The sequence below is a fragment of the Nocardioides sp. YJ-D4 genome (assembly GCF_054031495.1).
In genome coordinates this window covers 5086586-5142799 of the sequence record NZ_CM132932.1, presented here as the reverse complement: position 1 = coordinate 5142799, position 56214 = coordinate 5086586, and the positions used below count along the sequence as shown (strand labels likewise).

The window sequence follows — 56214 nt, the reverse complement described above, 5'->3', positions numbered from 1 at the left end:
CCGTACGCCCGAGGGTGAGCTGCCGCTGCGGGCGGCCTCCCGGGAGGCCGTCCGCAGTCAGGAATGAGCCGTGAGCCAGTCGGTCACGTCAGCGGTGATCGCATCGCGGTTGGTCTCGTTGAAGATCTCGTGGCGTGCCCCGGGGTAGAGCGTCACCGTCACATCCTTCAATCCGGCCTCGCGATAACGCTCCCCCAGCAGCTCGACCAGGGCGCCACCTCCGGCAAGCGGGTCGGCGTCGCCGGAGACGACGAGAATCGGTAGATCGGAGCGGATCCCACCGATGACTGCCGGGTCGGCCAGACGCTCGGCGCCGGCGAACAGCTGAGGCACGGCGGTGTCGGGCAGATCGAACCCGGACAGCGGGTCTGCGACGTACGCATCGACCTCGGCCTCATCGCGCGAGAGCCACTCGTACCCGGTCCGATGCTCGAACCCGGCGTTGAACGCCTCCAGCCCGACCGGACCCTCGGCGCTCGAGAGCGCAGCAGCGAGTACGTCGAGGGCGGTCGAGCCTGACAGCACCACACCGTCGTACAGGTCGGACCGGTCCAAGATCACCGTCTGCGCCGCAAAGGACCCCATCGAGTGCGCAACCAGGAACACCGGGCTCCCGGAGAACTCAGCGCGCAGCGAGGCACCCATGGCCGCGACGTCGGACACCAGCGCCTCGAAGTCGAAGTGACCGAGCTGGTCGGCCGACGCGACAGACCCGCCGTGACCGCGGTGGTCGACCGCCCGTACGACGTACCCAGCCCCGACGAGAGCCCGAGCGAGCCGGTCGTAACGCTGCCCATGCTCGGCGATGCCGTGGGCGATCTGGACAACGCCCCGCGGCGCGGACAGCTCCTCCCCCCATGTCCGGATCGCGAGCGCGGTGCCGTCGGTCGGCGAGACGAACGTGGCGGTGGTGGGCATGGGGCCTCCTGGTGACGGGATGCCTATGCTGCCATTCCTAGGTCCGGCTCATACGCGATCAGCGCGAACCCCTCAGGAATGGACCGGGCCTGTTCAACGGGCGCGAGTCGACGTCGCATCGAGCCCACGGACCGCCCGCCTGCTCCCTCATCGCACTCTCACCCGGCTCGAGGTCGAGGACAGTCACGAGCGTCTGATCCGTGTCCACAAGATCGGTGAGGTGTCCCACCCGGTTGTTGTCGATGGTGGCCTTCGACGCCCCGATCAGCTGCCACAAACCGTCGTCGGCATCGCGCGAGATGAAGAGGGCGGGCTCCTCGCCCGACAGGACCGGTGCCGTCGTGAGGATCTTCGTTCGACGCAGCGAGTGACGCAGCCACACCGCGCGACTGTCGAGCTCCATCACGGCATCAACCACCGCCCAGATGAACGCTATGTCCTGGTGTGCATGGGCCGCCGCAGCGGTCAGATGCGGCCCTCCCTGGGGCACGTCCTCGAACGGCTCCTCGATCAGCGCATACCCGATGCGACCGTCACGCTCGACAACAGCCGCATGAAACGTGCCGCCGCCCTCGTCTCCGGCCCCAACACCGATCGAGATCCGCCCCTCATCCGCTTCCGACGTCCACCCGAAGGCGTACGAAGCCAGCTCACCGCGCGAGCCGATGAACTCCCCGAACATCCGGCGGTCGGTGCCGTGCTCGGTCTCCCGCTCGACGAACCGGCCCTCTTCTACCTTCACGCCGCAAGCGTAGTGATAGCAGGCTCGCCCGATGGGCAATCGCCCCGTGGTCCGTCGACCTGATCCAGCATGGACCCCACGGACTTCAGTGCTGGTCGTCAACGATCGCCACCGCTCGCGTCCAACCGGCGGAGGCAGCCTCAATCTTCACGGGGAAACAGCTGACCTGGAACCCGGTCGAGGGGATGGACTCGAGGTTGTGGAGCTTCTCCAAGTGGCAGTAGCCGATGTCCCGCCCGACCCGGTGACCCTCCCAAATGATCGCCGGGTCGTGGGAGTGCGCGAACCGCGCCGCGGTGTGCGCAAACGGTGCGTCCCAGCTCCAGGCATCGGTCCCTGTGAGGCGGACCCCGCGCTCGAGGAGGTAGAGCGTCGCCTCGCGGCCCATGCCGCACCCCGAGGACACATAGTCCTCTTCGCCGTACCGCGACCCGGCGGAGGTGTTTACCACGACGATATCCAGGGGCGCGAGCTCATGACGGATGCGCTTGAGCTCAGCCTCGACGTCGGCTGCCGTGACGACGTACCCGTCCGGGAAGTGCCGGAAGTCGAGCTTGACGCCGGGCTGCAGGCACCAGTCCAGCGGGACCTGGTCAATCGTTATCGCCTTCTCGCCGCCATTCATCACCGCGGAGTAGTGGTAGGGCGCGTCGAGGTGGGTGCCGTTGTGCGTGGTCGCGCGGACCCACTCGAAGGACCACCCCTCCCCGTCCGGCAGGTCGTCCACGGTGGCTCCGGGGAACATGCCGAGCAGCATGGGCGCCGTGTCGGCGTGGTCGTGGTACTCGATGTCGGGCCCCAGACCCGGGGGATCCGAGGCGATTCCCGCCTGTAGGGGCACAGAGATATCGATGAATCGGCGCATCTTCTTCCTTCCTGCGAAGATCGCGTGGGCGCGGTCTCGGCAAGTGATCGTCATGAGTAGAGGGGCGGCCGGGGCTCAGCAGCCAGAGGACAGGGGCAGGACGTCGACCCCAGCGCATACGGTCTGCCGCGTCTCGCCGAGTCCTTCACCGGTGAGCGTGACGACGTCACCAGGCTTCAGCCACCGACCGAAGTCCGCCATGTCAGTGGTGTCGACATGCTCGAGGAGGCAGCCACCCGGGACCGTGCCGGACCCGATGACGTCACCGGGGTGGAGATCGACGCCGCGGGAGATGAAGGCAATCAGCTCGCCCAGGCTCCAGTCCGTCCGGTCCAGGTTCCCGCGCGTGAGCTCCGCGCCGTTCACTGTCGCGGACAGCTCGAGGGACAGCCTCCCGTCACGACGGTAGGGTTCGAGCTCGTCGACCGTCACCAGCGCGGGACCGAGCGTGATCGCGCTGTCCTTGCTCTTGCCCATGCCGATCCCGAGCGCCAGATCGCGGACCTGGTGATCGCGGGCAGTCCAGTCGTTGAAGAGCGTGAAGCCGACGATGTGCGACTCGGCATCCTGGGGGTCGAGGTCGCGGCCACCGCGTCCGAGAACCATCCCGACCTCCAGCTCGAGATCGAACATCCGGCTGCCCGGCGCCACGGGGACATCGTCGTACGGCCCGACAACCGCTCCAGCGTTGGAGAAGTAGAACGCCGGGACTTGCGACCACACGGGGTCGAGTTCCTCGCTGCGTCCAAGTGCTCGATAGCAGCCGCGCAGGTGGTCGAGGAAGCACAGGCCGTCCCGGATGGATGGGGGCCGCGGAAGAGGTGGCAGCAGCCGCACCTCGGCGACTGCTCTTACCTCCTCCGGCCTGCGTCGGGCCTCCTGGCCCGCCTCGCCGAGCGTGCCGGCATCGTCGTCGAGGAGCGACAGGAGCGTCACTCCGGCGGCTAGACCAAAGACCTTGTCGCCCTCGAGGACGCCAGTCCGAGGTCCCGCGCCCGCGTCGTAGGTCACCCACCTCATGCCGTTACCTGGGCGTTCTCAACGGCCTTGCGGGCCTCGGCGTAGAACGCCTGGGTGATGGGGTCGATCGCCGCCCAGGCACCTGGAGGCGTACCGGGCAGGTCGCGCTCCGACTTCCGGAGTCGGCCAAGGATCCGGTCTGCGGTGGCGTCGACCTCGGCGGTGAGACGGCGTAGGTCGACGCCGGTCAGTTCGCCGTCGCGCTTGACCACCTTCCCGTCGACCAGGACGGTGCGGACGTCCGCGGCGGAGGTCTGAAAGAGAAGTGTGGCGTACGGGTCCACGACCGGGTGCTGTTCTACGGCCGAGCCGCCGACGAGCAGTACGTCGGCGCGCTTGCCGGGGGTCAGTGACCCGACGCGGTCACCCATGCCCATCGCCTCGGCGGCGTTGAACGTGCTCCAGGTGAGCGCCTCACGGGCCGTGGTGCCGACCTTCTCGGGCATCTGGTCCGCCAAGTTGAACGGGTCCGCCGCGTCGGCGCGGGCGACGGAGAGCCCAAATCGCAGTTCGTGCCACAGGTCGCCACTGTTGAGCGACACGACGTCCGCGGAGAGGGTCGGCTTGACTCCGTGCTGGGCACAGCGCTGGAACACGGGGCGGCCGAACCCCATGTTCATCTCGGTCTGGACGGAGATCGACACCTTGCCGCCGCTGCGGGCGATGGCCTCCCACTCCTGGTCGCCGAACGAGCAGCAGTGCACGTGCACCATGTCCGGACCCAGAAGCCCGAGCGCATCCATCTCCACGACTCCGTTGGCCAAGGGGCTGCCGAAGACGCATCCGGCATGGTTGACCAGCAGCGCCTCACGCTCCCGGGCGGCGGTCAGCTCGGCCACCGTATGAGCCCAGGGCAGCCCGAACACCTCCGAGAGGGAGACGCCGAGGGTGATGAGGCCGTCTGAGGCGAAGTAGGTGTCGGCGACGCGGTGGAAGTCGGCGATCCGGGCGTCATGATCGCCGAACCTGCTGGCCTCGGGCGAACTCTCGAAGAAGCCGTAGCAGAACGCGGCGCGGTTACGGGCGTCGAGATGGCCCTGCACCGCGGCATCGGCGTGATCGGGGGTGTTGTTGCAGTGCGAGAAGTCCAGAAGGGTCGTCACTCCCGCGTTCAGCGCGTCGAGTGCGCCGTACTTGTTGCCCAGGTGTACGTCGTCGGGAGTGAACTCCGGTGACACGCCGAGCCGGATCCCGAAGTAGTAGTCGGCCAGCGTCCAATTGGCACAGATCCCGCGCACCAGGGACTGCCAGGTGTGGCGGTGCGTATCGATCAGTCCCGGCATCACGATGTGCCCGGTCGCGTCGATGATCTCGGCGTCCTCCACGGGTAGCGAAGGGGCGACCGCCACGATGGCGCCGTCCTCGATCAGAACATCTCCCGAAAGCAAGTCCCCGATGGTGGGATCCATGGACACGGTGTGGCCGTTGCGGATCAGGATGCGATGTGTAGTCACTGTGACCTCCGACACGTAAGGTGGTTTCCGAGAATCATGCGGAGATCTGGCCGCTCCGGCATGTGCCGAATCGGTTGTGCCAGGCGCTGGCGCACGGCACAGCGGTCCGGTATCAAGGAAGTGCCAAACACCCCGTTCGAGTGGACCGTCATGGACATTCAGTCGCTGCGATACGCACTCACGCTTGCCGAGGAGCTCAACTTCGGCAGGGCCGCCAGCGTGCACTACATCGCCGCCCAGCCGTTCGGTCGCCGGATCCAGCGGCTCGAGCGGGAGCTCGGCACCCGTCTCTTCGACCGTTCGAGCCACCACGTAGCTCTCACACCGGCGGGCGAGAGATTCCTGCCCCGGGCACAGCGCGTGATCGCGGACATCGAGGCGCTGATGCGGCTGGCCGAGACCGACGGGCCGGGCCGATTCCTGCGCGTCGGGGTCCTCGGCTTCGGGCTTGCCGACCGATGGCCCACAATCCGCGATCTCCTCGCTCGCCAGCAGCAGGATCTGGCGCTGTCCTACGTCGAGCTCAACTGGGAGAACCAGTACGACGCAGTGCGCACCGGCGAGGTCGACGTCGCTGTCGTCCACGACGTGGGCGGTGCCGACGACCTCCTCGTCGAGCGCGTCATGGACACCCAGCGCTACGCCGTCGTCCCTGCCGAGTCCGACCTGGCGGATGCCCCCTCCCTGACGGTGGCCGAGATCGGCGACGAGCCATGGGTCGTCCCGGCAGGGCAACCCGGCTTGGCCATGTGGATCGGCGAGGACGTCGAGACAGGCGTCGAGGTCCGCTCCCCCGCCGCGACGCCGGCCGCCGTCGTAACCACCGGTTTCGTGGGCATGCACGGCGAGCCGGCCGTCCGCTATCTGCCCCACCCGGGCGTCCGATACGTACCCCTTCAGGGCTCGCCTGCCGTCGTCGCGCTCGCCACCCGTGCCCACGACCAACGCGATGCTGTGGTGACATTCCGGAGTGCCGTCGAAGCGGCCACCGCTTTGGACGGTCTGCGCCCTACCGCCGTCGGCGACCGAACATAGCGTCGCCGCCGTCGAGGGCTTCTCGGCGATCCGTGGACCCGGTCTTCGACGCCTCGAGTCTCAGTGCGCGTACTTGTCGACTCGGCTGACGAGCATCTCGGAAGTCTTCATGGCCAGTTCGGTGCGGTCTCTGTCGACACCGCACAGGCGCAGGCCTGGAGATCGCCGACCCGACCGAGGTTCCCAGTACGAACGGTGGGCCGAAGCATCCACAGCATTCGCACTCACCGGCCATGCAGCCGCGCGTCGCTGCCAAGAAATCGCGCAAGCGATTCTCCAGCCCCACAGCACGCGCACCTGACCGTCGACACCGGATCCGGTCCCCAACACAGGGGACATGCAGCACCAATCTGACACAAGGTAAACCTGCCGCCGATGTGCTGTGCGCGTGACTTTCTTGGAGGAACCTGCGCCTAGCGCCGGGCAGGAGAGGCTGTACGCCGAGGATCTCGCCGACGACGGATACGTCTGGGACCTCACGCGGGCGTGGGCACATCAGCCGGAACTGAAGGAACAGCTCGTGAGACTGTTCGACGCCACGGCGGATGCGGCCGGGCTGACACCGCGCGACAAAGCCGTGATCGTCATCGCGCAAGCACGGGTGGTCGGTGACTCCTACTGCGCCGTCGCCTGGGGCAAACGCCTGACCGATTGGGACGACCCGCAGACCGCAATCGCCGCCCTCACCGCCGACGACGATCCGTTCAGCGAACGCGAACGGGCCCTGGCCGCTTGGGCCCGCACGGTCGCCCGCTCACCCGGGAGCAGCACGCCGCAAGATGTGCAACGGCTGCGCGACGCCGGGTTCAAGGAGCCGCAGATCGCGGCCCTCACGGTGTACGCCGGGCTCCGCACAGCCTTCTCCAGCATCAACAGCGCTCTCGGTGCTCGCCCAGACATCACCCTCGCTCAGGCTCTGGATCCGGCCGTCCGCTCAGCCATTACGTGGGGTCGCGCCGCCGAGTGACAGGGATGGCAACGGCTCCCTTATCGCCCAGAACGACTCACTCACTCAGGCCGCACCGACCACGTTCACTGGAACAACTACCTACCGGATCTCGGCTTTTCCAGCGAACAGCGATGGGCATGCGTCAAAATAGCGTAGGCAGACCTTGTCAAACCTCCCACCAGGAACGATCGTGGACACACTTCGCCTAAGTAGCGCCGAACTAAAAGAGCTCTATAGCGACGAACCTTGGCGCAAGAACTTCTTCGAGGTTCATCATCTGGTCCAGTTCCTGACCCAGTGCATTTTGAAGGAAAACTACAAGATTCCTGACGAGACCGTCAGCCTCATTCCGTTAACTAACTTTGGCACCGACGTCCTCAACAAGCTTGTGCGGAAGCATGATGTTAACGCGAAGGTCGCTCGAATGCTCTGCCTTCTGAACTTCGCATACCGCGAGCCTATCGTCGACTTTTCGAAGATCGAGACTGAAAAGGTGCGGAAGTTCATAGATCAACAAATCCGCGACGGCGAAATCTTGTTTCCATTTATCCTGGGACGAGATTTGTACGACCGCGCCAGCACGTTGTTCGAAGACCCCCGGCCTTCGCTTCCCCACAACGAAACAATCGAACTACTCGATGGATTGCCGGTCGGAGTATTTCAATCTGGACCCTTTATAAGCGGACCATTCGGTCTCATACGCGCTTCTGAGCAGCGCTGGTTTGCGCCGATACGTACCGTTCCAATGCATCACTGCGCCGAACTAACTTGCAGGCTAATTCATTACACTAGACTATCTAGTGACAGCACAGCGGAAGTCAACGACAAGGCACCTATAATGCGAAAGGTGCTTAACTCATACGGTGACGACGAGTGCGAATGGGCGGAGTTTGTCGAGGAGATTGGCGGCCTTGAGGGACTTGACTTCGACGACGAAACTAGCGAACCGCTTATCCTAGCATTGGCTGACCTCTTCGGCGACGATGAACTGCGTGTGCTTCTCGCAGACCTGCTCGACAATACCGAAGGAAGTCTTCGCAAGAAGATTGAACCACTCGGTCTTGTTGGCGCATCCGGCGATATCGTTGAAGCCCTTCAGCGCAGTCAACTCCTACAATTGCTGCTTCTTGCTAACAATAGTGAACTCGCCACTAGGGTCGACCACCTGGTCCGGGCGGCCGATCAATCAGAAGAAACGCACGAGCCCAGCATCCACATCGGCCCCGGAGAGATTCGACGCCTGATGACCAACGGAAGGACAAGCTTCGGAGTCTTCGAACTTTACCCCGAAGTCTCAAACCTCGGCATCAGGTTCAAGTCTGACTCCTTCAGCCTGGGGCCGATGCGGTTGAAGCGCCTCATCGAATCGCTCTACGACTTAGAGAAGGCTGACGAGATCGCCGAGCTCAAGTGGCAACTCAGATCAACCGAGGGAGAAGACCCGAACGAACGACTCGAGGAATTCGTGCGCTCGGCCAGTCCGCAAGAAGTAGTCGAGCAACTCCTGTTGTCGCGACGGGTGAACCAGACCATCGCCGCGGAGCGGCTCGGAGTAACCTATGAATCGTGCTCTGGCGATGAGAATTTTGTCGATTCCGTCCTCTGGAAACTTGGATTCTATCCCTCTCGATCATTCGATTTGACGAGTGATTTCTGGAATCATCACGGCCGCTTCAAGCGCTTCATCGATACCGCCGGCGTGGGCACTCGGGTCGATTTGGTCGACTTGCGGTCGCGAGCAATCAATTGCTTCGTGGCATTAGAAGGTGTTCTCGACTACGCTCTCTCCTTTAGTACCTGGGCGCTTACCACTGACCACCTGGGATCCCCGCGACCTTTTGTCTACGCAGACTGGGTGGAACGCCCCAAAGCATTCGATTTCCTGAACTCCTTCGGTGCAGATCAGCGAGATCGGCTTGAAGGCGGAGTGTTGTTGGGAGAAAAGAACACGCTCGGTTCGCTGATTCCAGGATTTGGAACACTACGATCGGCGCTGATCGAGGCGCAAGACAACCCATCAGCGTATGAGCGTGAAGATCGCGACTACCCGAGATACTCGAAGCACACGACTCTAAAGTCTTTTCCTTTCAATCATCGTTATCCATTCTTGGATCTGTTGCCTCGCTCGCAAACTAGGATTCTGGAGTCTCTCGAGTACGTGCGGACAACTCTCGAGTCAGGCCAGACGGCTTTCGTTCGAAACGAGTTTGGACACTATCGACCAAGCTCTCCCGATCTCGATCGAGTGGAGGCAGCAATCGTGGCGATGGAAAGATCGATTCGGCGCCTCGAAGGCGACGGATTGGCGCCGCTGCCCTTCAAGTCGGTAGCCGACAGCGGGGACGATTGGGGTAGGCGGGTGTTCACTCTTCGAAACTCAAAAGGACGTGAGGTCTCGTTCGCGACGCCAAGCGCGTACGACTGGTCCCAGATGCCGAGCCTTCGGGGCGAGCAATTCGTAGTTCCGTCCGCCGTGTTTGCACAACCGAACGAGATGCTCCGATTCCGCGCCGTTTACAACACCCAATACGCCGACTATTGGCAAGGGTATCCGACGAGGCGTCGGCGTCGGTCGACAGTGAGCGGACCCGCGTCCGAGTCGCACAGCGATACCTAGGTCATACCGCCGCGAAAACTCAGCGCCCAGACAAGTCGGGGACTTATCCTATGTCGAGCCCTTAAGGGAGCATTCATGCAGCACATCAACTTTCCACCACCGGCTGACGAGCAGGCTTTCGAGCGACTCGTGGCAGAACTCGCGGCACCGGTCCTCAATGCCCGCGGCGCCGAGTTGAACGGCCGCAGAGGTCAGGCACAGCAGGGAGTCGACGTCAATATCGAACTCCACACCGACGAACTCGTAGGCATCCAGTGCAAGTTGACGACCAAGGCGCTAACCCTGGCCGTCGTCAAGGCCGAGGTCGCGCAGGCGAGGAACTACCAGCCCGCTCTTGATCGGTTCATCGTCGCCACGACTAGCAGGAGCGACGCGCGACTTCAGGAGGCGGCGCGGAAACTCCCGAAGGAAAAGTTCAGCGTCTCGATCTGGAGCTGGGACCAGATCAACGACTGGCTCAACCGCTTCGCGGCCGCAGGCATCTCCTACGTGCAGCATGTCTTGCTCGGCGCGCGTCCCGCTGCGGAGCGCGCGCATGCTGAGGCACTTCGCATCGCGCTTGATCGACCGGCGTTTCTTCGGGCGGCCCTCGCGGAGCACAACTTCGATCATCAGATCGAGGCGATCCAAGACACTTCGAAGTTCCTCCGGACCGGCTATCTCTACACACGGGATCGCCAGTTCGTCACCGGCGTCCTGCCGCTTCGGAGCTACAGCGAGGAGTACGTCAAGTTGGCTGACCCCGTGAAGACAGCTATCGACAATCTGGACAGCCACCTCCGGAAGTCGATACGGGAACTGCGCGACTACAACCACTCGAAACACGCTGAGTCGGCGGCAATCTTGGATGTCAAGAGGATCAAAGTGCTGACGGTCGCCAACAAGGTCTTCGCAGCACAAGGTGTGGATCCAATACCCATCACTCGATGAGGTTGCCGCTCACCCACGGTGCTTCTGCAAAGGACCTTACTTAACCTACGAGCCGCAGCGTCCTGGAGAGTTCGGTCCTTCAGTATTGGCCCGAGGCCCGAACTCGAAGCCGTCTCGGCGGACTCAACACCGCTACACACCCGGAGCCAGGGCTCTTCGTTCATTGGATGCTGAACATGATCGCACCTACGTCATACCGCCGCGTATGACCAGCCGCGGCGGCGAAGCCCCTGGACGCTCGCGCCACGTGCAGGCTGGGTGAGCGATCGGGGTCAATGCCCATCGTTCCCGTTCAAGCCGTCAGCCCAAATCGGCAGCGGGCTTGCCTGCGGCTGCCGGGTGGCGCCCCGAGTGCTGTGTGGAAAGATCCCGGTCCATGATTCGTGCGGTGGTGTTCGATGTCGGCGAGTGCCTGGTGAACGAGACTCGGGAGTACGGCACGTGGGCGGACTGGCTGGGGGTGCCGCGGCACACGTTCTCCGCCGTCTTCGGGGCAGTCATCGCGCGCGGGCTGGACTATCGCGAGACGTTCCAGGTGTTCCGGCCGGGGTTCGATCTGACCGAGGAGCGGCGGAAGCGGGATGAGGCTGGGCAGCCGGAGGTGTTCGGGGAGGATGACATCTATCCCGACGTACGGCCTGCCTTGAAGGAGCTCAGGGCTGCCGGGTTGTGGTTGGGGCTTGCCGGCAACCAGACCGTCAACGCTGGTCGGATTCTGCGGGAGCTGGACTTTCCCGTGGACATGGTCGCGACCTCTGATGATTGGGGTGCTAGCAAGCCGGATCTGGCGTTCTTCGAGCACGTCATCGAGGCCGTTCCCCACTCCGCAGAGGAGATCCTCTACGTCGGCGACCGGCTCGACAACGACATCCGACCTGCTTACGAGTCGGGGATGGCGACCGCGCTGATACGTAGAGGTCCGTGGGGCGTGATCCAGGAGCACGACCCGGAGGCCGACGAGATCGCGACGATCCGGATCTCTTCGCTCAACGAGCTGCCAGGGCGGATCGCGGCTCTCAACAAGGCTCAGTGACGTAGGGCGCTCAACGTGTTGTGCCAGCCGTAGAGGCGGTCGTCGAGGCGGCGTACGCAGTCGAGGTCGGCGTGGGCGTCGAGGGCCTTGCGTACGGTCATGATCCGTTCCATGCCGGTGGCGTACCAGTTGACCGCGAGGCTGTCGAGGGCTTGCTCGGCGTAGCTGCATGCCGCCTCCGGGTCGCCGGCGGCCGCCTCGACAGCAGCGAGGTCGCCGAGGATGACCGGGGACTGTTTCTCGTCGCCGGTGGTGGCTGACTCCAGGGCCCATTGCAGGGTCGCGCGGGCCTGAACGAGGCGGCCGGCCTTGAGTTCGATGTTGCCCTTGAACGCGGCCAGCCGCATCGGCGAGAACCAGGTGAACCAGTCGGGTGGCTGGTGCTCGTTGGGTTCGGCCATCACGTCTTCGGCGTGGTGGATCAGCTTCAGGGCCTTGTCGTAACTGCCGGCTATGGTGGCGCATTCGGCTTCAACCGCGTCAAGCCACGCGAGATGCTCGACGGAGGCTGGAGCGCGGCGGGCATAGACCCGTGCTGCGCGGATCCGGTCCGCGGTGAGGTCGGTGTCCTTGACCCAGCCTGGGATGAACGCGGTGTGTGCCAGGATGGCTGAGCCGAGCAGCGAGTCGTCGGCGACTGCCGCCATCTGGAGCGCATTGATGTAGGTGGCATCCGCATCCGCCGGCCGCTGGAGGGAGAAGAACTCGATCCGCCCAGCGAGCAACAGTGACTCCGCCAGTGACATAGCAAGCCGTTCGCGGGCCGTCCCGGTGGCCTCCTCCAGCAGGCCGGCGACCATGTGGTTGTGTTCGACCAGCACAGCCAACAGGTGCCCGGGCGCGACGGTGGGGTACATGCGACGGTATGCAGCCATGATGGCCGCGACGTCCGCAGCAATGGTCAGGGGCTGAGCGCCCGACACCGGGGTGGTTGGCCGTGAGGACCGACGGGCCGACTCCCGCTTTCGCGGCTGCTCGGGCGTAGAAGGCGCTGTCGGCAGTGTGTCCCAAGGAGCGGTGAATCCCAGCTGCTCGATCGGGAGGTTCAGGACGTGGGTGAGCAGGCGCTGATAGTCCGAGCGCGGCCACGGCGGCGTAGCCGACTCCCATCGACGTACCTGCCTGACGCTGATCTCCACGTGGCCCAGCCCCAACTGCGGTGCAGCGCGCGTCAACGCGTCAGCCAGAGCTTGTTGAGAGCCGAACCCTGCATGCTGCCGGGCGGCCTTCAGCAGGACGTTCCCAATCCCGTCGCTCATTACCTTCCTCCGATATCGCCTTGGCCCCGCCTCATCAACCGTATCGCGGAGCGCTGAATGACCGCTAAAAGTCCTCTTTAAGGCCTCATGCACTCGACTCGCTTCGAGGATGCTGAGGGCATCCGGGCGGCCGGATGGACCTCGACGCCGCTGTCCGCCCGGATTCCAGCCACATGGGGAAGCGACAGAGAGACTCGGATGTCATCGCTCAGCAAGGTTCGACCAGGCAGACCACGACTTAATCCGGACAACGGCGTAGGCACACCACGCGAACAGGTCCTGGAGGCCGCCGCACGCTTGTTCACCAGTAAGGGGTTCGCCGCGACCTCGACCCGGGAGATCGCCGAAGCAGTCGGGATCCGACAGGCATCGCTCTACTACCATTTCGCAGGCAAGGACGAGATCCTCGCAGCGCTGCTCTCCATGACAGTGAGGCCGACCCAGATGATGGTCGAGGAGATCGTCGGCCTGGTCCCTCCGGAGCGCGTCGAAACCGCACTGTTCCTACTTGCCCTGGTCGACATCGACACGCTCGCACGGGTGCCGCACAACATCGGGGTTCTCTATCAACTGCCCGACGTCGTGTCCGCCACCAACCTCGACTACGCGAGCTTCCGAGAGGCCCACGGCGAACTCACCGAGGCGTACGCCGATCTCGGGTCCCGCCTTGCCGCCCGTCACGGGGTGACCGCTCCTCCCCCGGCACTTGGCTCGATGCTGATCCAACAGGTCGAAGGCGTCATCACGCTGCGCGCCGACGGTCACGTGGTCGACGGCACCTACGCGATGGCGATCGCGGCCGGCTGTCTTCGCCTGTGCGGCTGCGCCCAGACCGAGGTGGAGGGTGCGACTGACCGCGCGTCTGCTCTCCAAGAGCAAACCTCGTTGCTCGCACGAGATGGGTAGACGCCGCCCACCTGCGCATCGGGCAGGCGATGCTAGGACCCGACGTTCGCCGAGTCACTTGGTGTGCACCACACGAACCTTCGAGAATGGGCCTGATGACAGCAGCGCCGACAAGCAGCGACGAGCTCGATGTTGTGCACCGCGCTGCATCACAACTGGGGTTGGACCCAGCTGACGCTCGCCTGCTGCGGAACGGCACCAACGCCGTCTACCTGCTCTCGAAGGCGGGGGTCGTGGCCCGTGTCGGCCGACCAGGAACCGTACGAGAGGCCGAGCGGCAGGTGAAGGTCGCCGCCTGGATGTCCGCCCATGGAATCGAGGTGAACCTTCCGATCCCCGGATTGGACTTGGCCGTCGTCGACGCTCGCCCGGTGACCTGGTGGGCACCAATCCCGGCGCATCGCCACGCCACGCCTGCCGAGCTGGGGGCCGTGCTTCGCGGACTCCACGAGCTTCCAGCGCCAACCAAGTTCGACCTCCCGAGACTCGACGTGGTCGCTCACATCGCCCAGCGCATTGCGTCGGCCGAAACGCTGTCCATCGACGACCGCGACTGGCTCCGAGACCGCCTCGCCCAAACAGCCGCGAACTTGGCAGCGACCGACCTACACCAAGCCCGCCATGTCGTGCATGGCGACGCTTGGCAGGGCAACCTGATCGTCCCTGACGGCGGCCTTCCGATCCTTCTCGACTTTGACAACGTCTCGATCGGGCATCCGGCTTGGGACCTCATGCCACTTGCTGTCGATCATGAAGACTTCGGCCGCATAAGCAGTGACGATTACCAGGCATTCGTCACCGCCTACGGCGGCTACGACGTACGCGACGCTCCTTGGTTTCGAACCCTCGCAGACCTGCAAGAACTGCGCTGGACCGCGTACGTCGCAGTCAAGGCGGCGACCAACTCCGACGCGGCGGACGAGGTCTCCCATCGACTCGCCTGCCTACGCGGCGAGATCCCCCGACCCTGGGCGTGGGCCGCATTCTGAACACCTTGTCAACCACGGAGACCCAGCGACCATGGCAGGGAGCCGGGTGCCGAACATCTCGACCCGAGCCGCGACTACGGCCCTTGCCACGTGCGAAGTCGAACGTCTCAAGCCAGGTATGCGGGACGGGCGAGGTTCGCGTCAGACTGCACGACGATGGCCTGACCTTCTCGCTCGAGCGCGTCGAGGACATCGGCGGCATCGAAGATCTCCCCCGGTGCCCCGGCACCAGAGCGACGGCGACGGCCGTCGAGGAGCCGGACGGCGCCCTCGACCACGATCGGCGCGGTGACGGCGTAGATGTCGCGGCCGGTCGCGGTGATCCGCTTGACGTCGGCCCCCTGACGTACGCGGACGTCCACGGCGAACCGCTGGGCCGAGCGTCCTGACTCGTCACTCGCGGCCGGCTCGGGTGTCGCCTCGTCGCGGAGCTCGGCGAGCGGAGCGCTGTTGAGGTAGGAGCGGAGCGTACCGACCTCGAGGTGGTTGTTGATGGTGATCACCTCGGAGAACGGCAGCTCGACCACCGACTGCTCGCCCAGCGGCTCCGGGTAGGACCAGGCGCCGGTCGGCGCGGGGCTGGGCAACGGGACCAGGGAGCCGTCGCGGATGACCAGACGAGTCGCGGTGTTGCGGGCTCCGGTGATCCGGGTGCCGGCGGTCGGCCACCAGCGGTCCAACCCGATGGCGACCTCGACCTCGTCGGCCGACGAGCCGCCGAGGACGGCGGTCACGAGCAGGTCGGCGAGGCCACCGTAGAACGCCATCGCCGGGACCACGGAGACGTCCATGTCCCGGGCTGGGGCGTCCAGCTCGCGATAGAGCGCCTGTACGACCGGCTGCTCGGCGGTGACGTCGAGATAGTGGGCACCGGACTCGACCGCGGCCCGGGCCAGTGGGAGCGCGGTGTCGAGGAAGGGGCCGGCGCAGTTGATGACCGCGGCAACACCCGCGATCGCGTGCCGCAGCCGCTCGGCGTCGTCGAGGCCGACGACTCGGCTCTCCAGGGCGGCATGGCGGGGCGGGACGTCGGCGAGGCGCTCCGCGCTGCGGCCGGCGAGGACCGGGGTCAGCCCGCGGCGTACCAGCTCATCGACAACGAAACGTCCGGTGTGACCGGTGGCGCCATAGACCAGGACTCGCTCATCTGTGTTCATGGCTCCATCGTCGGGCCGTGAGACCCAGCCAAACGAGTGTCTGAAACGACGTACTACGTACACTTTGCGACATGCCTCGGCTCGCCCTCGTCCTGCACGGCTCCTCGATGCTCTACGAGGTCGCGATCGCCGCCGAGATCTTCGGCGGCGACCACTCCGGCCTCGCTCCCGGCGGTGAGTGGTACGACCTCGTCGTCTGCACTCCCGACGGCACACCGCATCCCTGGCTGGCCGACCTGGCGACGGCGTCGTACGACGCGATCGCCGAGGTCGACACCGTCGTCGTCCCGTCCTCGGTCGATCTCGACGACAACCCCGACCTCTCGCTCCTCGAGGCGCTCCGCGGCGCCCATGAGCGCGGCGCGCGGATCGCGTCCCTGTGCACCGGTTCGTTCGTGCTGGCCGCAGCCGGGCTGCTCGACGGCCGGGTCGCGACGACCCATTGGCTGCACGCCGACGAGCTCGCCCGGCGTTATCCGCAGGTCGACGTCCGCCCGGACGTTCTCTACGTCGACGAGGGCGACGTGCTCACCTCGGCCGGCAAGACCGCCGCGCTCGACCTCTGCGTCCACCTCGTACGCAGCGACCTCGGCGCCGCCGCGGCCAACGGGATCGCCCGCAACCTGGTCGTCCCTGCCCACCGCAACGGCGGACAGGCGCAGTTCATCACCCCACCCGCGCAGCCGCGCGTTCCCGACGGCCTCGCGCCCACGCTGGAGTGGGCACGCGCCCGACTCGACCAGCCCCTGACGGTCCGCGAGCTGGCTGACCACGCCGGCCTCAGCACCCGCCAGCTCGCCCGACGGATGCAGGCCGAGCTGCAGACCGGGCCCTTGGACTGGCTGCACCACCAGCGCATCTCGCGCGCCCAGGAGCTCCTCGAGCGTACCGACGCCTCGATCGACCAGATCGCGGGCAGCTGCGGAATGGGCACAGCGGCCACGCTGCGCCGTCACTTCCACCGCACTCTCGGTGTGACTCCCACGACCTACCGGACGACCTTCCGGCTCGCCGACTGATCAGCGACTGCCATTCTCCCGAGGGTGCGGTCCAGGTCATCGAGGACGTCGGGCCAGGTGACGTCGCTCGGCGGGTCGCTGTGGGCGAAGCTGCCGGCGAGCTCGAGGGTGATGTAGCCGTGGATGAGGCTGGACATCAGCCGGACGGCGTACGTCTCGGTGGCCTCGGGGATGCCGTAGCTGCGGACGACGGCGACGGCGAGGTCGGCATTGCGGCGACCGGCGGAGATCGCCTCGTCCACGGAGTCGAGCCGGGACTCCCCTTCCGGCGCGGGTGGGACGCGCTGGCGGGTGGTGGCGTCGTAGCGGCCGGGTGAGCGGCGGGCGAAGTCGCGGATGGCGTCGGCGTACGCGACGAGGAGGTCGCGGCCCTCCCCCGCAGCCATCGCCTGGGTCGTGGCGTCGGCGAGCTCATGGAGGACGTACGCGGTGACGGCCGTGCGGAGGTCGGTGCCGCTGGAGATGTGGGAGTAGAGGGTCGGCGACCTGACGCCGAGGCGCCGAGCCAGGAGCGAGACCGTGACGGCGTCGAAGCCCAGCTCGTCGGCCAGGTCGGCGGCGGCCGCGATCACGTCGCTCCGGTTCAGTCCAGGACGACCCATCGGATTCCTCCCGATAACGAGTTGCCTACGAGTTGTAGGAAACCTAGCATCGTTGGCATGAAGCCGCTGACCGAGACCGACGTACGCTCCTCGTTCGTCAACCTCACCAAGGGTGCGACCAAGCGCCTCAACCTTCCCGCCGACCTGACCGAACGGCCGTGGGAAGACCTCGACTACCTCGGCTGGCAGGACCCGAAGGCGCCACAGAACCAATACCTCGTCACCGAGCACGACGGGCGGCTCTGCGGCGTCGCGCTGCGGGCCTCGCGCGAGTCGCGCGGGCCGCGCAAGACCATGTGCGCGCTGTGCACCACGGTCGGTGACGTCGCGCTGCTGGTCGCCTCCCGCGCCGGACGTGCGGGACAGGACGGCAACTCCGTCGGCACCTACATCTGCGCCGACCTCGACTGCTCCCTCAAAGCGCGCGGCAAGCGCAAGCTCGACACCCCGGTCATCCACGAGACCCTCAGCGTCGAGCAGAAGATCGACCGACTCCTCGGCAACCTCGATTCGTTCGTGGCGAGGGTGCTCCGGCCTGCCGGAGGCCCAGAACTTCGCACAGCCGACGAGCACGTCGGCACAGATCTTTCCGAGTGCGACGCAATTGACGGAAATTCCGTTGCGCGGCCCGATATGGTCAAGGTCACAAAGTTACTGAACTCGGGGACTCGGAATGAAGATCAAGAAGGTCAATGCGGCGGGCGCCGTCGCACTTGCGCTCACAACTGTGTTGTTGCCCGCGTCAGCCAACGCCCACGAGGGAACATCGATCGGCTACACACCGATCGATGCGGTATCGGAGCATGTCGCCAGGGTCACAGCGGAGGAGCTGGTCGCGGCCGAGGCAGAGATCTGGCGCACGGGCGATCTGGCCACGGCCAAGTCGTTGGCGCTACGCACGCTCGACTCTCGGCTCAGCACCACCCTCTCACCAGAAGCAGTTGCCAAGGTGCTCGAGCGGGCAGCGATGCTCCGGAAGACGGTTACAGACAGCGGCTTTGAGATCACGCGGTACAGCGCCAGCGAAGACTACCGATTGGTCACGGGTGAGGGTCGGACCGTTGTTGAGGTGACGGTGATCCGAAGCTGGGTCGAGACCGACACAGTCACCCGCGAGCAGACAGACGTCGGAGACACTGACGTCTATCGCCTACCGCTTGAGCCAACGACCGATACTCGGATCCCATCCGCGTCAACCGTCGAGATTGCCGCGGAGGGCGAGCAAACGGCGAGCGAGCCTGGCGCCAAGTCAGCAGACACGCTTACGGAACAGGCTGAGAGCGAGACCGCCAAGCCACCGTCTTCCAAGCCCGAGGACTCCGATGTCACGGACGGAACGGTCGGCACGACCGCAAACAGTTTCAACTACACCGCGTTCGCGAACTACGGAAAGAAGTGGACCTCGTCCCCGTATAACGGCGACAAGAAGGAGGACTTCAACCCCAGCTATCCCTACTTCAAGAACAACTGCGCGAACTTCGTTTCACAGATGTACAACAAGGGCGGATGGAAGCGCACCGGCGGCGTCAACCCACGTTTGGACGGGAACTGGGACGACGATCTCTCCGGCCCCGCTGGCCCCTCACGCACGTGGTCGCAGGCCAAGGAGTTGTATAAGTACGCCAAGAACGAGAAGGGCCTCGACCCGCTCGGCAACATCTGGAACGCGGCCCCAGGCAACACGTACTTTATGGACTGGGACGGCGACAGGGTGATCAATCACGTCACTGCTGTCACTGCGCGATCCTCCCGAGGCATCCCGCGCATCAGCCAGAAGACCGCGAACCGCCACAACATGCTGCTCACCACCTGGAAGGCTAAGGTCGATGACAGCCACCCCAAGGTGAAGTGGTACGGCCTTCGTCGAACTACCTGACATCTGACAACGGGATAAGGACCCTCAACATGTGGATGTTTCTCGGATCGTGGATCTTCGTGTTCTTGTTGGTGGCGGTGGCCGGCGTCGGCCTGTTCGCACTGTGCAGACGACAGACCAGAATGACCGCCGCCATCGCGGCCGCCGCTTTCCTGGTTGCGACCGGCGTGTTTGTGTCATTCCTCGTCTCGCCGACGACGGTGGATGACGGAGTCATCTGCGGCGGGACCGTCGGAAGCACCCATGCTGATCCCCTCGACGATATGACGGCTGACGACCTTGCAGCCGAAGGAGCCGAGGACTACAGCGACGATTGCCGCGACGCCGCGCGCGGGCGCTTTGCTCTCATCGTCGGAAGCTACGTCATCGTGCTCGCCGGCATCGCTGGAGCCGTAGCAGCTCGGGGTTCGTCGCGTCAGCGGCGATCCGTCTCCGTCTGACGCTGCCTGGACGCGAACGCGGCTTCTCAGTTGGTGTCGGCCAGGTCTCCGAGGACCTCGATTCGGTCGGACCCGCTGAGCAGGCCGCCCATGGGCGAGACCTCGCGCATCTCGATGGAGTCGCGGTCGAGGCCGGTCATGACGCGCTGCAGGCCGCGTACGTCCTCGCTGTCGATGAGCGAGGTCCAGCGCTCGAGGTTCCGCTCGTGCGGTTGCCCGCTGACGTTGCGGCGGAGGTGGTCGAGGCGGCGCTCGATCCGCGGTTTCCACTCCTGCAGCGTCGTCGAGGTCAGGTCACCCGAGAGGCGTCGGTGAAGCATCCACGAGCGGCGTACCGAGCGCGTCAGGTCGGGCGTGACGGGGCGGCGTACGACCTCGAGGCGCCAGCCCATGCAGGACAGCAGGCGGTCGAGCTGATCGTCGCTCAGGTCGACCTTCCCGGAGAGGAACTGGCTGATGCTCGGCTGATGAACGCCACTGGTTCGCGACAGCGTCGACTGTGTGGTGCCCGTCTCGAGCATCACCTCGCGCAGGATCTCTCCACGTGACGACATGATCCGATCATAGCAAGATCTACTATGAGGCGCGTCGGCTCAGCACTCGATGACGTTGACCGCGAGGCCGCCGCGGGAGGTCTCCTTGTACTTGATCTTCATGTCGGCACCGGTCTCGCGCATCGTCTTGAGCGCCTTGTCGAGGCTGACCTTGTGGGAGCCGTCGCCGTTGAGGGCGAGGCGGGCGGCGTTGATGGCTTTCACGCTGGCGATGGCGTTGCGCTCGATGCACGGGATCTGCACGAGGCCGCCGACCGGGTCGCAGGTGAGGCCGAGGTTGTGCTCGATGCCGACCTCGGCGGCGTTCTCGACCTGCTCCGGGCTGCCGCCCAGCACCTCGCACAGCGCCCCGGCGGCCATCGCGCAGGCCGAGCCGACCTCGCCCTGGCAGCCGACCTCGGCGCCGGAGATCGAGGCGTTGGTCTTGCACAGGATCCCGATGGCGGCCGCGGTGAGCAGGAACCGGACGATGCCGTCCTCGATCGCGGCCTCGTCCAGCCCGGCCTGGGGAGCCACGAAACGTACCCAGTAGTGCAGGACGGCGGGCACGATGCCGGCCGCGCCGTTGGTGGGAGCGGTGACGACCCGGCCGCCCGAGGCGTTCTCCTCGTTCACCGCCAGCGCGAACAGGTTGACCCAGTCCATGACCCGGAAGGGGTCCTGGGCACCGGCTCCGGAGGACAGGTCGCGGTAGAGCAGCGGCGCCCGGCGTGGGACCCGCAGACCACCAGGAAGTACGCCGTCGGTGACCGGGTCACGGTCGCAGCCGGCCTGCACGCAGTCCGCCATCACCCGCCAGATCTCGAGCAGGCCGGCGCGGATCTCCTCGTGCGTACGCCAAGTCAGCTCGTTGGCGCGCATGAGGTCGGAGACCCGGAAGCCCTCGCGCTCGCAGGTGCTGAGCAGCTCGGCTCCGGTGGTGAAGGGGAAGCGGACCGGCGAGCGGTCCGGCACGACCCGGGCGGCGCCCGAAGCGTGCTCGTCGACCACGAAGCCGCCGCCGACGGAGTAGTAAGTGCGCTCCCGGCGTACCTCTCCGGAGGCGTCGTAGGCGGTGAACACCATGCCGTTGGGGTGACCCGGCAGGCTCTTGCGGCGATGCATCACCAGGTCGGTGTCGGCGTCGAAGCGGATCGGGGTGGCGCCGCCCAGCGACAGCTCCCGGCGCTCCCTGATGGCCGCCACCCGACCGGACGAGGCCCGGGTGTCGACGGTCGCCGGCTCCTCACCCTCGAGGCCGAGCAGCACCGCGCCCTCCGAACCGTGACCGTGACCGGTGGCGCCGAGCGACCCGAACAGCTCGGCCTTCACCCGCGTGACCGCGTCCACGAGACCGTCCGTGACGAGGCCGTCGACGAACGTCTTCGCGGCGCGCATCGGCCCGACGGTGTGGGAGGACGAGGGCCCGATGCCGATCGAGTAGAGGTCGAAGGTGCTCAGGGCCATCGCCACGACCGGTGCCGGGGCGCCGCTGAGGTCAGCGGTCACGACGGTTCACTCCTCGATCAGAGCGTCGTAGGCCGCGGCGTCGAGCAGGTCGGGAGCGCCGGAGACACGCATCTCGAAGAGCCAGCCGGCGCCGAACGGGTCGCTGTTGATCAGCGCGGGGTCGGCGACGACGGCCGCGTTGATCTCGAGGATCTCACCGTCGGCGGGCGCGAAGAGGTCGCTGACGGACTTCGTCGACTCCAGCTCACCGCAGCTCTCTCCCCCGGTGATCTTGCTGCCCGCCTCGGGCAGCTCGACGAAGACGATGTCTCCCAGCGCCTCGGTGGCGAAGGCGGTGACGCCGACGCGCGCGACATCGCCGCGGGTCTCGATCCACTCGTGCTCGGCGGTGTAGGACAGGTGGGTCGGGTTGCTCATGGCTGCGCTCATCTCTCGGCTCATTTCTTGGAGTAGAAGGGAAGGTCGACGATCTCGGCGTCCTCGCGGCTGCCGCGCACGTCGACGTGGACCTTGGTGCCGGCCGCGGCGAGATCAGGCCTGACGTACGCCATCGCGATGGGACGTCCGAGAGTCGGCGACGGGGAGCCGCTGGTGACCACGCCGATCTCGTCGCCGGTGGCCGGGTCCACGACGGCGTAGCCCGCCCGCGGAGAGCGGCGACCGGCAGCCACCAGGCCGACGAGCACGCTGCGCGGGCCCTCGTCGCGGCGTACGGCCAGGGCGGCGTCGCCGACGAAGCCGTCGGGCTTGTCGAAGACGACGACCCGGCCGAGACCGGCCTCGAAGGGGGTCGTCTCGCGGTTCAGCTCGTGCCCGTAGAGCGGCATGCCGGCCTCGAGCCGGAGAGTGTCGCGGCAGGCGAGCCCGGCGGGCTGCAGGCCGTGCGGCGTACCTGCCTCGGTGAGCGCCTCCCAGACGGCAGCGGCCGACGAGGGCGCGCAGTAGATCTCGAAGCCGTCCTCACCGGTGTAGCCGGTGCGGGCGAGCAGGGCCTCGACCCCGGCGACCGTGCCGGCGTCGATGGCGTAGTACTTCAGGGAGGAGACGTCCAGGTCGGTCACAGCGGCCAGGATCGCCGCCGAGGCGGGGCCCTGGACCGCGATCAGCGCCCACTCCGCGGAGGCGTCGTGGACCGCGGCACCGAACCCCTGGGAACGCTCGACCAGCGCCGGAGCGACGACACCGACGTTGCTCGCGTTGGCGACGACCAGGTAGCGCTCCTGCTCGAGCCGGTAGACGACCAGGTCGTCAATGATGCCGCCGTCCTCGGCGCAGATCATCGAGTAGCGGGCGCGGCCGATGCCGATCGCCGAGGGCCTGCCGACCAGGGCGTGGTCGAGGGCGCGTCCGGCCTCGGGGCCGGTCACCTCGATCTCGCCCATGTGGGACAGGTCGAAGAGGCCCGCGGTGGTGCGTACGGCATGGTGCTCGGCGGTCTCCGAGCCGTAGCGGACCGGCATGCTCCAGCCGGCGAAGTCGGTGAACGAGGCGCCGAGCGCCTGGTGGATCGCGTGCAGAGGGGTAGGGACGGGTGAGGTCATGTGTGCGGGAGGCTCCCTGGTGGTGGGTGCCGACAGCGGCACCCGTGGACGGGTGACCTCCCCGCTCTGTCATCGCTACCTGAGAGCTTCACCGCCCGAAGGGCGATTTGCACCGTGGGTGCAGGATCCAGCGGATCCTGTCTTTCCAGAGGTCGCCTCACCACAGCGGTCATGGGGCCTGAGAGATTCTGGGGAGGTTTGCTCCTTCGGCGCCTCACCCCGGATGGGCAAGGACTCTCCCGCTGCGGTTCAAGTGGCGGATGTGAAGTTGTGCGGCAAACCTAGGTGTGGCCATCTCAGCCGTCAAGATGACGACCTACGATGGCCCGATGCCACTGACCAGCACCAGCAGCCGGGTTCCCGTGGTCATCCTCACCGGCCATCTCGGATCGGGTAAGACGACGCTGCTCAACCATCTGCTGCGCCAGCCCGGCGCTCGGGTGGGCGTGGTCGTCAACGACTTCGGCGACATCAACATCGACGCCGGGCTGGTCACCGGCCAGATCGACGAGCCGGCCTCGATCGCCGGCGGCTGCCTGTGCTGCCTGCCCGACGCCGGCGGCCTCGACGACGCCCTCGAGAAGCTGACCCACCCGCGGCTCGCGCTCGACGTCGTCATCGTCGAGGCCAGCGGGATCGCCGAGCCCGGCACGCTGGCCAAGCTGGTCCGGTTCAGCGGTGTCGAGCGGGTACGCCGCGGTGGGCTCATCGAGGTCGTCGACGCCTCGGCGTACTTCGACACCCTCGACGACGGCCGGGGCCCGGCGCCGGTCCGGTTCGCGGCCGCCTCGCTGGTCGTGATCAACAAGACCGACCTGGTTCCGGCTGCCGAGCGGGACGAGGTCCTGGCGCGCATCGAGCGACGCGTGCGCGAGCACAACCCCGAGGTCCACATCGCGTACGCCGTGGGTGGCCGCATCGACCCGCGACTCGTCTACGACGCCGCCGTGCCCGAGGACCCGCCCGACGAGCTGCCGATCGCCGCGCTGCTGCGCGAGGCGGCCGCTTCCCACGAGGCACATCAGCATGCCCGGGCGGTCACCGTGACGACGCCGGGCACCATCGAGCCGGGTCGACTGGTCGACCTGCTCGAGGAGCCACCGGCGACGGCGTACCGGGTCAAGGGGACCGTCGCCGTCGCGACCGGCCAGGGGCCGCGCAGCTACCACGTGAACCTGGTCGGACGCAGCGCCCACGTCGCCGCAGCCAGGCGGACACAGGACGCGACGAGCGAGCTCGTGGCGATCGGCCTCGAGCTCGAGACCGACTCAGTCCGGATGGACCTCGCCGATGCCCTCGCCCCGGCCGAACGACCGAGCACCGAGGGTCTTCGCCGGCTACGCCAGCTGGTCCGGGTCAGTCTCTGAGACCGAGGTCCATCCCCGGACCCGATGGACGGTCGCCGTCTTCGGGTGGGATCCGGTGGGCGGCCCGATCTCGAAGAGGTCGATCATCAGGAACAGCGGGTAGGTCGGAGCCTGGGGAAGACGACGTACGACGCGGCCTTCGCAGCCAATGACGGTCTTCTGCCCGTCCCAGATCGCCGTCCAGGTGTGGGGCCGGGTCGCGTCCAACGGGACGGTGATCTCTGCCATGTCGGTGGTCAGGCGTGGGTCGTGGTGCGCCTTGACCCCGGAACGGGCGACCGTGGTCGCGCCGATCGCGTCCGCATCGATCTCGAAGAGGCAGATCTCCCCGGAGTCCTCACCGGAGAGATGCTCGGTGCCGACCAGCCATGCCGCGAGCATGCAGCCCTCGTCCCGGGTCGCGGCGACGGTCACGTCGATGCGACCGCGAGCGGGAGCGAATAGGAGCCGTTGCGGCGTCTCGGTCCGCACCACCAGCCCGTCCTCCCGGTGACGATGCGTTCCGCGTGCGGAGCCGACCGGACCGGAGTACGCGCCGGTCTGCAGGTTCGAGACCCGCAGCGGTGCGTCCTCGGGTCGCCAGTCGGGCTGGTCGGCCTCGATCCGCAGCTCGAGCGCACCCGGGAGGAGCCGGTAGCGAGCCTCGGACCGCTCCGGCGTCGTCCAGTGCGGCAGATAGTGCGGGATCCACCACTGCTCGGACAGCCCGCCGGAGAAGTCTTCGTCGAGATCCGGCCGCCGGGCCGGGGGCAGAGGCAGCTCGTCGAGCGGCAGGACCATGCTCGATGGTCTCACCCCGACGAGCAGAGCTCACCCGGCTCGGCGGACGATCCGTTCCATGTCGGTGATGACCACCGAGCGCGACTCCAGCCTGACCCAGCCCTTGGCCGCGAAGTCGGCGAGCGCCTTGTTGACCGTCTCCCGAGCCGCGCCCACGAGCTGCGCGAGCTCCTCCTGGGTGAGGTCGTGGCGTACGTGCACACCTTCGTCGGTGGTCTCGCCGAACCTCTCGGCGAGGTCCAGCAGGGCCTTCGCCACCCGGCGGGGCGCGTCCGCGAAGACCAGGTCGCCGATCACGTCGTTGGCCCGGCGCAGGCGGCCCGACAGGAGGGCGAGCAGCCCACGGGTCACGCTCGGGCGCCCGTCGAGCAGGCGCAGCAGGTCGTCGTGAGACAGCGAGGCGAGCTCGACCTGGTCGGTGACGGCCGTGACCGTGGAGGAGCGCCGGCCGGGGTCGAAGAGCGACAGCTCGCCGAACACCTGGCCCGGCCCCAGAATCGCCAGCAGGCTGTCCTGCCCGTTGGCCGCGGCTCGGCTCAGTTTCACCTTGCCGTCCACGACCGCGTAGAGCCGGTCGGCGGCGTCGCCCTCGTGGAACAGCACCTCGCCGCGCCGAAGGCGTGTCTGACTCATCATTGCGAGCATCGCCGTCATCGACTCGTCGTCCAGCTCGCTGAAAAGCGGTGCGTGCCGAAGCACGTCTTGATCCATTACCCAGCCGCTCCTGTCATCCTTTTACCGAAGACATCAGCGTAGCCAGATCCGGGGCTCTGACAGCGGAGGTGTGGCCCGCATCGCACCCCTGTCGGGTGCGTTCTTCGCCACACCGACACATGGCTCGGCGGTCATGCCGGCCGCGGCGCTGCGGTGGTCCGACGGATCACCAGCTGTGTGTCGACCGTGACCGACACCGCAGTGTCCTCCTCGTGGCGCAGGATGCCGAGGAGCATCTGGGCAGCGAGGACGCCCTGTAGGCGAGCGTCCTGCTTGATGGTGGTCAGGTGCAGGAGGCTGGCGTGTGGGTGGTCGTCGATGCCGATGATGGAGATGTCCTCGGGAATCCGCAGGCCGGCATCCCGGATGGTGCGCATGGCACCGAACGCGACTTCATCCGAGTGAGCGTAGACGGCGGTCGGGAGCTCGGGGACCGAGAGCAGCTGGGCCATCGCCGCAGCGCCCTGCTCGCCGCCCCAGGCGGTGGTGACCACGAGCGCCGGATCGGGCTTGATCCCTGAGTCGTTCAGAGCTACGTGGTAGGCGCGACTACGCCCAGAGGGCTGGCGCGGCTGGTCGGGGTCTATCGCCTCGATCATCGCGATCCGCTCATGGCCCAGCCCGAGCAGGTGGCCCATCGCCTGCCTGCCGGCCTTGAGGTCGTCGATGCAGACGTGGGGGTACACCTCGTGCTGGCCGCCAGCGGCGATGACCTGGACGCCGAGCATCAGCTCCAGGCTCCGCCGCTCGGCCTCCTCGACGGGGAATCCGACGACGATGACGGCATCGACCTTCCGCCGGGCGGGCAGGCGCTCGAAGAAGGAAGTGCGGTCCTCCAGGTTACCGACGTGGTAGAGCAGTAGGTCGAACTGGGACTCGCGCAGCACCGACTCGATGCCTTCGAGGATCGCACCGAAGAACCAGCGTGAAAGGTGCGGAGCCACGACCGCAACTCGGCCCGTCGAGCCCTTCTTGAGCCTCGAGGCGTCGGGAGAAACGACATAGGCGTGCTTCTTCGCGACGTCCAGCACCTTCTTCCGCGTCGCTGGAGAGACATTCGGCATTCCACTGAGCGCTCGCGAGGCGGTCCCCAGCCCCACCCCCGCCATCCGAGCGATGTCGGCCAAGGTCAGCTCGCGTGGTTGCTCAGCGTCCATGTCGAGCATGGTACGCGATCAGATGGGAACGGTTCCATCAGCTAGTGCACTCCTGTCTGGACTGAGATCCCGGGCCTTGACAAGGCTGCGTGACCTGAATCACAGTTGTGACTGGAAACGATTCCAGTACGGTTTGAACAGGAGTGAACATGAGGCTGATGCGCACACTTAGGGCCCTGGGGGTGACGGCAGCGATGCTCGCAATGGCGTCGGTGTCGGCGTGCGCCGGACCCGGCGGCGAGGCGCCCGCTGCGGATGCGAGTCCGACGAGCGTACGGACCGACGTCGGTGCGCAGCAGGCGACGATCACGCTCTTCACCGCGGCCGGGCTCAAGGACTACCAGCAGGCACTGGCCGATGCCTTCATGAAGAAGTATCCGGCCATCACTGTCGAGCTCCAGGTCGAGGCCGACAACAACTACAACACCGTGCTCCCGCGGCTGCTCGCCTCGGACAGTCCGCCCGACCTCGCGCTCGTCGGAGACCTGAGCGGCGCCGTCCGTGACGGACTCGTCACCAATCTGGATGCCTACGACGATGCGTACGGCTGGAGTCGGAAGGTGCCGGCCAGCGTCCTCGATGCCGGGCGGGTCCAGGACGGCGAGATCGGCACCGGCTCCCTCTACGTCGGTGGTGGTGCAGCCGGCCCGCTGGCTGGGGTGTTCTACAACCGGGACCTGGCCATGAAGGTGGGGATGACGGACGTCCCGCGGACCCTCGATGAGTGGGAGGCGGTGATGGCGAAGGCCAAGTCGATGGGGATCACGCCCATCGTCGCGTCCAACGCCGACGGCCTCATCGGGCATCTGTACAACCTGCTGTTGGGCGACTACATGGGGGCGCAGTCCGTACTGGACGTGGCATGGCGCAAGCCCGGTGCCTCTCTCGAGACCGCGGAGGCTACCGAGGCCACTGCCCGCCTGCAGAAGTGGGCCGACGCCGGATACTTCAACACGGACGCGAACGCGATCAACCAGGATGCGTCCTACGGCCGGTTCGCCGCGGGTGAGGGCTTGTTCATGGTCCAGGGCACCTGGATGACCCAGTCGCTGCCGACATCCTTCGACGGCAAGTACGGCGTGTTTCCGATCCCGCCCGTCGAGGCTGGGGGGCCGCCCATCAGCATGACCGCCAACACGTTGGCGTTCTCCATCGCGGCGCGATCGGACCACAAGGACAGCTCAGCCCTGTTCCTGGACTTCCTCACCTCACCGGAGGCCGCCGAGGTCGCCACCGAAAACGGGTATCCGGCGGCAAGCGCGACCGCCAAGACCACGTTGACCCTGGACGCCGACGTCGAGAGCCAGATCCAGGCCGGGTACGCCGCCGTCGCCGCCTCCGACGGATTCTTCACCTGGATCCAGAACTCCGTCCCTGCGGTGAACACGGATCTGCCGGCGCAGTTGCAGCTGTTGGTCAGCGGCAAGGCCGAGCCCGAGGACGTGGTCGAGCACCTACAGGGGTCCTACGAGAGCGGCCTGCGGGACTGATCATGACCGACGTCACCACCTCCGCTCCCTCCACACCGCCGAGGATCACCGAGCTGGGCCGGCGAGCCCTCCCCCGTCGACGGCGCCGTTCGACGGCGAGGCGCTGGAGCGGCTGGCTCTTCGCGCTGCCCGCCCTGGCCTTCTACGGGTTCTTCAACCTCCGCGCGATCATCCAGTCGGTCTGGTACTCCCTCTACGACTGGAACGGCATCGGGCCATCCACCTGGGTCGGGCTGGACAACTACGTCGCGATCCTCACCGACCCCGAGCTGCTGGCACCGTTGCTCCATGCGCTCGTCCTGATCCTGTTCTTCACCATCTTGCCCGTGTGCTTCGGTCTGGTGGCGGCCGCGACGATGCAGTCGATCCAGGGGCGGCTCACCGGGGCGCTGGCGCGCACCGTGCTGTTCCTCCCCCAGATCATCCCCGGGGCTGCGGCCGGAGTGGCCTGGACGTGGATGTACGCCGACAACGGCGTCGTCAACCAGGTCCTGCGTCTGATCGGTCTCGGCGGATTCACCCGTGCCTGGCTGGGCGACTTCGACTGGGCGCTGGTGGCTGTCGGATTCATCGGCACCTGGCTGTCGACCGGGTTCTGCACCCTGCTGCTGATGTCGGGCGTTGGCAAGATCGGGCCCGAGCTCTACGAGGCGGCGCGTCTGGACGGCGCCGGAGCGATCGCCCGGTTCCGTAGCATCACGGTCCCCGGCCTCAAGCACGAGATCGGCGTGTGCACGACGGTGACGATCATCAGTGCGCTCGCCAGCTTCGACGTGGTCTACCTGGCCACCCACGGCGGGCCGGGCGGCGCCACCATGGTCCCAGGAATCAAGGTCTACGACCTCGCCTTCAGTGAGAGCCGGCTCGGCGACGCATCCGCTCTCGCCGTGGTCCTGGCTCTGCTCATCGTCGCCATCATCCTGCCGCTTCAACGGCTCTTCCGAGAGGACTGACCGTGGCCGCCATCTCACCGTCCATCCTTCGCGCGGGCTCATTGCGCCGCCGGGGTCCCGGCATCGCCCTGATCCTCGTCGCGGGCTTGTACTCCATAGTCCCGCTGGTCAGCATGCTGTCAGCGGCGCTGGCACCACAGGGGACGATCCCTGACGGCCTGTCCTGGCCGACCGATCCACAGTGGCACAACTTCGTCGACGCCTGGACCGTCGCCAACGTCACCACGCTGCTGAAGTCCAGCGTTCTCATCGTGCTCGGTGTGGTGCCGGTCTCCGTACTCATCGCGACCATGGCGGCCTACGCCATCACCGTCCTCAGGATCCCGCTGGGCCGGGCGTTCTATCTCCTCCTGCTGCTCACGCTCACGCTCCCGTACGAGATCGTGATCGTGCCGCTCTACCAACAGGTCAACCAGCTCGGCCTGCTCGACAGTCAGCTCGGGCTCATCCTGCCGCTGATCGGCCTGAACATGCCGTTCGCCGTGTTCTGGATGCGAGCACACTTCGTGAACTCTCCCGCAGAGCTGACCGAGGCGGCCTCGCTCGACGGTGCCGGACCCTGGAAAGCACTTCGACACGTCCACCTGCCACTGGCCACTCCGGCGGTGACCTCCTTGGTTCTGCTGATGTTTCTGTCGACCTGGAACACCTTCCTGCTCGCCCTCGTCCTGGTCAACGACCCCAACAAACGCACGATGGCCGGCGCCCTGCAGGCGTTCCAGTCGAGATACAGCACCGACATCGTGCTGCTCAATGCGGGCGCGCTGCTCCTCATGGCGCCCACGATCATGGTGTTCCTGCTGCTCCAGGGTCAGTTCACCAAGGCCCTCCTCCAAGGAGCCACCAAGGGATGACCGCCCTTCACCTCGACCTCACGAGTCCCGACCAGACAAGGACCGCTGCCATGAACTCCGACTGGTGGGCCGATGCCGCCGTTTACCAGATCTATCCACGAAGCTTCGCCGACTCCGGCGACGACGGCCTGGGCGACCTCCGCGGCGTCACCTCCCGCGTCCCCTACCTCGCTCTACTCGGCATCGATGCGGTGTGGCTGAGCCCGTTCTACCCCTCGGCACTGGCCGACGGCGGCTATGACGTCGACGACTACCGCTCCGTGGATCCGCGACTGGGCACCCTGGACGACTTCGACGAGATGGTGACCGCACTCCACCGCGTCGGCATCAAGGTGATCATCGACATCGTCCCCAACCACACCTCCAACCGGCATGCCTGGTTCACCGAGGCCCTCGCCGCACCCAAGGGATCGCCGGCTCGTGACCGCTACGTCTTCCGTGACGGCTCCGGCCCGGACGGAGCGAACCCACCGTCGGACTGGCAGTCCATCTTCGGCGGGTCCGCCTGGGCACGGGTTCCCGACGGACAGTGGTATCTGCACATGTTCGCGCCCGAGCAGCCCGACCTGAACTGGGACAACCCCGAGGTGCGCGCCGACTTTCTCGCCACGCTGCGGTTCTGGGCCGACCGTGGCGTCGACGGCTTCCGTATCGACGTGGCTCACGGAATGGCGAAAGACCTGACCGAGCCGTTCACGCCCACGGCGCAACTACCCGACCTGGCCGACGCCGACGGCGCCCACCCGCTGTGGGACCGTGACGAGGTCCACGACATCTACGCTGAGTGGCGCCACGTCTTCGATGCCTACGACCCGCCACGCATGGCGGTCGCCGAGGCCTGTGTGGCGCCACAGCGCCGGCACCGATACGTAGGCGCCGACGGGCTCCACCAAGCTTTCAACTTCGACCTCCTCGAGGCTGCCTGGGACGCAGAGGAGTTCCGCGCCCGCATCGACCGACAGATCACCGAGAGCGCCGAGACCTCTGCGACCTGGGTGCTGTCCAACCACGATGTCGTACGCCATGCCACCCGTTACGGGCTGCCCGAGGCCGAAGACAGTCCACGGGAGACGGCAGCGGCATGGCTGCTCAGCAACGGCACCGAGCCACCGCTCGATCGTGACCTCGGGCTTCGACGTGCCAGAGCCGCAACCCTGCTCACGTTGGCGCTGCCCGGTTCGGTCTACCTGTACCAAGGCGAAGAGCTCGGCCTGCACGAGGTCGGAGATCTCCCCGCAGAGCTCATCCACGACCCCGAGTTCCGCAGATCCGGTGGCGCACGGAAGGGTCGAGACGGCTGCCGGGTGCCGATCCCGTGGACCGGCGATCGGCCGGCGTTCGGTTTCTCGCGCGGGACCCCGCATCTCCCCCAACCCCAGTGGTTCGCCGACTACTCCGTCACCACCGAGGAGGCCGACCCACATTCCACGCTCGAGATGTACCGCCGTGCGCTGGCACTGCGGACGAAGCTGCGAAGTCGCGGCTTCGCATGGCACAACGACCCCCGAGCTGAGGTGCTCCATTTCGTTCGACCCGAGGGCTGGCACTGCATCACCAACTTCGGATCGCAGCCAGTGCCCCTGCCCGAAGGAACCATCCTCTTCGCCAGCACACCGATCGACGGCCATCAGCTGCCACCCAACACGACCGCGTGGTTGCTCAGCGGCGAGACGCCGACCTGAACGTCGCCCGCGGTTGGGAAGCGTCCAGGCGCCGGCGTGGTTATGTCTGCCGTGAAGCTCTCCATGCTGGACCGGTCCCGCACGCGGGTGGGGTACGCCGAGGGCGCTGCGCTGACCCACACGATCGAACGGGCGGTGGCCGCCGAGCGGCTCGGCTACCACCGGTTCTGGGTCGCCGAGCACCACGCAGTGCCGGGGATCGCGTCGGGGTCGCCGCCGGTGCTCCTCGGTGCGCTTGGCGCACACACGTCCACGATCCGGCTCGGGTCGGGCGGGGTGATGCTGCCGCACCACCAGCCGCTGGTCGTCGCCGAGCAGTTCCTCATGCTCGACGCGCTCTATCCCGGCCGGATCGACCTCGGCCTGGGACGTACGTTGGGCTTCACCGCACCCGTACGCCGCGCCCTGCGGCAGGATCTCGACGACCCGGACACGTTCGCCGAGGACATCGAGGAGCTCCGCGACTATCTCGACCGCACCGCGGCCGTCACCGCCCGGCCGGCCGCCGCCCACCAGATCCCGATGTTCGTGCTGGCGACCGGGAAGGGCATCGCTCTCGCCGCGAAGCTCGGGCTGCCGGTCGTCGTGGGCGGTCCGGTGCTGTACAGCCCGCGGCTGGACGAGGTCCTCGGGGCGTACCGCACGGACTTCCGGCCCTCCTCACGGGCGGCTGAGCCGTCGGTGACGGTCTCCGTCGACGTGCTCGTCGCCGACACCGACGCCGAGGCCGCCGAGCTCGCTCTGCCGGAGGCGTGGGCGATGGCCAGGTCGCGGCAGACCGGTGAGTTCGGTCCGCTCGAGCCGGTCGCGGCGATCCGGGACCAGGCCTGGTCGAACCAGGTGCGTGAACGGGTCGAGGCGCATCTGGCGCGTACGACCGCGGGGTCTGCCGAGACCGTCCGGCGTCGTCTCGACCAGCTGGCCGAGGCCACCGGAGCCGACGAGCTCCTCGCCTTCACCTCCACCTACGACCGCGACGCCCAGCTCGCCTCCGACGCCGCGCTCGCCGGGATCATGACCGGAGCCTACGACCGGAGGTAGCCGGAGCCGCGCCGGTGGGGAGTGTCACTGTGCTGCAGTCGCGCCGAGCAACTGACCGAGGGCGTCAGCCGTCCGAGCCCGCCACGTCGGATCAGGCGCTCCGTGACGCAATGTCTCGGCGAGGTACGTCCCGAGCACCAGCGTCAGTATCAGGTCCGGTTCGAGGTCGGTGGTCAGTGCGCCCCGGTCGAGATCTTCCTCGATCTGAGTGAGCACGGGCCGGAGGCCGCTCGCCAGGGCGCTGCGAAGTGCCGCACTGAACTCGGGGTCAGCATCGGTGAGCACCGCGGCCACACCGCCGGGTCCGATGGTGTGCTGGAGCACCTCCTCGGCATTGGCAAGCACCCATTCCAGGCGTCTCGCGGTGGCCAGATGCTCGGGTGCTCCGCCTCTGTCGGTGACGGGACGCAGCGCGGCGGCCAACAGCTCACGACGGTCCCGGTAGCGCCGGTAGATCGTGGTGCGCGCGACGCCGGAACGTGTCGATACCGACGCCACGTTCACTGCCTGAGGCCCTTCCTCGCGGAGGATGTCGATCGCGGCTTGAGTGATCAGCGAGTCGGTGCGGGCCTGGCGCGGGCGACCTCGCGCGGGGGTCGTCGTCTCCCGATCCATGGCGGGAATATACCTTGGTCGATTTACGATACACTGGGTGTATCGATTATAGATCTTGAAGGAGTCCCCGGTGTCTGCCCACCTCTACCTTGTCTCGTTCATCGTCATGGCGGTCGCCATCAACATCGTCGTCTACATCGGCGTGACGATGGTCTACGTCAGCGAGAAGCGTCGCGGTGAGGGATCCCGAGCGTCAGGCGATCCGGTGGCGGCGTCGATTCACCAGGGTCGGGAGCGGGCGGGCGCGGCCGATGCGGCCGCTGTGCAGCCCGGCGATCGTCGATACGACGACAAGGAATCCCGAGGCGGCCACGGTCTGGTGATCAGCCGTGCGAAGTCGTAGAGCCGCGTCCTCGACGGGTTCGGCCGCTCAGGCGGAGTCGGGCCCCGGGCCCGGCTTCGTGGTCAGGGTGTGGGCGGTCTCCAGGAGGAGGCGACCGAGCTCGGCCTGCCGCGGCGGAGCCAGGCGGGCCTCGATGCCGGTGATGCTGAGCGCTCCGTACGGCTGCCCGTGGGCGTCGAAGACGGCGGCGCCGAGGCCCCAGCTGCCGACCACGATGAGGCCCGGGTTGACCGCGTAGCCGAGCTCGCGGGTCGCGGCGACGCGCTCGCGCAGGGCGTCGGCGGAGTGCTGCTCGCCGTAGGCGCCGACGAGGTCGGTGCGGGCCAGGTAGGCCTCGCGGCGCGACTCCGGCAGGAAGGCGAGGATCGCCAGGCCGGCCGAGGCGACGCCGAGCGGGAACCGAATGCCTTCGTGGAGCACGTGCGAGCGGATCGGGAAGCTGCCGTCCTCGCGCAGGACGCAGACCGTCTCGTCACCGCGCCGGATCGAGAAGAAGGCGCTCTCCCCCGTCTCCCGGGCGATGCGCAGCACGGCTGCACGGGCCGCCGGGGTGATGTCGTGGCGGGTGGTCGCGGCGGCACCGAGCAGGAAGCACTCCGGACCCAGGTGCCAGGTGCCGGTGTCGTTGTCGCGCTCGACCAGCCCCTCCTCCTGGAGCGCGCTGAGCAGCCGGTGGGCGGTCGGACGCGGGATGGCGGCGGTCGTCGCCAGATGGGTGGTCGTCGCGCCCTCCGGCTCGCGCGCGGCGAGCAGGCGCAGCAGGTGCGCACTGCGACGGATGACGCTGGGACCGGGTTCCATGGGACGTACGATAGGCGACGTCCACTCAGTGGACGCATCCGCGGCAGCGGGGTCGTTCAACGAGAGATCGAGCGTGAACTCGCGCTCATCTATTGACCGGACGGCCGACCCATCCTTGACTGATCATCATGGACAAGGTCATCTCCTCAGCTGCCGAGGCGGTCGCTGACATCCCGAACGGAGCGACCCTCACGGTCGGCGGCTTCGGGCTGTGCGGCATCCCGTCGGTGCTCATCAATGCTCTGCTCGAGGCCGGCGTCACCGACCTCGAGGTGGTCTCCAACAACGCCGGTGTCGACGACTGGGGCCTGGGCCTGCTGCTCGGCGCCGGGCGCCTGCGGCGGGTCGTCGCCTCGTACGTCGGCGAGAACAAGGAGTTCGCGCGGCAGTACCTCTCCGGCGACCTCGAGGTCGAGCTGACCCCGCAGGGCACGCTTGCCGAGCGGATGCGCGCCGGCGGCTCCGGCATCGCCGCGTTCTACACCCGCACCGGCGTCGGCACCCAGGTGGCGCAGGGCGGGCTGCCGTGGAAGTACGACGACGCCGGCAACGTCATCAAGACCTCTCCCGAGAAGCCGGTGATGACCTTCGAGACGCCTGATGGTGAGAAGGAGTTCGTCCTGGAGGAGGCGATCGTCGCCGACTTCGGCATCGTCCGCGCGTGGAAGGGCGACCGTCACGGCAACCTCGTCTTCAAGGACTCCGCCCGCAACTTCAACCCGCTGGCCGCGATGGCCGGACAGATCACGATCGCGGAGGTCGAGGAGCTCGTCGAGCCCGGCGAGATCCCGCCGAACGACGTCCACCTCCCCGGGGTCTACGTCCACCGCGTGGTCCCCCTGACCCCCGAACAGGCCGCCGACAAGCGCATCGAGAAGAGGACGGTCCGCTGACATGGCATGGACACGTGAAGAGATGGCCGCCCGCGCCGCCGCGGAGCTGTCCGACGGCGACTACGTCAACCTCGGCATCGGACTGCCGACGCTGGTGCCCAACTACGTCCCCGACGACGTCGAGCTGGTGCTGCAGAGCGAGAACGGCATCCTCGGCACCGGCGCCTACCCCACCGAGGACGCCGTCGACCCGGACCTGATCAACGCAGGCAAGGAGACGGTCACCGTACGCAAGGGGGCGAGCTTCTTCGACTCCGCCACCAGCTTCGGGATGATCCGCTCCGGCAAGATCGACGCCGCCATCCTCGGCGCGATGCAGGTCTCCGCGGCCGGTGACCTGGCGAACTGGATGATCCCCGGCAAGATGGTCAAGGGCATGGGCGGCGCGATGGACCTCGTGCACGGCGCCAAGAAGGTCGTCGTACTCATGGAGCACGTCGCCCGCGACGGCTCCTACAAGATCGTCAACGAGTGCTCGCTGCCCTACACCGGGCTGGGCGTCGTGCAGCGCATCATCACCGACCTCTGCGTCCTCGACATCACTCCCGAGGGCCTGCGTCTCGTCGAGCTCGCCCCGGGCGTCACGCTCGGTGAGGTCGAGGAGAAGACCGAGCCGCCGATCCTCCGCTGATCGCCGAGTCGGCGCATCCTGACCACACCCGACGCCGAGTCGGCTCGTCCTGACGAGCCGACTCGGCGTGATTTCGTGTCAGGACGCGCCGACTCGGCGGGTTGGGGTGACTTCTCGGCCGACGTACGTGACGTCTCGGCCGACGTGTGTGACGGCTCGGCGGGTCTGCGACAATGTCCGGCGTGGATCTGAGGGTGGTGCGGCCGATACGCGGGAGCGTGTGGCTGGCGCTGCTCGCGGCGGTGGAGATCACCACCGGGTCCAGCCTGGCCCACCTGGCCGGCGGCGGGGAGCTGCCGGACGCGTTGTGGCTGGTGGCGACCGGGTTCGCCGCCTTCGGCGCCGGGATCGTGGTGCTGCAGCGCCGAGTCGGGATCGTCCTGGGGGCAGTGCTGGCCGGCGCGGCCCAGCTGGGGATGCACGAGGCCTTCGAGGCGTACGCGACTCCGGCCGCCCACATGCACGACAGCGGCTCGGGCGACACCTCGATGCTGGTCGCGCACACCGCGGCGGCGGTGCTCACGGTGGTCGTGTGGCTGCTGCACCGCCGGGCCTGGCAGGTCATCTCCCGGGCGCTCACCACGCCCCCGAACCCGATCCCGTTCCGCCTGCCTGTGCAGGCACAGGAGGTCGTGCCGCGCACCGGGCTGTGGACGTACGTCGCTGCCGGCCGGGGTCCGCCGGTCCTCGTCTGAGGACCCGACCCCGACAACTGGGCATCGCCCAACAGCAGACACTCCACAGAAAGCAACAACCATGTCTCGACGTACCCTCGCGCGCCTCGGCGCGCCCGCTGCCGCTGCCGCGGCCGTCACCTTCCTCGTCGCCGCTCCGGCCTCCGCGCACGTCACGGTGACCCCCACCGAGACGGCGGCCGGCGCATACACCGTGCTGACCTTCAGCAACGGCCACGGCTGCGAAGGCTCGCCGACCAAGCAGATCACGATCCAGGTCCCCGACGGGATCAACGACGTGACGCCCACGCGGCAGCCGTTCTACGACGTCAAGGTCGTCTCCGAGAAGCTCGCCGAGCCGATCGAGGACGCCCACGGCAACAAGCTCACCGAGCGCGACGCCACCGTCGTCTACACCGCCAAGACACCGTTGCCCGACGGTCAGCGCGACGCCTTCGAGGTCTCCCTGCAGCTGCCCGAGGAGGAGGGCACGCTCGCCTTCCCGGTCATCCAGACCTGCGTGAAGGGCGAGACCGCCTGGGTCGAGGAGGCTCCCGAGGGCGCCACCGAGGAGCCGGAGAACCCCGCGCCCTCCTTCGAGGTCACCGCCGCCGAGTCCGAGGACGGCCACGGCCACGACGCCGAGGAGTCGGCCGAGAAGGCCGAGCCTGCCGCCGCGGAGATCGAGGAGGGCGACAACAACAACGTGTGGGGTGCCATCGGTGCCGGCGCCGGCATCCTCGGCCTGATCGCGGGCACGACCGCCCTCGCGCTGGGGCGTCGTAAGGCGTGAGTGCTCCCCTGACGCGCCGGCCCGGCCTCGACCACCGAGGCCCGGGCCGGCGCGCCCTGGGGCGGCTGCTGGTGGTGCTCGCCGCCGCTGCGTACGCCGTCCTGCTCAGCACCTCCCCCGCCCAGGCGCACGCGACGCTGATCGGCACCGACCCCGAGGAGGGGGCGGTCCTGGACCAGGCTCCGGAGACGATCACCTTCACCTTCGACGAGGCGGTGACGCTGCCTCCGGCGGGCGTGACCGTCTACGACGCCAAGGGCGAGGAGGTCACCTCCGAAGCGACCGCGAGCGGCAGCGAGATGCAGGTCGCGCTCGCGGAGGCGAGCAGCCTCGGCGACGGCACCTACGTCGTCGCCTGGCGAGCGGTGTCGGCCGACGGTCACCCGATCTCGGGCTCGCTGACCTTCGCCGTCGGCGCCCCGAGCCTCAGCGTCGCCCCGCCTCCGTCCACGGAGCCGTCCAGAGCGACGGCGGTGATCCACGGGGTGCTCCAGTTCCTCCAGTACGCCGCGCTGCTGCTGGTCGTGGGCCTGGTCTGGTTCCGCGGGGTGATCGTCGGTGAGCACCGCGTCCCCGACCGTGCCATCGCCCGGGTCCAGCGTGTGCAGATCCTGGCCGGCATGGTCGCCGTGGTCGCTCTGGTCGCGCTGGCCCCGGCCAGCGGTGCGCTGCAGAGCGAGAGCGGACCCGGGGCGATCCTCACCTTCGACGCCTGGTCGCCGGCCTCGGTCGGCAAGGAGTGGCTCAGCGCGCTGGTGGGGATCGTGGGCATCGCGGCAGCGCTCGCGCTGCGCGAACGCCCCCGCCTCGCCGCGGTCGCGGGGCTGGTCGCGATCTGCTCCCCGGCGCTGGTGGGCCACTCCCGGGCGGTCGTACCCGCCTGGCTGGTCACCGCCACCGACGTCATCCACCTCGTCGCCGGGGCGCTCTGGCTCGGCGGCCTCGTCGGTCTCGCGCTGACCCTGCCGCTGATCACCCGGCGCGGCACGGTCGCGGCCGAGATCGTCACCCGCTTCTCCACCCTCGCCGCAGCGTCCCTGACCGCCCTGGCGGTCTCGGGCGTGCTGATGGGCTGGCGGATCCTCGGCTCGTGGGACAACCTGCTCAACAGCACGTACGGCACCCTGCTGATGACCAAGATCGCCCTGGTCGTCGCGGTGGCGGTGATGGCGGCGGGCAACCGGCTGCTGGTCCTCCCTCGCGTCCGACAGGCGGCCGGCCACGACGACACCGTCGAGGCCGGCTCGATGCTGCGCCGGGCCGTGCTGATGGAGGCCGGCGTGCTCGTCGTCGTCCTCGGCGTCACCGGCTTCCTGGTCGACCAGCCGCCGCAGGCGGGGGCCGGGTCCACCGGGAGCACGGCTGCGGTCGCGCAGACCAACACCCAGGCCGCGGAGCTGGGCGACGACCACCGCGTCTACGCCACGCTGACCCCGTCAGGTCCGGGTCCGAACGTGCTCCGGCTGCAGATCCAGGACGCGGCCGGCGAGCCCGTCGAGGCGGCGGCGGTCCCGACCGCCAAGCTGAGGTCAGGCGATGTCGACCTGGGCAGTCTGACCCTGAAGACGGTCGCTGCCGGCACCTGGGAGGCGGAGGTCGTACTGCCCAAGGGCGGCGTCTGGGAGGCGACCGTCGGGTTGCGCCTGGGCGAGTTCGAGAGCCCGCTGGGACTGGTGAAGTTCTCCGTCAGACAGTGACGGTCAGACCGTGACCGGGAGCCGGAGCGTGTGGATCATCCCGTCGACACGTACCTGCACGAAGAAGACGTAGTCACCCGCCTTCGGCGGCTTCACGTGGATGCCGAGGCGGGTGCCGTCCTCGCCGTTCTCGGGGCCGCCGAGGGGGTGCAGGTGGATCACCTCGCCCGTCTCGCGGCTGAACGCGGTCACGTGCGCGTAGACCCCGAGGTAGGTGCCGAGGTTGACCGGCTTGCCGGCCGGGTCGGAGATCAGGACGCCGATCTCCTGGTCGATCCCGGGCTTCGGGGTCTCCTCCAGCGCAGCGATCACGGTGCCGTCGTCGGAGCCGGGTACGTCCACCTCGGAGGCTCCTGCGACCTTCGCCGTCGTGCCGAGCATCGCCTGCTCCCCCTTGCCGTCAGGGGTCCGGGCCGCGAACTCCACGACCACCCGGTAGGTGCCGCCCGCGGGCAGCGTCAGGTCGCCGGACCACTCCCCAGGCTCACCTTGGGTCGGGTGCAGGTGCCGGAAGACCTCCAGGTCGTCACGGACGACGTAGAGGTGGAGGTCCTTGGTCTGCTCCTCGATGTAGTCGGTGACCGGGTCGCCCTCCTTGGTGATCGTGAAGCTCACCTTCCCCGGTGTGCCCGCCTCGGCGGGCAGGCTGACGTCACCGATCGTGTAGCCGCCCGCGGTCGCGGAGGTGCCGTCGGCGCCCTTGATGGCGGTCACGACGGTCGCTGCGCTCGGGGTCGAGGTCGGGTCGGCCGCCTCCGGTTCGCCGCCGCAGGCGATCAAGGTGATCGCGAGGCCGAGGGTCAGGACGACAGCAGCAATTCCGACTCGCACGGAGCAAGGGTGTCATGACCGTGGTCAGAACCCGACACCAGGATTGAGAATCCCGAGCGGGTCCAGGGCCGCCTTGATCCGGTGCTGCAGGTCGATGGAGTCGGCGCCGATCTCGGGCTCGAGCCACTTCTGCTTGAGCCGGCCGACGCCGTGCTCGCCGGTCGTGGTGCCTCCGAGCTCGATGGCGAGGGCGAAGATCTCGTCGCCCGCGGCGGTCTCGGCCGGCGGCATCACCCCGGGGACATCGTCGGGCGACGGGTCCCAGCCGATGACCGGGTGGAGGTTGCCGTCGCCGGCATGGGCAAGCGTGTAGGTGCGTACGCCGTGCCGCTCGGCGATCTCGGAGATCCGGTCGACCGCCTCGGCGAGCCGGGACCGGGGCACGCAGATGTCCTCGATGAACCAGGAGCCCTCCGCCTCGATCGCGGGCAGGACCTGGCGACGCGTCTCGACCAGCCGGTCGGAGGACTCCTCGTCGACTCCCTGCTCGATCCAGGTGGCCTCCTTGCCGAGGATCGCCGCGATGGCCTCGATCTCCGTCGCCGCCGCCGGCCCGTCGGCCTGGGCGATCACCAGGGCGTCCCCGCGCTCGGCATAGGAGGTCCCGGCGAACCGGTCGACCGCCTCGAGGCAGCTGCGGTCGAGGAACTCCAACATCGACGGCAGCCGCCGAGCGGCGGCGATCTCGGCGCAGGCGCGGGCGGCCGCGGCCACCGAGGCGTACGCCGCCGACGCGGTCAGCGTGAGCACCGGCCGGGGCTTGAGGCGCAGGGTCGCGCCGACCACGATGCCGAGCGTGCCCTCGGAGCCGACGAAGAGCGCGGTGAGGTCAAGGCCAGCGACGCCCTTCATGGTGCGGCGGCCGGTGTGGATCAGGGTGCCGTCGGCGAGCACGATGTCGAGGCCGAGGACCGCCTCCCGGGTGACCCCGTACTTCACGCAGCGCAGCCCGCCGGCGTTGGTGGCGACGTTGCCGCCGATCGAGCAGATCGCCGCGGAGGCCGGGTCGGGTGCGTACCTCAGCCCCACCTCGGCCGCCGCCGCGTCCAGCCGTGCGTTGAGCACGCCGGGCTCGACGACCGCGATCTCGTCGACCGGGTCGAGCTCGAGGATCCGGTCCATCGCGGACAGGTCGACGACGAGGTGGCCGGTGCCGGCCACCGCTCCCCCGGCCAGCCCGGTGCCCGCACCTCGCGGGACGACCGGCACCCGGTGCGCCGAGGCGACCCGCATCGCCGCCTGGACGTCCGCGATGCTGTGAGCCCTCACCACCGCCAGCGGCAGGCCGGCGGCGACCGATCCGGACCGGTCGGTCGAGGCCGCCAGCAGCGAGATCTCGTCGGTCACCACCTCGGAGACGCCGGCGGCGAGATCATCGACCAGGGAAAGCTGTGACTCCGTCGTCATCCTGACATCCTCTCGCCTGGCCGACTCCTCTGGCGGCCGATTGCCAACCCCTTCAACGTTACCGATACGCTTTCCCTCGAGGGGAGTACCTCACCAAGCTCATTCCGGTCAGTACGTCGGTGCCGACACCGTCCCGGAATGACACCTCGATCTCGGGGTGAGGGAGACCTCAGACGTTCATCGACACGCCTGAGGAACCCGCATGCTCGATACCATCGCCACGCCCACTCTGTGGGCCGTGACCATCGCCGCCGTCGTGGTGCTGATCGCCCTTGACTTCGTCCTGACCCGCAAGCCCCACGACGTCTCCATGAAGGAGGCCATCGGCTGGTCGGCCTTCTACATCGCGCTCCCGCTCGCCTTCGGCGTCTGGGTCTGGAACGCCCACGGAAGCCAGACCGGCTTCGAGTACTACACCGGCTACATCGTCGAGAAGTCGCTCAGCGTCGACAACCTGTTCGTGTTCATGCTGCTGCTCGCCGCGTTCGCGGTGCCACGGCACCTGCAGCAGAAGGTGCTGCTCTTCGGCATCGTCGGGGCGCTCGTGCTGCGCGGCATCTTCATCGCGCTGGGCGCCGCGGCGCTCTCCCAGTGGGACATCGTCTTCCTGATCTTCGGCGTGATCCTGCTGATCACCGCCGCGAAGATCTTCACCGAGGCGCTCCGTGGTCATGACCAGAAGGTCGATCCCGAGGAGATGCTGGCCGTACGCATCGGCCGCAAGATCGGCCTCAAGCCGATGGCCATCGTGGTGCTCGCCATCTTCGCCACCGACATCGTCTTCGCGGTCGACTCGGTGCCGGCGGTCTACGGCATCACCGGCGACCCCTACCTGGTCTTCGCCACCAACGCGTTCGCCCTGCTCGGCCTGCGGGCCCTCTACTTCGTGCTCGAGGGTGCCCTGTCCAAGCTGGTCCACCTCTCCTACGGTCTGGCCGCGATCCTCGCCTTCATCGGCGTCAAGCTCGGCCTGCACTGGGCCCACGGCATCTGGGACAGCGTCCCCGTCGTCCCGACCTGGCTCTCGCTGGTGATCATCGTCGGCATCCTCGCCGTCACCGTCACCACCAGCCTGATCGCCTCCGCGCGCTCCACCTCTCCGGAGGAGGAGAAGAAGGAGCACGCGGAGGTCTGATCAGCGTTGCCCGAAGTCGGCCCAACCAGGGTCAGTCCAGCGCGAGTCCCTCCGCCGGGCTGACCTTGGTGGCCCGCTTGGACGGCGCGACGCAGGAGACCAGGCCGGCCAGGCCTGCGGCCACGACGACCGCCACCAGCTGCAGCACCGGCAGCTCGAAGGTGGCGTCGGGGAGCATGTCGCCGACCAGGATCTCGCTGCCGCCCCAGGCGAAGAAGACGCCCAGCGCGGTGCCGACGAGAGCCGCCACGGCCGAGAGCAGCACCGCCTCGGCGGCCAGAGTCCGCCGCAGCTGGCGCCGGGTCAGGCCCAGCGCCCGCAGCAGCGCGTGCTCACGTCCGCGCTCGAGCACCGAGAGGCCCAGGGTGTTGGCGATACCGGCCAGCGCGATCAGCACCGAGACCGCCAGCAGCCCGATCACCGCCCAGGTGAACACGTCCAGCTGGAGCTCGACCCAGGCGCGCTGGCTCTTGCCGTTGGTGAGCTCGGCGTCCGGAGCGATCGCCCCCAGCGCACCGGCCAGGTCCTCCGGGTCGGCACCGGCGTCGGCACGGACCCAGACGGCGTACGTCTGCGGGTCATCGACCAGGGTTCGCAGCGTGGCCGCGGAGATCTGCGGGGCACCGTCGATCTCGCGTACGTCCAGGGTCACCGTCGCGGTCCGGTCGCCGACGGCCAGCGTGACCTTCTCCCCCGAAGCCTCGAACTCGTCCTTCACGAAGGCCGAGGCGGCCACCGGCGAGATCACCATGGTGCCGGGCCTCACGGTGAGGTCCCTGAGCGGGACGTCACCCGCCGGGGGAGCCACGACCGGCAGCGACACCGGCTTGCCTTCGGCCTTCACCGATGCCATGGCTCCCGGTACGGCGACCGCGTCCGCGACCCCCGGGACCGACTTCGCATCGCCGAGGACCGAGTCCTCCAGAGGCTTCGACTCGGACTGGAGCGCGATGTCGATCGGGTGCTGCTTCGCCATCTCGTCCAGGGTGGCGCCGCGGATGGTCGCCATCCCGGTCAGCACGCCGGTGGTGAGGGTGACGCCGACGAGCAGCGACGCCGCGGTGGCGGCGGTGCGCTTCGGGTTGCGTCCGGCATTGGCCGCGGCGAGCTTCGCCGGGGAACCGGCGACCAGCGCCAGCGCGGACCCGGCCAGCCGCACCAGGCCCGGCACGAGCGCGGGCCCGAGGAGCATCACGCCGATGAAGGTGACCCCACAGCCGACCAGCACGATCAGCATCCCGGTCTGCGAGTCGTCCCAGCCCACCGCCACGAAGATCGTCGCGATTCCGGCGAGCGCCACGACCAGACCGAGGCCGAGCCTGAACAGCCCGGCGCCGCGTACGTCGAAGCCCTCCTGCGGCCGCAGCGCGGCCAGCGGGCTCAGCCGCATCAGCCGGCGCGTCGGCAGCCACGAGGCGACGAGCGTGGTGAGCACGCCGAGGACGAAGGCGCCCACGAGCCACGGCCATTCGAAGGAGACGTCACCCAGCGGCGCGGTCTCGGCGAGCTGGCGTACCAGCGCGACGATCCCCCAGCCGAGCACGACACCGACCACCAGGCCGAGCAACGAGGCGAGGAGCCCGAGTGCGAGCGCCTCGCGGCGTACCGATCGCAGGACCTGACGCTTCGTCGCGCCCATCGCCCGCAGCAGCGCGAAGTCGCGCATCCGCTGGGCGAACAGGATCGAGAAGGTGTTGGTGATGACCAGCACGGAGACGAACAGCGCGATGAAGGCGAAGATCAGGATCATGTACGCCACGATGTTGACCTCCTTGTTGAGCTGGGTCTGCAGCTCGACGAGGTAGTCGTCGGTGTTCAGCCACTTGTCAGCATCGGCACCGGTGCCCGCGGTCATGACGGCCTGGACGTACTGGTTCTCCCAGCCCTCCATCTCGGGCCAAGTGACGTAGATCGGCGAGGACCACATCGACGGGGCATCGACCAGACCGACGACGGTCGTCTCGATCGCGGTCTTCCCGCTGCCGACCTTCAGCGTGTCGCCGATGGCGACCTTGTTGGTCTTGGCGGCGTTGGCGTCGACCACGGCCTCGCCGGGGCGGGTCGGGAACCGGCCCTCCTCGAGGTCCTGCCACTGCCAGCGCTTCTCGGTGGAGACCGCGCCGACCATGATGTCCTGGCCGAGCATGGTCTCGTCGGTGCGGACCGGCTGCGTGGAGGCGGCCAGCGCCCAGCCGCCCTTCTCGACGTACTTCTGGGTGATCTCCTCGGACGGGAGGTCGACCGCTCCGACCGCGTTGCGGAACGGCGCGTCGATGCCCGCGAACAGGCCCGACTTCGTCGCCGAGGTGAGGGCGTTGGTCACCACGATCAGCGCTACCGCGGCGACGACCGCCACGACTGCCGCGGCGTACCGGCGTGCGTATGTCCGCAGGGATGCGAACAGCACCGTCCGCATCAGCGCGTCACCCCTTCGATGTGGCCGTCCTTCACGGTGACGATCTCGTCGGCGTACGCCGCGGCGGAGGCCTCGTGGGTCACCATGACCACGGTCTGACCCAGCTCGCGGACGCTGCGGCGCAGATGGTCGAGCACCTCGGCCGAGGTCTCCGAGTCGAGGTTTCCGGTGGGCTCGTCGGCGAAGAGGATCGCGGGCTGGGTGACCAGCGCACGGGCGATGGCCACGCGCTGCTGCTGGCCGCCGGAGAGCTCGGAGGGCTTGTGGCCCAGGCGCTGGCCGATGCCGAGGGTGTCGGCGATCATCTGCGCCCGGGCGCGGGTCTCGTCGGTCACCCGCTTGCCGGCCAGCTCCAGCGGCAGCTGGATGTTCTGCCCGGCGGTGAGCATCGGCAGCAGGTTGAACGCCTGGAAGACGAAGCCGATGTTCTCCCGCCGGAAGATGGTCAGCTGGTCGTCGTTGAGGTTCTGCAGGGTCTGGCCCGCTACCGTCACCTCACCACCGGTGGGGCGGTCGAGGCCGGCCAGGCAGTGCATCAGCGTCGACTTGCCCGAGCCGCTCGGGCCCATGATCGCGGTGAAGGCGCCGCTGCGGATCTCCAGGTCGACCCCGCGCAGGGCGTGCACCTCGGTCGCACCCTTGCCGTAGGTCTTGGTCAGGCCCACCGCTCGGGCGGCGGCCGTCATCGTGGGAACAGAGGTCTGTGTCATGCCACCGAGCCTCTCGTCGCGACGCGTCAGCCCGCATCGGGCTGGAGGCTGATCCCGGCGTACGACCGGGGGTGGATCGGCAAGGGTCGGCTCAGGGTCATCCCCGGGTGAGCGTCACTCCATCGGCCAGCCGGTAGGGGTTGGTCGCGACCAGGGCACCGATCGAGCGGCGCAGCCGGGAGACCTCGGCGCGGACGGTGACTATGTGCTCGGCGTCGCCGAAGACGGCCTCGCTGAGCCCCCGGGCGGTGAGCCCGGCGGGGCCGGCCCGGTCGACGAGGGTGAGGATCTCGACATGGCGCCGGGTCAGGGTGGTGCGCCACCGACCCGACTCCGAGACGACCTCGAGGGTCCCGTCGGGGTCGAGCCGGGCCGTCAGGGTGCCGGAGGAGCCGGAGGAGGTCGGCCGGACCAGCCAGCCGCGCTCACCGACCCGCTCGGGCAGGCACAGCCCCAGCCCCGGGACGGTCAGCATCTTGTCCTGCCGGGGCGCCGCGATCCGGTCGCGAGCGGCCATCCCCGCGTGGTGGGCGACCCAGCCGTCGTCGTCGACGACCAGCAGCGGACCCTCGACGCCGGAGACGACGTGGTCCGTCTCGCGGCGCAGCCGCTCGAGCCACTCCTGGTGGCGGCGCCACAGGCTCATCTCGGCCAGGCGCACCGCGCTCTCGACCAGGGCGCCGATCGCCGGGTGCAGGGTCAGCGCGGGGCCGCTGACGTCGACGACACCGAGCAGGGCTCCGGTGCGGGGATCGTGGATCGGGGCCGCCGTGCAGTACCAGGGATGCTGGGCCTGCTCGAAGTGCTCCGCGGAGAAGAGCTCGACCGGTGCCGCCTCGGCCAGCGCGGTGCCGATCGCGTTGGTGCCGACCGCGCGCTCGGTCCACAGCGCGCCCTCGACGAAACCGAGCTGGTCGGCGATCTTGAGGACCCGGGCCGAGCCCGCCCGCCACAGCACCACGCCCTCGGCGTCGGTGACCACCATCAGGTACGTCGCCGCATCCGCGGCCGAGGTCAGCACCGCCTTCAGGTCGTCGATCACCATCGCCAGCGGCGAGCGCGCTCTCCTCGCTGCGCACTCGGCTGCCGAGGGCGTACGCCTGCCGTTGCTGCTCCCGGGCTCCAGGCCCATGCTCATCACGCGGCGCCAGGAGCGCTCGACCAGGATCCGGGGTGTGCTCGGCGGACGGGTGCCGGACAGGACGGCGTCGTGGACACGTACGAGATCACGGGCGAGGCGCGGCAGGTCTGCTCCCGCCGGGACTGCTCCGGTCACTGTCATCTGGCGTCCACCTCCGACTCCGAGGGTAGGTGTTCGCTGTGACCGGCGCCACATGCAATCGGCTGCAACCCTTTCTCCTCCGCCCGCGCGGCGGTGTGCTGGGGACATGACCCAGACACTCGAACCCACTCCCGCGGCCGTCCAGAGCGGCCCGGCGCAGACCTGGCTCGCCGACTTCGAGGCCGCCCTGAAGGAGCGCGACATCCCCCGGGCCGCCGGCCTCTTCGCCACGAAGAGCTTCTGGCGCGACCTGGTCGCCTTCTCCTGGAACATCACCACCGTCGAGGATCCCGCCGGGGTCGCCGACCTGCTCTCGGCCACGCTGGAGCGCGTCGACCCCTCCGGCTTCGCGCTCGAGGAGCCGGAGGCGACCGCGGACGGGGTGACCACCGCGTGGTTCACCTTCGAGACCGCGATCGGTCGCGGCCGCGGGCTGCTGCGGCTCAAGGTCGAGGACGACCGCGCGAAGGCGTGGACGTTCCTGACCACGCTCTACGAGCTCAAGGGACACGAGGAACCCCGCGGCGTACGTCGCCCGAGGGGTGCCGAGCACGGCGTCAACCGTGACCGGGTGACCTGGGCGGAGAAGCGGCAGGCCGAGGCGGAGACGCTGGGCCTGACCGAGCAGCCGTACGCGGTGGTCATCGGTGGCGGGCAGGGCGGCATCGCGCTCGGCGCGCGGCTGCGACAGCTCGGGGTGCCCTCCCTCGTCATCGACCGCTACGAGCGGCCCGGTGACCAGTGGCGCGGCCGCTACAAGTCGCTGTGCCTGCACGACCCGGTCTGGTACGACCACCTGCCCTACCTGAAGTTCCCCGACAACTGGCCCGTCTTCGCACCCAAGGACAAGATCGGCGACTGGCTGGAGTCCTACGTCAAGGTGATGGAGGTGCCCTACTGGTCCTCGACCACGGCGACCAGCGCCTCCTACTCGGGGGAGGCCGGCGAGTGGACGGTCACCGTCTCGCGCGGCGGGGAGGAGATCACGCTGCACCCGAAGCAGCTCATCCTGGCCACCGGGATGTCCGGGAAGCCGAACATCCCCGACCTGCCGGGGATGGACATCTTCGAGGGCGAGCAGCACCACTCCTCCAAGCACCCGGGACCGGATGCGTACGAGGGCAAGCGGTGTGTCGTGATCGGGTCGAACAACTCCGCCTTCGACATCTGCGGGGCGCTGTTCGAGCACGGTGCCGACGTGACCATGGTGCAGCGTTCCTCGACCCACATCGTGAAGAGCGACACGCTGATGGACATCGGGCTCGGGGACCTCTACTCCGAGCGTGCGGTCGCCTCCGGGATGACCACGGAGAAGGCCGACCTGGTCTTCGCCTCGCTCCCCTACCGGATCATGCACGAGTTCCAGATCCCTCTCTATGAGCAGATGGCCGAGCGCGACGCCGACTTCTATCAGCGTCTGGAGAAGGCAGGTTTCCGGCACGACTGGGGCGACGACGGCTCCGGGCTGTTCATGAAGTACCTGCGCCGCGGCTCGGGCTACTACATCGACGTGGGCTCGGCCGAGCTGGTCGCCGACGGGTCGGTCAAGCTCGCTCAGGGGCAGGTCTCCCATCTGACCTCGTCGGCCGTCGTGCTCGAGGACGGGACGTCGCTGCCGGCGGACCTGGTCGTGTACGCCACCGGCTACGGCTCCATGAACGGCTGGGCCGCCGACCTGATCAGCCAGGAGGTCGCCGACCGCGTCGGCAAGTGCTGGGGTCTCGGCTCCGACACCACCAAGGACCCCGGGCCGTGGGAGGGCGAGCAGCGCAACATGTGGAAGCCGACCCAGCAGGAGGCGCTGTGGTTCCACGGCGGCAACCTGCACCAGTCGCGCCACTACTCGCTCTATCTCGCGCTGCAGCTCAAGGCCCGGTTCGAGGGGATCGAGACGACGGTCTACAACCTGGCGCCGGTGCATCACCTCGCCTAGGGACTCTCCGGAGTCAGCGGCCGACCAGACCGGTCTCGTAGGCCAGCACCACGAGCTGGACGCGGTCACGAGAGCCGGTCTTGGCCAGCAGCCGGCCGACGTGGGTCTTCACGGTGGCCTCGGCGACCACGAAGGTCTCGGCGATCTCGGTGTTGGACAGGCCGCGGCCGACCAGCGTGAGCACCTCGCGCTCACGCTCGGTCAGCGCCTCCAGCCGCCCCTCGATCGCCGGCCCGGCGGTCGCGGGTGCGGAGGCGGCGAAGTGCTCCAGCAGGCGCCGAGTGGTGCTCGGCGCGACGACCGAGTCGCCAGCGTGCACGGTGCGGATCGCGGTCAGCAGGTCCTCGGGGCGGGCGTCCTTGAGCAGGAAGGCAGCGGCGCCCGCCCGGATGGCGGCGAAGGCGTACTCGTCGAGGTCGAAGGTGGTCAGCACGATCACCCGCGGTGCACCCTGGCGGCCGGCGACCAGACCGGTCGCCTCGACGCCGTCCATGCGGGGCATGCGTACGTCCATCAGGACCACGTCGGCCTCGATCCGGCCCAGCGCGGCGACGGCCTCCTGGCCGTCGCCCGCCTCGCCGACGACGCTCAGGTCGGGCTGGGAGTCGATGAGCATCCGGAAGCCGGCACGGACGAGCTCCTGGTCGTCCACGAGAAAGACACGGATCGTCATAGCGGGAGTCTTGCGTAGACCCGGAAGCCACCGCCGGATGCGGGGCCGGTCTCGAGTGTCCCGTCGTGGGCGGAGATGCGCTCGCGCATCCCGACGAGGCCGAGGCCGCCCGGCTGCGCCGTGGCGTCCGCGGCTGCACCTCGGCCGTTGTCGCTGACCTCGATCGCGAGACTGCCGTCCTCGGCGGTCACGGTGACTCTGGCCGCGGCGCCCGGACCGGCGTGCTTGCGTACGTTGCTGAGCGACTCCTGCACCACTCGGTAGGCGGTCAGCGCGACACCCTCGGGCACGGCGAGACCGGGCTCGGGAAGGTTCGCGGCGAGCTCCATGCCACCTGCCCGGGTCTCCTCGACGAGGGTCGCGATGTCGCCCAGCCGTGGCTGCGGACGGGTCAGCGTGTCCCCGTCGCGCAGCAGACCGAGGAGCTGCCGCATCTCGGTCAGCGCCTCCCGGGCGGTCTGCGCGACGGTCTCCAGGGCCTTCGGGGCGAGGGCCGGGTCCTGCTCGGCGGCATAGCGCGCGCCGTCGGCCTGGACCACGATCACGCTCAGCCCGTGGGCGACCACGTCGTGCATCTCGCGCGCGATCCGCGCCCGCTCCTGGGTCGCTCCGAGCTCGGCACGCTGCTCGGCCTCGCGGCGCAGCTGCTCGTTGCGCTGGATCAGCGAATCGACGTACGCCGTTCTTGTGCGCGCCAGCGCTCCCAGTGCCCAGGCGGCCACGGGGAAGGTGGCGAGCGACAGCACGACCGGGACGTAGGTGCTCCAGTTGATCTCGTCCTGGGCCGGGCCGTTGGAGGCGGCATCGACGGCGCCCAGCCAGTCGTAGGCGCCGAGGACGGACCCGAAGAGACCCACCGCGAGCGCGGCCAGGCCCCAGCGCGGCCGGGCGTAACGCGCCACCGAGTAGACCGCGATCGGGAAGGAGACCTGGGAGACGAGCGGATAGTCGAGAAGGAGCACCTGCAGCCCGCAGGCTCCGGCGACGATGGCGTAGACGATCACCGGGTGCCGGCGGCGCCACAGCAGCGGCACCAGCTGGATCACCACGAGCACCAGGTCGGCGACGTGGTTGACGCTGGACACGTCCTGGGCCGCGCCGCCGCTGAGCAGCGCCTGGATCGCGTAGAACGGGATGATCAGGAACAGGGTGCCCGCGAGCAGTACGTCGAACCACCATCGCCCACGCGGGCCGAGCCGCCAGGGCCGTACCAACTCCTCCACGCCCCCACCGTAGAGGAGCCGAGGCGGCCACGACGTCAGCCCGGGGACGGATGTGCTCCTCAGACCCGCGGCGGACTAGAATCCAGAGGCTGGCGATGGCCAAGTAAATGGTTTGGTCGCCGCTTGATGGTGCTTGGGAGGGCTCGTGGAGGCAGTGCGCTACGTCGCGATCGGTGACTCGTTCACGGAGGGAGTCGGCGACGAGACTCCTGACGGTCATGTACGCGGCTGGGCCGATCTGGTCGCCCAGGGCTGGGCCGCTTCGGGCGTGCGGGTGGAGTATGCCAACCTCGCGATCCGCGGGCGCCTGATCCGCCCGATCGTCGAGGAGCAGCTCCCCGCCGCGCTCGCGCTCAAGCCGACCCACCTCTCCTTCAACGGCGGCGGGAACGACATGCTCCGCCCGAAGGCCGACGCGAACGCGATCGCCGACTTCCTCCATCCCGTACTCGAGGCCTGCGACGCCCACGGGATCAAGCTGATCCTGCTCTCCGGCGCCAACCCCTCGGCCCGGCTCCCGCTCGGCAAGGTCTTCCAGCGTCGCGGCGACGAGCTCGTCGGCCTGGTCGAGCAGCGGATCGCCCATCGTGACGACGTCGTACGGGCCTACAACTGGCCGGACACCACCCTCACCGACGGCCGCTTCTGGTCCGAGGACCGCCTCCACATGAACGCCCGCGGCCACCACCGCGTCGCCGCCCGCGTCCTCGACGCGCTCGGCGTCGAGGTCCCCGAGGGCTGGTGGGACCTCGACTTCGAGGGCGCTGCGGGCAAGAAGGGCCTGGCCTACTACCGCGAGTTCGTCGGCCCGTGGATCCACCGCCGCCTCACCGGCCGCTCCTCCGGCGACGGGCGCACGGCCAAGTTCCCCACCTGGACCCCGATCGCCAACTGAGCCGAGGCGTCAGGTACGTCGGTCGAAGCGTCACGTACGTCGGCCGAGTGGGCATGCTGTGCCAGCTCGGCCAGCGCGAGTGACGCCTCGGCCGACGGGAGCGACGCCTCGCTGGGACCGAATGGTCAGAGTCGTCGTACGCGGAGCACGCAGGTGACCATCGGCAGGGTGAACTCGCCGGCCAACGTCTCCGGCCTGGTGGCGAGGTAGCGCCGGATCCGGGCGAGGGTGGCCTCTCGTTCCTCGTCCGGCATGACCAGCATCCCGGCGCGGGTGCCGAGCGTGGCGACGAGCGAGTCGGCGGTGCGGTGCTGCCCGTGCTGGAAACCGGCCTGTTCCGGGGAGCCGAAGCGGACCGGCGCGTCCGTCGTCGGCAGGTGCAGGGCCGCTGTCTCCGTACGCCAGCTCGCCGGGGTGTCGCGTGGTCCGATCGCCGCGGGGCCGCTGACCCTCGCCAGCCCGGCGACCCAGTCGACGCTGTCGTCGACGGTGTTCCACAGACCGGCGAGCACCCCGCCCGGCGCGAGCACCCTGGCGATCTCGGGGCCGGCGACGGCCATGTCGAACCAGTGCATCGCGTTGCCGGCGAGGACCGCGTCGACGGAGCCGTCCGGGAGCGGGATCGACTCGGCGCTGCCCGACAGCGCCGCGACCTCGGGCAGGCTCCTTCGCAGCTCCGCCAGCATCGCCTGGTCGGGTTCGACGGCCGTGACGTCCGTACCGATCGCCGCCAGGGTGGCGGTGAGCTTCCCGGTGCCGGCGCCGAGGTCGAGCACCCGCAGCCCCGGCGCCGGTTCGAGCGCCCACCGGATCGCGTCGTGCGCGTAGTCGGGACGATGGGCGGCGTACGCGTTCGCTGCCGCGCCGAAGGATGCGGCGTACCGGTGCCGGAGGTCCGAGTCCACGCAGGCAACACTCCGGTACGTCGCCACAACTGACAACTCGATTGCCATAACTGACGTCTCGGCCGACGTAAGTGACGTCTCGGCCGCCGTAGGCGCCGTCTCGGCTCAGGACCAGTGGCGGCGGATGACGGCGGTGATGTCGAAGGGGTCGGCGCCGCGCTGGGCGGCGAGAACGCCGGTGCCTTCGGGTGAGCCGGTGTAGAGCAGGCCGGAGCCGCCTACCCAGTGTTCCCAGACGGCGAGGAACGACTTCGCGTCGGCGGCTCGACGGCCGAGGGCGGTGGGGACCGCGTGCCAGGCCTCGGCGTTCGCGGCGAGCCTGCCCGAGACGCCCAGCCGCAGCCTCTCGAGGGCATTCAGGTCGCCGGTGATCGGGCGCGAGACCAGGTAGCGGGGCGCGGCGATCGGTGCCAGCGCCTCCTCGAGCGAGGCGGCGAAGAGTGCCGACTCGCCCTCGGGCACCCCGGCGAGGTGGAGGCGATAGCTGCCGTCGCTGTCCACGGCGATCTCGAGGCTGTCGGCGCCGGCCGAGGTATGTCCGGTCGTCTTCAGCGCGTCGGCGACCGCCGCACCGACCGCGCCGACACTCGGGCGCCGGCGCAGCTGGGAGGCGATCCGGGTGCCGTCCCGATAGACGTTCATGGCCCACAGCGCCCAGAGCCCACCGACCGCGCCGCCGACGGCCGCTGCGGCCCCGCCTGTGGCACCGAAGGCGAGCGCGAGGACCAGCCCTAAGCTCAGCAGAACCGCGGTGGCGAGGACGACCGGCGCCGGCAACCGCCACTCCGGTACCCGGCCCTCCAGCAGCCGGAATCCCGGTGGCCGTGGCGTGAGCACGACACCCGACGGCGCACGCAGCGCACCCGCCCGGCGGAGCCGGATCCTGACGGTGCGGCCGGCGACGTCGGCGTACGGCTCCCCGATCCGCCACCGCTCCCGGATCGCCGTGCGGTCCTCCGAACGGGCGACCATGCGGGCGTTGACCGTGTCGAAGTCGGACTCCGGCGGGGCGGCGTACGGGGAGAACGACTCGTCGATGTGGCCGACGCCGTCGACGACCGAGCCGTCCTCGTCGGCGCCGAAGAAGCCGGTGTGCTTGCGGACCAGGCGCTTCCAGTCGTTGTCGCCGCGCGGGTGCTCCTCCTCGACGCAGACGACCGTCCAGTTGACCGCGACCTTGTCGGGCCGCGCCGGATCCGTACGCAGCGACCGCCCGCGCAGCTGCACGACCGCGGTCGTGGTCGTCGCCGCGGTGAGGTCGACGATCCCGGTGACCGACCGGGCGTCCCAGCCCTCCCCGAGCAGGCCGCGCGTGCCGACCAGCACCCGGCAGCCGCCGGCCTCGAAGAACCGGGTCACGTGCCCGACCCACTGCCGGCTCCCCCAGCGTCCCACGAGCGTGGCGTACGCCTCCCCCGGCTCGACCTCCAGAGCCTCCGCCAGCGCGGGGTCGGTCTCGGCGATGTGCTCGACCAGCGCGGCGAGGGTCGCCGCGGGTCCGGCGACGGTGGCGCCGGTGACCAGCAGGACGTCGTCGTGGGACCCGCACAGCGTCGCGAGCACCGCCCGAGCGGAGCCGGACTGCTCGGCGATCACCCCGCGCAGGTCGATCGGCAGCGTGGCCGAGGCCCGCTCGTGGTCGGTGACGACCAGCAGCCGCAGCGAGTCACCGTGGGCCAGACGCTCGTGGTCCACGATGGCCGCGGTCGCCGTCGTCTTCGCCTCCGAGCGCGCCAGCACCCGGTCGACGGGCGAGCGCCCGGCCCGGATGCCACGCCGGGTCAGCGAGTAGCCGACCGCCGGCAGCGCCTGCTTGATCGCGGCCAGCGCCGCTTGGTCGGCCTCCGCCTCGGAGGCGGCCAGATGTCCGCGTACCCAGTCACCGATCAGCGCCACCCAGTCCTCGGCCGAGGGATCCCGACGGTGCGCCTCGGTCAGGGTCGCCCCGTCGGGCAGGGCGAGCAGCCCGCGATGGTGGGCCCGCAGAGCCGCCGTGGCCACGTCGGGCATCGCCTTCGTGAGCTCGGCCCAGGACGGAGCCCCCGCCGACCGGGACACGAAGCGCCGGTCCAGCCAGGTCAGGAACGGCACGCTGCCCAGATCGGCCGAGGTCAGCGCGGTGAGCAGCTCCTCGAACCGCTCCGCGCTTGCCCGCAGCCATTCCCGCTCGCTTGTCGTCGGCGCGGTCAGCCAGACCAGGTCCGCGAACGGCGCCAGGTCGCCCTCGCGCACCACGGCCGGGATCGAGGTCGAGAAGACGATCTCGCCGAACAGCAGCCCGACCAGCGCGGACTCCTCCTTGGTCAGCGCCTCGGGTGGAGTCGCGGTCAACCCCAGCACCCGCGCGTCCGGCAGCAGCAGGAGGATCTCGCCGAGCAGCTCGCCCCAGACCTCGAGCAGGTGGTGGCACTCGTCCAGCACGAGCAGCAGCGGCCCGGCCGTACGCAGCGCCGAGACCAGCGCCCGGCCGTTGTCGTGCAGCCTGGCCAGATGGCTCTCCCCGGTCTCCGCCTCGTCGTCGGGATCGCCGAAGACCGCGACCGACTGGTAGGTCAGCGAGGTCAGCGGCGCGTCCAGATCCCGCGACGAGGACGCCGAGAGTCCCAGCGCGGCCGCCTGGCGCAGCCACTGCCCCTGGATGGCCGTGTTGGGGCTGAGTACGACGACCTTCGCCCCGTCCGCGATCGCCTCGCGTGCCGTCTCCAGCCCAACCAGCGTCTTCCCGGCGCCGGGCGGCAGCACCACCCACGCCCGCGACCGCCCCGCACCCCAGGCCGCGCTCAGTGCGGAGAGCGCACGCTGCTGATGGACACGGAGCTTCATTCAGCGAAGCCTAGCCAGCGCCGAGGCGTCACCCGCGTCGGCCGAGGCGTCAGGTACGTCGGGCGAGTGGGCACCCCCGTGCCCACTCGGCCGACCCGAGTGACGTTTCGGCCGACGCAGGTGACGCCTCGGCAGGGTTGC

General features: G+C 68.6%; 53 protein-coding genes, 1 pseudogene and 2 riboswitches (2 of these 56 only partly in view). Of the genes and pseudogenes, 27 read left to right on the top strand and 27 right to left on the bottom strand.

The window, feature by feature from the left end; genetic code table 11:
- Positions 1-18 carry the 3' portion of an NAD(P)-dependent oxidoreductase gene (locus ACW14X_RS24565; RefSeq protein WP_457163645.1) on the top strand. Its footprint begins 873 nt before the window's first position, so the window shows 18 of its 891 coding nt (coding positions 874-891); its start codon lies off the left edge, out of view; the stop codon is at positions 16-18.
- A gap of 39 nt (positions 19-57) precedes the next feature.
- Here ACW14X_RS24565 and ACW14X_RS24560 read toward each other — a convergent pair whose 3' ends face one another.
- The 5 genes from ACW14X_RS24560 to ACW14X_RS24540 all read right to left on the bottom strand — a co-directional run bounded on the left by ACW14X_RS24560 (position 58) and on the right by ACW14X_RS24540 (position 4999).
- Positions 58-918, bottom strand: a complete 861-nt coding sequence (locus ACW14X_RS24560) for an alpha/beta fold hydrolase (RefSeq protein ID WP_457163644.1) — start codon at positions 916-918, stop codon at positions 58-60.
- A gap of 58 nt (positions 919-976) precedes the next feature.
- Positions 977-1699 (bottom strand): hypothetical protein, encoded by a 723-nt coding sequence (locus tag ACW14X_RS24555; RefSeq protein WP_457163643.1) that lies wholly within the window; start codon positions 1697-1699, stop codon positions 977-979.
- A gap of 46 nt (positions 1700-1745) precedes the next feature.
- Positions 1746-2525, bottom strand: coding sequence for a cyclase family protein (locus tag ACW14X_RS24550; RefSeq protein WP_457163642.1), 780 nt, complete (start codon positions 2523-2525; stop codon positions 1746-1748).
- Between the two features lie 75 nt (positions 2526-2600).
- Positions 2601-3545 (bottom strand): fumarylacetoacetate hydrolase family protein, encoded by a 945-nt coding sequence (locus ACW14X_RS24545; RefSeq protein WP_457163641.1) that lies wholly within the window; start codon positions 3543-3545, stop codon positions 2601-2603.
- Positions 3542-4999, bottom strand: coding sequence for an amidohydrolase family protein (locus ACW14X_RS24540; protein WP_457163640.1), 1458 nt, complete (start codon positions 4997-4999; stop codon positions 3542-3544). The genes ACW14X_RS24545 and ACW14X_RS24540 overlap by 4 nt, the downstream gene beginning before the upstream one ends.
- A 150-nt stretch (positions 5000-5149) precedes the next feature.
- On the opposite strand from ACW14X_RS24540, the gene ACW14X_RS24535 reads away from it, so the two are divergent.
- The 5 genes from ACW14X_RS24535 to ACW14X_RS24515 all read left to right on the top strand — a co-directional run bounded on the left by ACW14X_RS24535 (position 5150) and on the right by ACW14X_RS24515 (position 11563).
- A complete protein-coding gene (locus ACW14X_RS24535) occupies positions 5150-6034 on the top strand; it encodes a LysR family transcriptional regulator (RefSeq protein WP_457163639.1) in 885 nt (294 codons plus the stop codon).
- 397 nt (positions 6035-6431) lie between these two features.
- Positions 6432-7001 (top strand): carboxymuconolactone decarboxylase family protein, encoded by a 570-nt coding sequence (locus ACW14X_RS24530; RefSeq protein WP_457163638.1) that lies wholly within the window; start codon positions 6432-6434, stop codon positions 6999-7001.
- Between the two features lie 172 nt (positions 7002-7173).
- A complete protein-coding gene (locus ACW14X_RS24525; protein ID WP_457163637.1) occupies positions 7174-9600 on the top strand; it encodes a hypothetical protein in 2427 nt (808 codons plus the stop codon).
- A 75-nt stretch (positions 9601-9675) separates the two neighbouring features.
- Entirely contained in the window at positions 9676-10530 is an 855-nt protein-coding gene (locus ACW14X_RS24520) for a hypothetical protein (RefSeq protein WP_457163636.1), read from the top strand.
- A 388-nt stretch (positions 10531-10918) separates the two neighbouring features.
- A complete protein-coding gene (locus ACW14X_RS24515; RefSeq protein WP_457163635.1) occupies positions 10919-11563 on the top strand; it encodes an HAD family hydrolase in 645 nt (214 codons plus the stop codon).
- On the opposite strand, the gene ACW14X_RS24510 is transcribed toward ACW14X_RS24515, so the two are convergent.
- On the bottom strand, positions 11557-12822 hold the full coding sequence (locus tag ACW14X_RS24510; RefSeq protein WP_457163634.1) for a hypothetical protein: 1266 nt from the start codon (positions 12820-12822) through the stop codon (positions 11557-11559). The genes ACW14X_RS24515 and ACW14X_RS24510 overlap by 7 nt on opposite strands.
- Positions 12823-13020: 198 nt before the next feature.
- Between ACW14X_RS24510 and ACW14X_RS24505 the strand changes: the two genes are divergently transcribed.
- Complete coding sequence (locus ACW14X_RS24505; RefSeq protein WP_457163633.1) at positions 13021-13728, top strand: TetR/AcrR family transcriptional regulator; 708 nt, start codon at positions 13021-13023, stop codon at positions 13726-13728.
- 95 nt (positions 13729-13823) lie between these two features.
- On the top strand, positions 13824-14717 hold the full coding sequence (locus tag ACW14X_RS24500; protein ID WP_457163632.1) for a phosphotransferase family protein: 894 nt from the start codon (positions 13824-13826) through the stop codon (positions 14715-14717).
- Positions 14718-14824: 107 nt separating this feature from the next.
- Here ACW14X_RS24500 and ACW14X_RS24495 read toward each other — a convergent pair whose 3' ends face one another.
- Positions 14825-15874: a saccharopine dehydrogenase family protein gene (locus ACW14X_RS24495; protein WP_457163631.1), complete on the bottom strand. Its 1050-nt coding sequence runs from the start codon at positions 15872-15874 to the stop codon at positions 14825-14827.
- Between the two features lie 71 nt (positions 15875-15945).
- Here ACW14X_RS24495 and ACW14X_RS24490 point away from each other — a divergent pair, with 71 nt between their 5' ends.
- On the top strand, positions 15946-16893 hold the full coding sequence (locus ACW14X_RS24490) for a GlxA family transcriptional regulator (protein WP_457163630.1): 948 nt from the start codon (positions 15946-15948) through the stop codon (positions 16891-16893).
- On the opposite strand, the gene ACW14X_RS24485 is transcribed toward ACW14X_RS24490, so the two are convergent.
- Entirely contained in the window at positions 16863-17495 is a 633-nt protein-coding gene (locus tag ACW14X_RS24485; protein WP_457163629.1) for a WHG domain-containing protein, read from the bottom strand. The two genes, ACW14X_RS24490 and ACW14X_RS24485, sit on opposite strands and share 31 nt — an antisense overlap.
- Positions 17496-17552: 57 nt before the next feature.
- On the opposite strand from ACW14X_RS24485, the pseudogene ACW14X_RS24480 reads away from it, so the two are divergent.
- The 3 genes and pseudogenes from ACW14X_RS24480 to ACW14X_RS24470 all read left to right on the top strand — a co-directional run.
- Positions 17553-18011 (top strand): annotated as a pseudogene (locus tag ACW14X_RS24480) (FBP domain-containing protein); the annotation flags it as partial.
- A 157-nt stretch (positions 18012-18168) separates the two neighbouring features.
- On the top strand, positions 18169-19371 hold the full coding sequence (locus ACW14X_RS24475; RefSeq protein WP_160022019.1) for an amidase domain-containing protein: 1203 nt from the start codon (positions 18169-18171) through the stop codon (positions 19369-19371).
- A 29-nt stretch (positions 19372-19400) separates the two neighbouring features.
- Complete coding sequence (locus ACW14X_RS24470) at positions 19401-19811, top strand: hypothetical protein (RefSeq protein ID WP_160022017.1); 411 nt, start codon at positions 19401-19403, stop codon at positions 19809-19811.
- A gap of 26 nt (positions 19812-19837) precedes the next feature.
- Here the strand turns inward: ACW14X_RS24470 and ACW14X_RS24465 are convergent, their stop codons facing one another.
- The 4 genes from ACW14X_RS24465 to gcvT are packed head-to-tail and all read right to left on the bottom strand — an operon-like array spanning position 19838 to position 23355.
- The gene (locus ACW14X_RS24465; RefSeq protein ID WP_457163628.1) at positions 19838-20365 is read right to left on the bottom strand and encodes a helix-turn-helix domain-containing protein; all 528 of its coding nucleotides are present in this window, start codon (positions 20363-20365) and stop codon (positions 19838-19840) included.
- A gap of 39 nt (positions 20366-20404) precedes the next feature.
- Positions 20405-21811 (bottom strand): L-serine ammonia-lyase, encoded by a 1407-nt coding sequence (locus tag ACW14X_RS24460; protein ID WP_457166085.1) that lies wholly within the window; start codon positions 21809-21811, stop codon positions 20405-20407.
- Positions 21812-21859: 48 nt separating this feature from the next.
- On the bottom strand, positions 21860-22243 hold the full coding sequence (gcvH, locus tag ACW14X_RS24455) for a glycine cleavage system protein GcvH (protein ID WP_457163627.1): 384 nt from the start codon (positions 22241-22243) through the stop codon (positions 21860-21862).
- 8 nt (positions 22244-22251) lie between these two features.
- Positions 22252-23355 (bottom strand): glycine cleavage system aminomethyltransferase GcvT, encoded by a 1104-nt coding sequence (gene gcvT, locus ACW14X_RS24450; RefSeq protein WP_350842486.1) that lies wholly within the window; start codon positions 23353-23355, stop codon positions 22252-22254.
- A 56-nt stretch (positions 23356-23411) separates the two neighbouring features.
- Positions 23412-23510, bottom strand: a riboswitch (glycine riboswitch).
- 1 nt (position 23511) lies between these two features.
- A riboswitch (glycine riboswitch) is annotated at positions 23512-23607 on the bottom strand.
- Positions 23608-23684: 77 nt separating this feature from the next.
- Between gcvT and ACW14X_RS24445 the strand changes: the two genes are divergently transcribed.
- A complete protein-coding gene (locus tag ACW14X_RS24445) occupies positions 23685-24722 on the top strand; it encodes a CobW family GTP-binding protein (RefSeq protein WP_457163626.1) in 1038 nt (345 codons plus the stop codon).
- Here the strand turns inward: ACW14X_RS24445 and ACW14X_RS24440 are convergent.
- From ACW14X_RS24440 to ACW14X_RS24430, 3 genes are all read right to left on the bottom strand, one after another.
- Positions 24693-25517, bottom strand: coding sequence for a hypothetical protein (locus ACW14X_RS24440; protein ID WP_457163625.1), 825 nt, complete (start codon positions 25515-25517; stop codon positions 24693-24695). The genes ACW14X_RS24445 and ACW14X_RS24440 overlap by 30 nt on opposite strands.
- 15 nt (positions 25518-25532) lie before the next feature.
- Positions 25533-26213 (bottom strand): Crp/Fnr family transcriptional regulator, encoded by a 681-nt coding sequence (locus ACW14X_RS24435; protein WP_350842492.1) that lies wholly within the window; start codon positions 26211-26213, stop codon positions 25533-25535.
- A gap of 134 nt (positions 26214-26347) precedes the next feature.
- Positions 26348-27373, bottom strand: a complete 1026-nt coding sequence (locus ACW14X_RS24430; RefSeq protein WP_457163624.1) for a LacI family DNA-binding transcriptional regulator — start codon at positions 27371-27373, stop codon at positions 26348-26350.
- Between the two features lie 158 nt (positions 27374-27531).
- On the opposite strand from ACW14X_RS24430, the gene ACW14X_RS24425 reads away from it, so the two are divergent.
- Genes ACW14X_RS24425 through ACW14X_RS24405 form a run of 5 tightly spaced genes read left to right on the top strand, consistent with a single transcriptional unit; the run spans position 27532 to position 33393 of the window.
- Positions 27532-28863: an ABC transporter substrate-binding protein gene (locus ACW14X_RS24425; protein ID WP_457163623.1), complete on the top strand. Its 1332-nt coding sequence runs from the start codon at positions 27532-27534 to the stop codon at positions 28861-28863.
- 2 nt (positions 28864-28865) lie between these two features.
- The gene (locus tag ACW14X_RS24420; RefSeq protein WP_457163622.1) at positions 28866-29816 is read left to right on the top strand and encodes a carbohydrate ABC transporter permease; all 951 of its coding nucleotides are present in this window, start codon (positions 28866-28868) and stop codon (positions 29814-29816) included.
- 2 nt (positions 29817-29818) lie between these two features.
- Positions 29819-30670, top strand: a complete 852-nt coding sequence (locus ACW14X_RS24415) for a carbohydrate ABC transporter permease (protein ID WP_457163621.1) — start codon at positions 29819-29821, stop codon at positions 30668-30670.
- A gap of 50 nt (positions 30671-30720) precedes the next feature.
- Positions 30721-32352 (top strand): glycoside hydrolase family 13 protein, encoded by a 1632-nt coding sequence (locus ACW14X_RS24410; protein WP_457163620.1) that lies wholly within the window; start codon positions 30721-30723, stop codon positions 32350-32352.
- 42 nt (positions 32353-32394) lie between these two features.
- On the top strand, positions 32395-33393 hold the full coding sequence (locus ACW14X_RS24405; protein WP_457163619.1) for an LLM class flavin-dependent oxidoreductase: 999 nt from the start codon (positions 32395-32397) through the stop codon (positions 33391-33393).
- 24 nt (positions 33394-33417) lie between these two features.
- On the opposite strand, the gene ACW14X_RS24400 is transcribed toward ACW14X_RS24405, so the two are convergent.
- Positions 33418-34008, bottom strand: coding sequence for a TetR/AcrR family transcriptional regulator (locus ACW14X_RS24400; RefSeq protein ID WP_160022001.1), 591 nt, complete (start codon positions 34006-34008; stop codon positions 33418-33420).
- A gap of 70 nt (positions 34009-34078) precedes the next feature.
- Here ACW14X_RS24400 and ACW14X_RS24395 point away from each other — a divergent pair, with 70 nt between their 5' ends.
- The gene (locus tag ACW14X_RS24395) at positions 34079-34351 is read left to right on the top strand and encodes a hypothetical protein (protein ID WP_457163618.1); all 273 of its coding nucleotides are present in this window, start codon (positions 34079-34081) and stop codon (positions 34349-34351) included.
- A gap of 27 nt (positions 34352-34378) precedes the next feature.
- On the opposite strand, the gene ACW14X_RS24390 is transcribed toward ACW14X_RS24395, so the two are convergent.
- The gene (locus tag ACW14X_RS24390) at positions 34379-35152 is read right to left on the bottom strand and encodes an IclR family transcriptional regulator (protein WP_160021997.1); all 774 of its coding nucleotides are present in this window, start codon (positions 35150-35152) and stop codon (positions 34379-34381) included.
- A 128-nt stretch (positions 35153-35280) separates the two neighbouring features.
- On the opposite strand from ACW14X_RS24390, the gene ACW14X_RS24385 reads away from it, so the two are divergent.
- The 5 genes from ACW14X_RS24385 to ACW14X_RS24365 all read left to right on the top strand — a co-directional run bounded on the left by ACW14X_RS24385 (position 35281) and on the right by ACW14X_RS24365 (position 39840).
- Entirely contained in the window at positions 35281-36045 is a 765-nt protein-coding gene (locus ACW14X_RS24385; protein ID WP_350719973.1) for a CoA transferase subunit A, read from the top strand.
- A gap of 1 nt (position 36046) precedes the next feature.
- A complete protein-coding gene (locus ACW14X_RS24380; RefSeq protein WP_160021993.1) occupies positions 36047-36676 on the top strand; it encodes a 3-oxoacid CoA-transferase subunit B in 630 nt (209 codons plus the stop codon).
- A gap of 173 nt (positions 36677-36849) precedes the next feature.
- Positions 36850-37371 carry a cell division protein FtsQ gene (locus ACW14X_RS24375; RefSeq protein WP_160021992.1) on the top strand — a complete coding sequence of 174 codons (522 nt, stop codon included), beginning with the start codon at positions 36850-36852 and terminating at the stop codon, positions 37369-37371.
- A gap of 61 nt (positions 37372-37432) precedes the next feature.
- Positions 37433-38143, top strand: a complete 711-nt coding sequence (locus ACW14X_RS24370) for a YcnI family protein (RefSeq protein ID WP_160021990.1) — start codon at positions 37433-37435, stop codon at positions 38141-38143.
- The gene (locus ACW14X_RS24365; protein ID WP_457163617.1) at positions 38140-39840 is read left to right on the top strand and encodes a copper resistance CopC/CopD family protein; all 1701 of its coding nucleotides are present in this window, start codon (positions 38140-38142) and stop codon (positions 39838-39840) included. Before ACW14X_RS24370 ends, ACW14X_RS24365 begins: the two co-directional genes overlap by 4 nt.
- A 3-nt stretch (positions 39841-39843) precedes the next feature.
- Here the strand turns inward: ACW14X_RS24365 and ACW14X_RS24360 are convergent, their stop codons facing one another.
- Both ACW14X_RS24360 and ACW14X_RS24355 read right to left on the bottom strand, forming a co-directional pair.
- Complete coding sequence (locus ACW14X_RS24360) at positions 39844-40671, bottom strand: hypothetical protein (protein ID WP_350719963.1); 828 nt, start codon at positions 40669-40671, stop codon at positions 39844-39846.
- Positions 40672-40695: 24 nt separating this feature from the next.
- On the bottom strand, positions 40696-42078 hold the full coding sequence (locus ACW14X_RS24355; protein ID WP_350719961.1) for an FAD-binding oxidoreductase: 1383 nt from the start codon (positions 42076-42078) through the stop codon (positions 40696-40698).
- A 202-nt stretch (positions 42079-42280) separates the two neighbouring features.
- Here ACW14X_RS24355 and ACW14X_RS24350 point away from each other — a divergent pair, with 202 nt between their 5' ends.
- Positions 42281-43213 carry a TerC family protein gene (locus ACW14X_RS24350; RefSeq protein ID WP_457163616.1) on the top strand — a complete coding sequence of 311 codons (933 nt, stop codon included), beginning with the start codon at positions 42281-42283 and terminating at the stop codon, positions 43211-43213.
- A 31-nt stretch (positions 43214-43244) separates the two neighbouring features.
- Here the strand turns inward: ACW14X_RS24350 and ACW14X_RS24345 are convergent, their stop codons facing one another.
- From ACW14X_RS24345 to ACW14X_RS24335, 3 genes are all read right to left on the bottom strand, one after another.
- Positions 43245-45629: an FtsX-like permease family protein gene (locus ACW14X_RS24345; protein ID WP_457163615.1), complete on the bottom strand. Its 2385-nt coding sequence runs from the start codon at positions 45627-45629 to the stop codon at positions 43245-43247.
- Entirely contained in the window at positions 45629-46339 is a 711-nt protein-coding gene (locus tag ACW14X_RS24340) for an ABC transporter ATP-binding protein (RefSeq protein WP_457163614.1), read from the bottom strand. Before ACW14X_RS24340 ends, ACW14X_RS24345 begins: the two co-directional genes overlap by 1 nt.
- 97 nt (positions 46340-46436) lie before the next feature.
- Entirely contained in the window at positions 46437-47621 is a 1185-nt protein-coding gene (locus ACW14X_RS24335; protein ID WP_457163613.1) for a GAF domain-containing protein, read from the bottom strand.
- Between the two features lie 106 nt (positions 47622-47727).
- On the opposite strand from ACW14X_RS24335, the gene ACW14X_RS24330 reads away from it, so the two are divergent.
- Positions 47728-49554: a flavin-containing monooxygenase gene (locus ACW14X_RS24330; RefSeq protein WP_457163612.1), complete on the top strand. Its 1827-nt coding sequence runs from the start codon at positions 47728-47730 to the stop codon at positions 49552-49554.
- A gap of 13 nt (positions 49555-49567) precedes the next feature.
- On the opposite strand, the gene ACW14X_RS24325 is transcribed toward ACW14X_RS24330, so the two are convergent.
- Together ACW14X_RS24325 and ACW14X_RS24320 are read right to left on the bottom strand one after the other, a co-directional pair.
- Positions 49568-50227: a response regulator gene (locus ACW14X_RS24325; RefSeq protein WP_160021972.1), complete on the bottom strand. Its 660-nt coding sequence runs from the start codon at positions 50225-50227 to the stop codon at positions 49568-49570.
- Complete coding sequence (locus ACW14X_RS24320; protein WP_457163611.1) at positions 50224-51450, bottom strand: sensor histidine kinase; 1227 nt, start codon at positions 51448-51450, stop codon at positions 50224-50226. The genes ACW14X_RS24325 and ACW14X_RS24320 overlap by 4 nt, the downstream gene beginning before the upstream one ends.
- A gap of 145 nt (positions 51451-51595) precedes the next feature.
- Between ACW14X_RS24320 and ACW14X_RS24315 the strand changes: the two genes are divergently transcribed.
- Positions 51596-52345: an SGNH/GDSL hydrolase family protein gene (locus ACW14X_RS24315; protein ID WP_457163610.1), complete on the top strand. Its 750-nt coding sequence runs from the start codon at positions 51596-51598 to the stop codon at positions 52343-52345.
- A 125-nt stretch (positions 52346-52470) separates the two neighbouring features.
- On the opposite strand, the gene ACW14X_RS24310 is transcribed toward ACW14X_RS24315, so the two are convergent.
- The 3 genes from ACW14X_RS24310 to ACW14X_RS24300 all read right to left on the bottom strand — a co-directional run.
- Complete coding sequence (locus tag ACW14X_RS24310) at positions 52471-53250, bottom strand: class I SAM-dependent methyltransferase (protein WP_457163609.1); 780 nt, start codon at positions 53248-53250, stop codon at positions 52471-52473.
- 105 nt (positions 53251-53355) lie between these two features.
- Entirely contained in the window at positions 53356-56073 is a 2718-nt protein-coding gene (locus ACW14X_RS24305; protein WP_457163608.1) for a DEAD/DEAH box helicase family protein, read from the bottom strand.
- 140 nt (positions 56074-56213) lie between these two features.
- Position 56214 carries a 1-nt sliver of a multidrug effflux MFS transporter gene (locus ACW14X_RS24300; protein WP_457163607.1) on the bottom strand. 1211 nt of this gene lie beyond the right edge of the window, so only 1 of the gene's 1212 nt is visible here; the start codon falls outside the window, past its right edge; its stop codon straddles the right edge of the window (only 1 of its three bases is visible, at position 56214).

Coding starts and splice junctions, on each gene's coding strand:
- ACW14X_RS24560 (WP_457163644.1), bottom strand. CDS start 918: ATGCCCACCACCGCCACGTTCGTCTCGCCGACCGACGGCACCGCGCTC.
- ACW14X_RS24550 (WP_457163642.1), bottom strand. CDS start 2,525: ATGCGCCGATTCATCGATATCTCTGTGCCCCTACAGGCGGGAATCGCC.
- ACW14X_RS24545 (WP_457163641.1), bottom strand. CDS start 3,545: ATGAGGTGGGTGACCTACGACGCGGGCGCGGGACCTCGGACTGGCGTC.
- ACW14X_RS24535 (WP_457163639.1), top strand. CDS start 5,150: ATGGACATTCAGTCGCTGCGATACGCACTCACGCTTGCCGAGGAGCTC.
- ACW14X_RS24520 (WP_457163636.1), top strand. CDS start 9,676: ATGCAGCACATCAACTTTCCACCACCGGCTGACGAGCAGGCTTTCGAG.
- ACW14X_RS24510 (WP_457163634.1), bottom strand. CDS start 12,822: ATGAGCGACGGGATTGGGAACGTCCTGCTGAAGGCCGCCCGGCAGCAT.
- ACW14X_RS24505 (WP_457163633.1), top strand. CDS start 13,021: ATGTCATCGCTCAGCAAGGTTCGACCAGGCAGACCACGACTTAATCCG.
- ACW14X_RS24500 (WP_457163632.1), top strand. CDS start 13,824: ATGACAGCAGCGCCGACAAGCAGCGACGAGCTCGATGTTGTGCACCGC.
- ACW14X_RS24495 (WP_457163631.1), bottom strand. CDS start 15,874: ATGAACACAGATGAGCGAGTCCTGGTCTATGGCGCCACCGGTCACACC.
- ACW14X_RS24490 (WP_457163630.1), top strand. CDS start 15,946: ATGCCTCGGCTCGCCCTCGTCCTGCACGGCTCCTCGATGCTCTACGAG.
- ACW14X_RS24485 (WP_457163629.1), bottom strand. CDS start 17,495: ATGGGTCGTCCTGGACTGAACCGGAGCGACGTGATCGCGGCCGCCGCC.
- ACW14X_RS24475 (WP_160022019.1), top strand. CDS start 18,169: ATGAAGATCAAGAAGGTCAATGCGGCGGGCGCCGTCGCACTTGCGCTC.
- ACW14X_RS24470 (WP_160022017.1), top strand. CDS start 19,401: ATGTGGATGTTTCTCGGATCGTGGATCTTCGTGTTCTTGTTGGTGGCG.
- ACW14X_RS24465 (WP_457163628.1), bottom strand. CDS start 20,365: ATGTCGTCACGTGGAGAGATCCTGCGCGAGGTGATGCTCGAGACGGGC.
- ACW14X_RS24460 (WP_457166085.1), bottom strand. CDS start 21,811: ATGGCCCTGAGCACCTTCGACCTCTACTCGATCGGCATCGGGCCCTCG.
- gcvH (WP_457163627.1), bottom strand. CDS start 22,243: ATGAGCGCAGCCATGAGCAACCCGACCCACCTGTCCTACACCGCCGAG.
- gcvT (WP_350842486.1), bottom strand. CDS start 23,355: ATGACCTCACCCGTCCCTACCCCTCTGCACGCGATCCACCAGGCGCTC.
- ACW14X_RS24445 (WP_457163626.1), top strand. CDS start 23,685: ATGCCACTGACCAGCACCAGCAGCCGGGTTCCCGTGGTCATCCTCACC.
- ACW14X_RS24435 (WP_350842492.1), bottom strand. CDS start 26,213: ATGGATCAAGACGTGCTTCGGCACGCACCGCTTTTCAGCGAGCTGGAC.
- ACW14X_RS24430 (WP_457163624.1), bottom strand. CDS start 27,373: ATGGACGCTGAGCAACCACGCGAGCTGACCTTGGCCGACATCGCTCGG.
- ACW14X_RS24425 (WP_457163623.1), top strand. CDS start 27,532: ATGCGCACACTTAGGGCCCTGGGGGTGACGGCAGCGATGCTCGCAATG.
- ACW14X_RS24420 (WP_457163622.1), top strand. CDS start 28,866: ATGACCGACGTCACCACCTCCGCTCCCTCCACACCGCCGAGGATCACC.
- ACW14X_RS24410 (WP_457163620.1), top strand. CDS start 30,721: ATGAACTCCGACTGGTGGGCCGATGCCGCCGTTTACCAGATCTATCCA.
- ACW14X_RS24405 (WP_457163619.1), top strand. CDS start 32,395: ATGTCTGCCGTGAAGCTCTCCATGCTGGACCGGTCCCGCACGCGGGTG.
- ACW14X_RS24400 (WP_160022001.1), bottom strand. CDS start 34,008: ATGGATCGGGAGACGACGACCCCCGCGCGAGGTCGCCCGCGCCAGGCC.
- ACW14X_RS24390 (WP_160021997.1), bottom strand. CDS start 35,152: ATGGAACCCGGTCCCAGCGTCATCCGTCGCAGTGCGCACCTGCTGCGC.
- ACW14X_RS24385 (WP_350719973.1), top strand. CDS start 35,281: ATGGACAAGGTCATCTCCTCAGCTGCCGAGGCGGTCGCTGACATCCCG.
- ACW14X_RS24380 (WP_160021993.1), top strand. CDS start 36,047: ATGGCATGGACACGTGAAGAGATGGCCGCCCGCGCCGCCGCGGAGCTG.
- ACW14X_RS24375 (WP_160021992.1), top strand. CDS start 36,850: ATGTCCGGCGTGGATCTGAGGGTGGTGCGGCCGATACGCGGGAGCGTG.
- ACW14X_RS24370 (WP_160021990.1), top strand. CDS start 37,433: ATGTCTCGACGTACCCTCGCGCGCCTCGGCGCGCCCGCTGCCGCTGCC.
- ACW14X_RS24355 (WP_350719961.1), bottom strand. CDS start 42,078: ATGACGACGGAGTCACAGCTTTCCCTGGTCGATGATCTCGCCGCCGGC.
- ACW14X_RS24350 (WP_457163616.1), top strand. CDS start 42,281: ATGCTCGATACCATCGCCACGCCCACTCTGTGGGCCGTGACCATCGCC.
- ACW14X_RS24345 (WP_457163615.1), bottom strand. CDS start 45,629: ATGCGGACGGTGCTGTTCGCATCCCTGCGGACATACGCACGCCGGTAC.
- ACW14X_RS24340 (WP_457163614.1), bottom strand. CDS start 46,339: ATGACACAGACCTCTGTTCCCACGATGACGGCCGCCGCCCGAGCGGTG.
- ACW14X_RS24335 (WP_457163613.1), bottom strand. CDS start 47,621: ATGACAGTGACCGGAGCAGTCCCGGCGGGAGCAGACCTGCCGCGCCTC.
- ACW14X_RS24330 (WP_457163612.1), top strand. CDS start 47,728: ATGACCCAGACACTCGAACCCACTCCCGCGGCCGTCCAGAGCGGCCCG.
- ACW14X_RS24325 (WP_160021972.1), bottom strand. CDS start 50,227: ATGACGATCCGTGTCTTTCTCGTGGACGACCAGGAGCTCGTCCGTGCC.
- ACW14X_RS24305 (WP_457163608.1), bottom strand. CDS start 56,073: ATGAAGCTCCGTGTCCATCAGCAGCGTGCGCTCTCCGCACTGAGCGCG.